Below are 57671 nucleotides of genomic sequence, written 5' to 3'. Positions count from 1 at the left end.
GGCAAAAAAAATGCGAACTGCTGATGATTTTCTACATCATTTATATGTACATATGAACGAATTAAACCAATTTGTTATTTTTAGCGGTTTAACTTTCCGTGAATTTGTCTCTTCAGTCGGTCCGCTTCAAAATATTTTGCTACTAAAAAATGAATACGAAGATGGTTCATTCAACATGCATACACAGTTAGAGTTCGTAGAGGCGAAAGGAATACCAAAGTTTGTGAAAAGGGTAATGGATTCCAAAGGAGATTTATGTTGGATCGATTTTTCAGATGAACGTAAGTTGAATTTGCTAACGCCGCAAGAGCAGGCAGAATTACTCTATATTGGTCATAAAAAAGAGCCTATCCGCTCGCCATTTTATCATCAATTACAAAATAAGTATGTATACCTATCAAGTGAAGAGGGAAGATTTTCAAAAATATACTTCCGCGATTTAGAAGATGTAGCGAAATTAGTAGCGCAATTATTTAATAATATTATTCAAGAGAAAGAACGCGCGACCACATTTTGGAGAAGAAAAGCGAGTAGCTTTACACCGATGTTTACAAAAGAAATGATGAGGAATTTTCGTGAGGATGCAAAAGATGGTGTGTTATTTTCTATGTACAAAATAGAAAAGCCCAAAATTGCTTATGTTATGGAATTACGTAGTATTTCAGATGATGATTTTCCAGATGAAATATGGGATGATTTAAATAGCATTTTGAAGAAAAAGCCTGATAAGATTTTAGAAACCCATAAGTAATCGCACTTATATATTTTCTTAATAATGGATTTTACCCTATATTAATAGATAGTGCCCCACTTTTATGTTTCGATAGTTCTACAAAAAATTTAAAACAACTTCCATTGATAATAAATCAGAGGGGATGAGAGATCCCCGTTGATGGAGGCTTCGCTTTATTTATTGTCGGAATTTGTACTAAACTGTAAACGCTTGCTTCCATGTATCGTTTCTTTATGGTTCTTTTACTGCTGGTTCTATTCCAAGTTTCTTAGCTGTACAAATCAAATCTATCTAGTAAACGTTTTTTATCAATCTGTAAAATTTTTTTGTTCAAATGACAACATAAAAACCGTTGATAAAGTTAAAATTTTGACTTTGTCGACAATTTGAGATTCCCACATATGATAAGTAGGAATCTTTTTTTTATCTTGATTTAGCAATGTTTTTTGTACCGAAAGCGTAAGCGGCAGGCACCACCCTCAATAGTGGTGAGATGAATGCTTTTTTCCTCATTCAGCGGGTGTATAAACGCCTGTTGAATCAAGATAAAGTGAAACTCCATCAGTGGGGTTTTTTCATCCCCACTGAAATAGAGGAACGGAAGTGAAAAGAGCCACGTCCTGTGCAACATCTGAGGGACCAACGTCTTGTCCGTCCGAACCAATTGGATTTTTACGGGCAGTTGATTCCCCATCTATCTTTGTCATATCTCTCTAAATCTTGAGCGGGGGGCTTACTGCCCGTTAAAGCGGGATAAAGTCCTCGGCGGATGTCACGGATTTTGAAAGGGAATTTTCTCCTCAAGCTCGAAAAAATCCGGACGGTAGTTAGCTGGAGGCGTAATTGATTTTTGATGCAATATTTTTTCAGAGTGCTATTATATAAATGTTATTTTTTAGAGGTAAAACGATCATCATTTCGATTAGTGATTTGCATTTTTGGAAAATGAAATCACTTCATGAATTGGTATAGTCATGCTAAACTATGAATAGAAAAAATCTGGAGGAATTTGAACCTATGAAGAAAAAATTAGGCTTATTATACGGTGGTAAATCAGCAGAACATGAAGTTTCCTTATCGACTGCGAAGGCCGTAATACAAGCATTACATTTTGATAAATATGATGTGTTCCCTATTTTCATCACACGTGAAGGCGAATGGAGAAGAGGAGTTCAACTTACAGCACCTGTAGAAAAAGTTTCAGACTTACAATTTGGCAAAGATTCAAAAGAATCTAAACCTAATGATATTTCAAGCTTCTTATTAGATGAGGATGAAAAACCATTTGATATCATTTTCCCATTACTTCATGGTACGAATGGCGAAGATGGTACGGTTCAAGGATTACTAGAAGCGTTGAACTTGCCATATGTCGGTAATGGTGTACTAGCATCTGCCGTTGGTATGGATAAAGTCGTGATGAAGCAGCTATTCGAAATTGCAGGATTAAAGCAAGTTCCTTATGTCTATTTCATTCGTAAGGAATGGAAGAAACATCAAGATGCATTAATAGCTAAAATGGAAGAAACATTAGCTTGGCCAATGTTTGTGAAACCAGCTAATCTAGGTTCAAGTGTTGGTATTAGTAAAGCTACCAATCGCGAAGAACTAGTTCAAGCTGTTGAGCTTGCTTTAAAATATGATCGTAAAATTGTCGTTGAAAAAGGCATTGTTGCCCGAGAAATCGAAATGGGGGTTCTTGGTAATGATGAGCCGAAAGTTTCTGTACCAGGAGAAATCAAACCCGTAACAGAATTCTACGACTATGATTCAAAATATAACGATAACAAAACAGCGTTATTGATTCCAGCACCTGTAACAGATCAAGTAATCAAAACGATGTCTGATATGGCCATTCGTGCATTTAAAATTTTAGATTGCTCAGGACTTGTACGTTCAGATTTCTTCGTAACTGCTGAAGATGAAGTATATATCAACGAAGTTAATACAATGCCTGGTTTCACACCTGTAAGTATGTATCCAATTTTATGGCAAAACACTGGTCTGGCTTATAGCGATTTAATCGAAGAACTAATTACATTAGCGATCGAACGTTATGAAGAAAAACAACAGCTTCAATACCAATAAAAGAGATTGAGTGTGATCTATTGTGAAAAAGACATTGCAACAAATAGCAAGATGGTTAAAAAGTGATCAAGATTTTCGGGAAGATGTTGTTGTAACAGGTGTTTCCATCAATACGCGCACATTACAAAAAGGTGATTTGTTCATCCCGTTTCATGGAGAAAAAACAAATGGACACAAGTTTGTTACACAAGCATTTGAAAATGGTGCAGTAGCTGCTCTTTGGCAAAAAGGGGAGCCTAATCCTCCCAAAGATATACCGCTTATTTTTGTAGATGATTCTGAAGCGGCATTGCAACAAATGGCCAATGCATATCGTGCAGAACATCAAGCGACATTTATTGGTGTCACGGGCTCAAATGGTAAAACATCAACAAAAGATCTTATAGCAGGAACGCTTTCTCCCTATTTTAAAGTGCAAAAAACAGAAGGTAATCATAACAATCAGTTAGGCTTACCACTAACTATTTTATCTTTAGATGAAGATACTGAATTTGCCATTTTAGAAATGGGTATGGATGGTTTTGGCCAAATAGAATGTTTAACCAAAATAGCAAAACCTAAATATGCTATTATCACGAATATTGGTGAAGCACATATGTTGGCACTTGGCTCGCGTGAAGGCATTGCCAAGGCGAAATTTGAGATTGTTCAAGGATTGCAACAAGATGGCAAGTTTTTCTATGATGGTGATGAGCCACTATTAAAATCTTTAGTGGCGGATGCACAGCATTTAGAGGCTATATCGTTTGGTTTAGCCCCTTCGGATGATTTAATGGCTTTTAATATTGAATCTACTGAAAATGGTAGTACTTTTAAGGTTAAAGGAATTGTGAATGGTAATTTCTTTCTCCCTGTATTAGGTCGTCATCAAGTGAAAAACGCGCTAGTCGCGATTTTAATTGCACATGAAGCAGGTCTAACAGGTGAGCAAATTCGTGCAGCTTTGAAAAAAGTTTCATTAACCAATATGCGTATGCAGCTGGTGAATGGAGATCAAGGGATTTTATTTATCAATGATGCGTATAACGCTGCACCAACTTCTATACGGGCTGCATTGCAATTTATGCAGTCAACCAATATGCGTCAAGATAAATGGGTAGTGCTTGGGGATATGTTGGAACTTGGCGAATTAGAGCAACAATTCCATGAAGATTTAGCCGATGCTATTGATCCAGCGAATATACACCAAGTTTGCTTATTTGGTCCACGTATGAAATGGCTATATGATCGGTTAAAAGCGAAAGTACCAGAAGAAAATTTATTGTGGACGGATGATAATTATGACGCGATTATCGAAAAAATTCGTCATAGTGCTGATGAAAACGCTATTATTTTATTAAAAGGTTCACGCGGAATGGAATTAGAACGAGTATTGCAAGCATTTACACATTAATGTTAGATTAAAATAAGAGCGCCTAGGGAAAACTATTTCTTCTAGATACTCTTTTTTTGTATAAAAATTTTTATGTACAGATTGCGAGCCATTGCTTATGAAAATTTATTTTTAATTTAATGGAAAGGAGAGAAATGTGTGAAAATTGGGGTATTGTGCTTACATGGATTTACTGGAGGAGCTTATGAAATCAAATCATTTTCGGATTATCTTGAACAACATACTGACTGGACCATATATGTGCCGATATTATCAGGACATGGTGAAAAGCTTAACTTAGATCTATTTACAGCAGAACATTGGTTGATGGATGCAGAAATTGCCTATAAACGACTTTTGAAAGAAGTCGATGAAATTTTTATCGTAGGATTTTCAATGGGCGGTGTTATTGCTATGTATCTAGCTTTACGCTATAAAGTGAAAGCTTTAGTATTGCTAAGTCCGGCAGCAAGATATATTAGAACAAAACAATTTGCTATTGATTTAAATGAATTATTGATCGATGCGATACAAGGAGAGTATAAAGAAAATGAATTTTTTAAACGCTATGAAAGAAAGCTAGTAGACGTTCCGGTGGCATCTTTCAAAGAGTTCACACGTTTGGTACATAAAGTATCTCCTTATTATGAAAAGATAAAAGTACCTATTTGTATCGTTCAAGGTGATAAAGATGAACTTGTACCATATACTACAGCATCCTACTTATATCATAAAGTGGCAAGCACTAAAAAATTATTGATCACATCCCCAGAGGGAAAGCATTTAATTTGTTATTGCAAAGATGCAGAAAAATGGTTTCAACAAGTGTTAGACTTTCTAAATAGTTGCATAAAATAGTCAGAACATTTCGAATGATAGTTAATAATTGCATGAACGAATTCCCCATGTTAGAATATTGAAAGCAATGGATACATTTTGTGTAGACTCTCCAAAACGGTGGAGAGTACTTTTTTTTGAACATTACGGTTTATTCTAAATTTATGTGTATATCACTTCAGAATTGAACCGCTCGGCAAAGACCGGGCTTTCCCTTTTTATATAAAATTCCTCTGCGCTTTGCAGAGATATAATAAGTAACGGAAACGTTCCTAACATAAGGCTCGATTTGCCCTATTTTCATCTGAAAATGTAACCATTTGTCAAATGCATAAGCAAAGAAGGAGAATGAGAAGTTTGACAAATTTTTCAGAACTAAATATTAGTGCTTCAACCCAAAAATCACTTAAACGTATGGGGTTTGAAGAAGCAACACCCATCCAAGAAGGTACAATCCCATATGCACTAGAAGGCCGCGATATTATCGGTCAAGCGCAAACTGGTACAGGGAAAACTGCCGCTTTTGGTATCCCATTGATTGAAAAAGTGGATCCTAAAAAACCTGTAGTACAAGCTCTTATTATTGCCCCTACTCGCGAATTAGCGATTCAAAGCTCAGAAGAACTTCATAAAATTGGTTATGATAAACGAGTGCGTATTCTTTCCGTATATGGTGGTCAAGATATCAGCCGTCAAATTCGTGCGCTTAAAAATAAGCCACAGATTATTGTAGGTACTCCAGGACGTATTCTGGATCATATTAAACGCCGTACATTAAAACTTGAAAATGTTGAAACACTTGTCCTTGATGAAGCAGATGAAATGCTAAATATGGGTTTCATCGATGATATCAATGCCATTTTAGAAAATGTACCTGCAGAACGCCAAACATTGTTGTTCTCAGCAACGATGCCAGCACCTATTCGCAAAATTGCTGAAACTTTTATGAAAAATCCTGAAATGGTTAAAATCAAATCAAAAGAAATGACAGTTGAAAATATCGATCAGTATTTCGTAAAAGCTCAAGAACGTGAAAAATTCGATGTTCTTTCACGACTTTTAAATGTTCATCAACCAGAACTAGCCATTGTCTTTGGTCGTACAAAACGTCGTGTCGATGAATTATCACATGCTTTGAATATTCGTGGTTATCTAGCAGAAGGAATCCATGGTGATTTAAGCCAAGCAAAACGTCTTTCTGTCTTACGTCAATTCAAAGAAAATAAAATTGACATTTTAGTGGCTACAGACGTTGCCGCACGTGGTTTGGATATTTCAGGTGTCACACATGTATACAACTTTGATATTCCACAAGATCCAGAGTCTTATGTGCATCGTATTGGACGTACAGGCCGTGCAGGAAAATCAGGTCTTGCAGTAACATTTGTAACACCTCGTGAAATGGGTTATTTACGTATTGTTGAAGAAACAACGAAAAAACGCATGACGCCATTAAAGCCACCTACTGCAGATGAAGCTTTAGTCGGTCAACAAACACTTGCAGTTGGACAGTTAAAAGAACTGGTTGAAAAAAATCATTTAAGCGATTATCGAGGAATGGCTGAAGAATTATTAGCGAACCATGATGCAGTTGACTTGGTGGCTGCAGCTATTAAATCATTAACAAAAGAACCAGATGATACACCAGTTAAAATCACCGAAGAACGTCCATTACCATCGCGCCGTTCTGGCGGACATGTTCATCATGGACGTGTTAACAACCGTGGAGGGCGTAGAAGCAATAGCCACAATGAACGCGGTGGACGTCGTGGAGACCGCAACAACAATCGTCGAGATAGTGGACGCCGTGATGGAGGACGTCGAGATAGTGGTCGTCGTCAACCTCGCCGCAGTGAAGATTAAGTCTCAGTATTTGGCAGTATCTACCTTCAAATTGAGAGATCAATTTGAAGGTATTTTTTATTACTTGAAAAAATCCGGACGTAATTGTGCTAGGTGTATTGATTATGTATTCATTTTATTTGGATAAAGACTTTACAGTTTGGATGATACCCAATTTGATCCTGTTATTTACTAGTTCAATTCTTTTTCAAAGTCTATGCATGGCAATCATTTTCCTCATTTTAAAACTGAAACTTATTCACAAATCCATACGTATACATAGATAATAGGTATTAAATACAGTAGACTAGAATTATGTCAATATACATATAAAAGGAGATTGGGAATGATATCACAACCAAAATATCATATTTCTAAAAAAGGATTGAAAGTTTGGCGTATTCATGCGGTATTTGAGTTTTTAATTTTGTTGTTATTTGCAGCGGCAGTAAGCGTTTTGACCTTTTTCTTTGATTGGCCCAAATGGATATACGCTATTTGCTTAGGTGTCCTGATTGCTGACGTTTTTTTCGGAATCTATTTATTTCCAAAAATTCGTTGGAATCATTGGCGTTACGAAGTACGAGAGCAAGAGATTGAAATACAGCAAGGATTATTTATCATCAAGCGTACATTAGTCCCAATGGTACGTGTTCAGCATGTAGATACATCACAAGGTCCTATCTTAAAGCATTATTGTTTAGCGAGTATGTCTATATCTACGGCAGCAACCATTCATACTATTCCTGCAATAACAGAACAAGAAGCCGACCAATTACGAGTTCGTATTTCAGAACTAGCAAGGGTGGCTGAAGATGATGTCTAAAGAAGTCAATCATTTACATCCTATCGCCATGATTATTAGTTTCTTTGCTAGCCTAAAAAGCATCATTATACCAGGGATCGTTATCCTATTGGGTAGGGGATTTCACTATTCACTTTATCCAGATAGCCAATATTTTATAAATACACTTATTACGTTTGCAATCATATTTTTCGTTATATTTTTTATATTGATGACCGCTATTATTAAATGGAAACGATTTGTCTATTGGTTTGAAGATGAGGAATTAAGAATTGAATATGGTTTATTTGTAAAGAAGAAACGATATATTCCTTTTGAAAGAATTCAGAGCTTAAATTATAAGGAAGGAATTTATCATCGCCTATTCAAATTAGTAAAGGTTAGCATTGAAACCGCTGCGGATAGTGGTGGTAAATCGGAAGCCGATTTAATCGCTATTACTCGTGCTCAAGCAGAAGCAATTGAACAAGAGATGAAAAAAACAAAACTACGAATGAGTCAGCAATCAACGCAAGAGCAAGGTATCGATCAAAAGGCAATTGTTTCAGAACCTACAGAATTAGAAACAAATCACTCGATTATTCATCACATGTCGACAAAGGATTTATTGATATTGGCTACAACATCAAGTGGTATTGGTGTTGTATTTTCAGGATTAGCAGCCATCACATCTCAATTTGATGATTGGATACCATATGAGCGAATATACGGAGAGCTTCAATCTTTCATCAGATTTGGCGTATTTATGATCGTCATTGCTGTGCTTATTTTCTTACTTGTTTCATGGGTGGTTTCAGTAGTTATTACTTTTGTGAATCATTATGGGTTTACTGTAGAAAAAGAAGAAGATAAGTTGTTTATCTCAAAAGGATTATTAGAGAAAAAAAGGATAACAATTCCGATGAAACGCATTCAAGGGATCCGTATTGTAGAAAATCCTCTTAGACAACTTTTTGGCTATGCAACGGTTGTCATTGAAAGTGCGGGAAGTTCAGGGGAAAAAGGCGAACAAAAAATTGTTATGCTTCCTCTTGTGAAGAAACGGCAAGGAGTCGTCATACTAGAAAAACTATTTCCGGAAGAACAATGGCATTTGCCGTTGCACCATGCCCCTAAAAGAGCATTGCTTCGTTATATGTTCAGGCATTTATATTGGTTGACCCCTATTGTCGCAGTAGTGAGCTATATCACTTTTCCCTATGGCTTATGGTCCATCCTTCTTCTCCCTTTAGCTCTCTTACTGGGGATTTGGCAACATCGTAGTGCTGGCTATGCGATTAGCAACCAACAGCTTACGATTGTTTATAGAGGGGTTAGTAAAATAACTTTTGTGACATCAAAGAAACGGCTGCAGGCTATATCGCTTTCTCAAAGCTATTTTGCAAAACGCAGAGATTTAGCAACAATAACCGTTCATATTATGTCAGGCTTATCTGGTAGTATGGCTACAATTAAGCACTTTGATCAAGTGACGCTAGAAAAAGTCTTTGAATGGTATCGACCGAAGTCTCACGGCTCTATAGATGCAAAAGAATAGAAAAAGTTGCTCAAAAGTAAAATTAGTATGCTAGGAGAGATCTTAGCATACTAATTTTTACTATCTAATAATAAGTAAGTGGTCGTTTGTATCCCGCTTTAACGAGCAGTAAGACCCTTATCTCAAGATATAAAGAGAAACGAGAAAGATAGATGGGGGATCAACTGCCCGTTAAAGTCCGATTGGTTCGGGCAGGCAAGATGTTGGTCCTCAGGTGTTGCCACACACAGGACGTGGAGCTTTTCACTTCCGTTCCTCTAGTTCAGTGGGGGGATGAAGAAAACCCCCACTGATGGAATTTCACTTTATATTTTAGCGTTTTTTCATCCATCTCAAAGCACGTTTTGGATGGAAATCGAAAAGACCAATAATGAGTCCGGTAATAAGTCCCACGACATGTGCTGTACCATTCACACCGGATTGTAAGAATGTCATAATAAGAGAAATGATGATAATTGGCATGATGATTTGTTTAAGCTGAGGCATTGTTTTACGTGTATAGTAAACTAATGCAGCAAATGCTCCAAAAATACCAAAAATAGCACCACTAGCCCCAATACTTGCATAGTCTGGTGGTTGTATTAAAAATGAAATAACATTTCCCATAAAACCGGAAACAAAATAAATAGTGAAGAATCGTAGTTTACCTGCAATACGTTCTAATTCAGGACCGAATACATATAACGAGAACATATTGAAGAGTATATGGAAGAAACCCCCATGAATGAACAAAGATGTGATTAATCTCCAATACTCACCATCAGCAATCAAATAGTTGACAGATGCACCCATATTCAGAATATTAGTACCAAGCGGAGCAATCAGCCCAAGCAGATAAACAACGATGTTAATAGCAATCACAATTGAAATCACAGGATACAGTTTTATGTATTGCGAAAGATTTTCTGATCGATTAAACATGTATTCACCTCAATTTTAATAAGATTATTATACATTGTTTTATTAGCTAAATGAAAGGAGAAGCAAATATGATAAAAGGAATTGGACTAGACATTGTAGAAATAAATAGAATAAAGAAAGCAAATGACCTAAGCCCACGATTTAAAGAAAAAATTTTATCAAAAAAAGAACAAGAAATTTTCGAACAATTAAAAGCAAGACGCCAACTAGAATTTCTAGCAGGGAGATTTTCAGCTAAAGAAGCATTTTCTAAGGCAAATGGGACAGGAATAGGGAAGGAGTGTGCATTACAGGATATCGAAATTTTACCAAATGAAAAAGGACAACCGATTTTGTACTATAAAAATGAACTTGTTCAAGGTTTTGTAAGCATTACACATTCAAAAGAATATGCGGCTGCTCAAGTTGTTCTACTCGCATAAATGTTAAAGCTCGTTCATAGAATACCTTAATGGAAAATGTAGAAAGGATGGGGAGTTGCGAAAATTTCTCACGATAGGACTACTTTGTCTTATGGCAGTGTTATTGTTAGTAGCTTGTGGATCGAATTCAAAAGAGGATATTGTGAAAAAGACAAGCAAGAAATGGACAGCCGCCAAAGGTTATGAAGTAAAAGCAACTATGGAGATTAAAACAACTGGGGAATCTAAAAAATACGATGTAGATGTATGGCATACAAAGCCTGAATTTTATCGTGTTGCAGTATCAGAAAAAGGTCAGGACACTTTGCAAATGATTATTCGAAATGAGGAAGGGGTATTTGTAGTTACTCCATCATTGAAAAAAACGTACAAGTTTCAAAGTGACTGGCCAAAGCAAAACAGTCAGGGGTATTTAATCAATGCTTTGGCTGAAGATTTAACTGCTGATAAAACAGCAGAAATGAAAGAAACGAAAAATGCTTATATTTTTAAAGCCAAAACACGTAACAACCATTCAAAAATACTTCCAACGCAACAAGTTTATATTGATAAAAAGACATTATTACCCACAAAAGTTGTTGTATTAAACGAAGCAAATGAAGAACAAATCCGCATCACATTTAAAAAAATTACACTTGGTGTTTCTAAAAAGGCCTCTGATTATGCTATTGAGGACTTTACAAAAGCAGATGGCAAAAAAGCTGATAGTGAAGATGCCAAAACAGATGTATCAACAACGGATGAAGCAGATAAAGAAGCGAGCAATGGAGAAAATGCAGCTGGCGATACTTTAGATGACAACACGACAGGTGAAACTTCTTCTGATGAAAAAGCAACAGAAGATACTTCTACAGATGAATCATCGCAGCCTACAAGTGGAACAACTCCATCTGAAGAAAATAATGCAACCTCAACCGAGGAAAGCAATGCAACATCATCTGAAGAAAGCAATGCAACTTCAACAGAGGAAAATAGTGCGACTTCTTCTGAAGAAAGTGCAACTTCGACTGAGGAAAGTAATGCAGGTATAAACGAAGAAACAGTAGCCGCCTCAGCAGATGCAGATGAAACAGCAGCTGAAGACTCTCAAAACTCAGAGGCAACAGCAGATTCTGGTGATTTTGAAACATATTATCCTGCACTAAAATGGGATAATGTTAAATTAACAGATGAAGAATCACTACAAATGGATACAGGCACACGTAAATTCTTATCATTTGAAGGAGACAAGAGCTTTACGATCATCCAAGAAAAGGCTACAACAGCAAATCAACTTTATATTCCTGTGTTCTCACCGGGCGATCCAGCAGATCTAGGCTTTACAATTGGCGCAATCACTGATAATTCACTTAGCTGGGAAGCTGACGGTGTATCCTTCTTTATCGCTTCCAATGATTTAAGTAAAGAAGAACTAATAGAGGTGGCATCATCAATGGTTAACGGTGAAGTAAAATAATATTATAATTGACCAAAGTTATTTCAGGGACGATAATAGAAAAAAACGTACAAGAAGGTTAGAAAAATGAGTGAACATCTACAATTTCGTCCCACCAAAGCAATCATTAATTTATCAGCAATACAAAATAATATAAAAAATTTACGTAAGCATTTGCACTCAAGTGTTGACATTATGGCAGTTGTAAAGGCAAATGCTTACGGTCATGGTGATGTACAAGTTGCACAGGCGGCTTTGGCAGCCGGAGCTACTATGTTAGCAGTTGCAACACCAGAGGAAGCATTACATTTAAGAGACTTTATTAAAGAAATACCGATATTAATACTTGGAGCAGTTCCTGTAAACTTTGCTCCATATGCAGCAAATGCTCATATCATTCTTACTGTATTTTCAGCAGATTGGATTCATGAAGTAGCCTTACATTCAAAAGAGTTCAGGTCACCACTGAAAGTGCATATAAAAGTTGATAGTGGGATGGGGCGTATTGGTGTACGTACAGAAAAAGAGTTAAAGGCTGTATATGATGCCGCTATAATGGCTAATAATATAGAAGTAGACGGTATCTTTACTCACTTCGCCACTGCAGATGAGGAAAACACAAAGCAATATGATCATCAATTAGCAATATTCAAAGAATTGGTAGCAAGTTTACCTGAAAAGCCTCATTTAGTACATGCCGCGAATACTGCAGCTTCATTGGTTAAAGAAGACGTCCAATTTGATGCTATTCGGTTTGGGATTTCTATGTATGGTCTTTCACCGTCAACATTTGTCGAAAAACATTTACCATTTCCATTAGAACCGGCATTGACATTGGAAAGTGAGTTAGTACATGTTAAAAAAATTGAAAAAGGAGATAGAGTCAGCTATGGAGGTACATATGTAGCAGAACAAGATGAATGGATTGGAACAATACCTGTTGGATATGCCGATGGCGTTATTCGAGGTCTATCTGGCCAAGAAGTGTTGATAGATGGTAAAAGGGCACCTATTGTCGGCAGGATCTGTATGGATCAATTGATGATTAGATTACCTAGAGAAATGGCAATTGGTGAGAAGGTTATTTTGATCGGGAAGCAACAACAAGATGAAATCCGTGCTCAAGAATGGGCAGATCGGCTTCACACAATTGTCTACGAAATACCATGTATGCTTTCTTCAAGAATACCAAGAGTTTACCCTACATTAACAAAGGAGTAGTAAGCCCTCGCTTCAAGTAAAAAGAGGATTAACTGCCTAGAAAAAACAATGGGGTTTCACTGGCACATAGTGAGGATGAAGGAAAACGCCACTGTGTGAAGTTTCAATTTATAAATAACTATGGTACAGGATTTAAGTTTTCAATATGACATCGTTACCATAAAAATAATAGGTTTCACTATAAGTCGACAAATTCAGAAAAAAATCAACGTATATGTCAAATGCTTACTTATTCTGTCTTTTCAACAATTAATTTTAATGTTAGGATAGAAAGTAAGTTAGAGGTATTTAAGGTGATTGGTTTGTGGAGGTGTTGGCTTTGAGTCAAAGAAGAGTGGAAGAGATCTTGATTCAGTTACCTGAGAGATCGGTATCTGAAAACATTGAACAAGCTTATAGACAGATAACAAGTAATATAAATGATTTAGTTTATATTCCAACAAAACGATCTATTCATACAAAACAAAAAAATCACATGCGAGAAGCAATGGTTAAAGGATATGTCGAAATGTCACAGATTAACCTATCTATATGTAGTGAATGCTTACATGTTGAGTATGAAGCGGAACATATGGTGGAGCGACTCGTAAGCGGAGGATGAAAACTTGAACGTAAAACGTGGAGACGTTTTTTTTGCAGATTTATCGCCAGTGGTCGGGTCTGAGCAAGGTGGTACGAGACCCGTACTGGTTATTCAAAATGATATTGGAAATCGTTTTAGCCCAACAGTAATTATTGCAGCAATAACCGCTCAAATCCAAAAGGCAAAACTTCCTACACATGTAGAAATTGATGCAAAAAAGTATGGATTTGAAAGAGACTCAGTCATTTTATTGGAACAATTGCGAACAATCGATAAATCCAGATTGACTGATAAAATTACACAGTTAGATGGACCGTTAATGGAAAAAGTAGAAGAAGCTTTGGAAATTAGTTTAGGACTTTTAAAATTTTAATAGCATACATATTGAAACACCAGAAGTATTCGTTCTGGTGTTTTTGTTCTAATTCTTCATTTTAGGAATATTTATCCATTATTTTTTCGAAAAATATTACAAAATTACAGTGTAAATTTAGTTAATATATTATACAATTAGAAAAAGTAGGTAGTAAAACAGATGATATTGAAAAAAGGCTATATGAAGTTAAGTATTAGCTTTGGAAGCGTTTTTTGTCTTTTTACGATGGATTTTATCTTGACTCAGCAAATCTTTTTTATGCGATGAAAGCGTAGAGACAGGAGTGGATTCTTTATGCAGCGACAGCATAGCAGTAGGAGCAAATCTTTTTGTATCGACAGCATAGTGACAGGTACAGAAGATGTCCACCTTAATAGGGGGAGAGATGAATGCAATTTTAAATTCCTATTGAGCGAGTGTACAAACATCCGTTGAATCAAGATAAAGCCTCCATCGTTAGATGTCATGGATTTTGCAGAGATTTTTCGAGCAAGTTCGAAAAAAAACGGATGCAATCACACTGGAGTGGAGCGTCATTGATAAGTATTGTGTTAAACGATTGAGGGAGTTTATGTGCATTAAAAGAATAAGTTATAACTGATTTGGGGGCGAATTGGGAATGGAAGAGTCTTCTGTAGATATATTGACAGAATGGGATATTGTTGCCGCACGTCAGCTTGGTCGTAGGGAAGCTAAATTAATAGGTTTTGGTTTAGTGGATCAAGCACGAATTACAACCGCCATCAGTGAATTAGCCCGCAATATTTATTTATATGCTGAACAAGGAAAGATTGAAGTGCGTAGAATTGCCGAGGAAGCTTGTATAGGGATTTGCATAATTGCATCAGATTCCGGACCAGGGATAGAAGATGTCGAACAAGTTATGCAAGCGGGTTTTTCAACGTCACAAGGATTTGGTGCTGGTTTGCCAGGTGTAAGACGTTTGATGGATGAATTTGAAATCAAAACAAAACCACAAAAGGGAACAATTATTACGATAAAAAAATGGCTACAATTAGATAATGAATAACACGCGTGTTGATTTCACAAAAATTAGGAGTACCTGCTGAGTGTAATTTTTGAAAAACCTTATATTTTTATGGACTATATTGGATAATCAACACGCCTAAATGAATAAAATAATATAAACATATAAAAACTGTAAAACCTAGTCAAAGACGTTTTTGAAAGTCCTATATTCCTAATGAGTAAAGGGAGTTTGCTCAAGAAGTCCTTTTAAAAGAAAGGCTCTGTGATGCTTTATGTCATTTTTTGTCGATAGGATGGATTTGTAGTAGAAGTGGGTGTCTCCTTGAAAATGCTGTGCAAAAAAATTGTGACAACGCTATGATGCCAATCACAAAAATTATGTTGTGGAAATGGGTTTCTTGGAAAAAAATGAATCATTGAAAGAGTGCAATTCAATGCCGAATTGTGCTCTTTTTATTTTTTCGGCAGTCCTGTTTTTATGAGAAACTCTGAATCTGTAATTTTCAAATGATCGCATTTCTTTTTAGAAGAAGTGTCAATTCTTACTATGGTAAAATGGGAAAGACTAAGGAAAGGTAGTGAATTTTATGGACGCTCAAAACATATATCAACTAATTGCCTCAGAAATCGGTATACGTACACATCAAGTAGAACAAGTTATTCAATTGCTTGATGCTTCTAATACAGTACCTTTTATAGCACGTTATCGAAAAGAAGCCACAGGTTCATTAGACGAAGTGCAAATAAAAGCGATTGAAGATCGATATCACTATATTCAACAATTAGAACAACGTAAGCAAGAAGTTCTTCGATTAATCGATGAACAAGGGAAACTAACTGAAGAACTGGCAAAAGAAATTAAAGCTACCACTATTTTAAAACGGGTTGAGGATTTATATCGTCCGTACAAACAGAAACGCCGAACGAAGGCAACCATTGCCAAAGATAAGGGATTGGAACCATTAGCTAATCAGATAATGACCTTTGGAAAAGCATCTTTACTAGAATTAGCAGAACCTTTTATAGGAGAAAAAGTAGAGAATGCGGAAGAAGCTTTACAAGGTGCTAGTGATATTCTAGCAGAACGCTTTGCAGATGATGCCGCAATCCGTGAGAAAATCCGAAAAATATCATGGCAGCAAGGAAAGCTTCATGTTGCTGTTAAAAATGCCGAGCTGGATGAAAAAGCGGTATTTGAAATGTACTATGAATACGAAGAACCTGTGAATAAGATTGTGCCACATCGTATTTTAGCCATCAACCGTGGTGAAAAAGAAGATGTGTTGAAAGTAAGTATTCAAGTACCAGTAGAACGTATACATCAAGTGATGCGAAATGAGTGGATACCGAGATCCTCTTCACCTGCTGTACCACAAGTAGAAATCGCCATTGAAGATGCATATAAACGATTAATCCAGCCGTCGATAGAAAGGGAAATACGGAACGACTTAACTGAAAAGGCAGAAGCACAGGCTATTCATATTTTCTCCGAAAACTTGCGAAACCTTTTGTTACAACCACCTATGAATGGACAATATGTACTAGGAGTGGACCCGGCCTATCGAACAGGTTGTAAACTTGCTGTTGTAGATGACACGGGGAAAATGCTAGAAATCTCCGTTATCTACCCACATACAGCAAAAGGTGATGTGGACAAATCTAAAAAGACTTTCAATGATATATTGAATCGTTACCCCATTTCAATAATAGCGATTGGAAATGGTACGGCTTCACGGGAAACTGAGCAATTTGTAGCGGCATGTTTAAAAGAATCAGATAGTCATGCTGCTTATGTAATCGTTAACGAGGCAGGGGCAAGTGTATACTCAGCATCTGAAGTTGCACGTGAAGAGTTTCCAGATTTACATGTAGAACAACGTAGTGCTGTATCCATTGCTAGACGCTTGCAAGATCCTTTAGCTGAGCTGGTAAAAATTGATCCCAAGGCGGTAGGAGTTGGACAATATCAACATGATGTTTCTCAAAAGAAATTAGAGGAATCATTGACTTTTATTGTAGAAACAGCAGTTAATCAGGTTGGCGTGGATGTGAATACGGCTTCTCCATCGCTACTTCAATATGTATCTGGATTGTCCAAAACAGTAGCAGAGAATATTGTAAAAGTCCGTAGCGACAATGGTAAATTTACTGCTCGTACACAACTGAAGAAAATCCCAAGACTTGGAGCTAAAACATATGAACAAGCTATAGGATTTTTACGTGTTCCTTATGCAAAAAATCCGCTAGATGCTACAGCAATTCACCCAGAGAGTTATGATTTAGCCAATCAAATTCTTGAAGTGGCGCATATTGACAAAAAGCAAATTGGTACGGCCGAAGCAGAAAAAGCAATCGGTCAATTGGATATTGTGCGATTAAGTAAAGAGTGGGGAATTGGAGAGGTAACATTAAAAGATGTCATTGATTCACTTATGAAACCTTCGCGAGATCCTCGGGATGCTTTTCCACAACCACTTCTAAAAAAAGATGTTCTAAAAATGGAAGATTTACAGCCTGGAATGGAGCTTCAAGGTACAGTCAGAAATGTTGTTGATTTTGGTGCATTTGTCGATATTGGAGTAAAACAGGATGGTCTTGTACACATTTCAAAACTAAAAAAAGGGTATGTAAAGCACCCACTGGATGTAGTTTCGCTAGGCGATATCGTAACTGTCTGGGTAGAGAAAGTAGAAGCTGAAAAAGGAAGAATTTCATTAACTATGTTGATTCCTGAACAACAGGAGATTAGTGAACAATAAAATCTTTTTAGAGAGTGTGTCTAAAAAGATATGATCGTATTTAATCTACATGGACAGGCAGTAAAACCTCAAAATGAAGATTAAGATAGCATATAACAACGGTCTGTAGAAGCCTAGTTGGTTTAACTAACACTCAGTAAGGGATGAAAAAAGCCTCTACTGAGTGAAGTTTCACTTTAGCCCACATGGACAAGCAGTAAGACATAAAAGTGAAGAAATAAGTGAGGAATAGCAACTTGTAAAAGTCCGATTATTTCAGCTAACATTCAGTGAAGATGAAGAAAATTGATTTCACTTTATATGTTTGACTTCATTAATGGGAAGTATTGATTTTGGACTAGGAGGTATACTATGACGGATTACGATTTATATCAATTAGTGTGCAATATATCTGAACGAGTGTTTGATAAGCCTTTCTTGCATAAAGCCTATTTTAATAAGAGATTACGTACTACAGGTGGAAGATATCTTTTACAATCTCATAATATTGAAATCAACCCTAGAGCTTATGAAAAATATGGTTTTAAAGAGGTAGAAGGAATCATTCGCCACGAGTTATGTCATTATCACCTTCATATAGAAGGAAAGGGATATCAACATAGAGATGCAGATTTTAGAATTCTTTTGAAAAAGACAAATGCCCCTCGTTTTTGTTCTAATTTAAATCAAGAGAATAAAAGAAAAAATAGTAAACAATATACGTATGTGTGCTTAAAATGTGGTATGCACTACCATAGAAAGATTCGAATGAACACCGCTAAATATTGTTGTAGTAAGTGTTTAGGTAGACTGAAGCTAAAAAATTGAAATTTTTTTAGAAAAGTACTTGACGTTTAAGAAATAACTATCTATAATTGTAAAAGTCGACAAGATGATAATTTGTTGGAGCAACAAACAATGAATTTTATTCCGAAGTAGCTCAGTTGGTAGCAGCATCTGACTGTTAATCAGAGGGTCGCAGGTTCGAGTCCTGCCTTCGGAGCCAAGGCCCCTTGGTCAAGCGGTTAAGACACCTCCCTTTCACGGAGGTAACATGGGTTCGAATCCCGTAGGGGTCATCACTATAATGGTTCGATAGTTCAGCTGGTTAGAATGCCTGCCTGTCACGCAGGAGGTCGCGGGTTCGAGTCCCGTTCGAACCGCCATTTTCATTGGGGTATAGCCAAGCGGTAAGGCAACGGATTTTGATTCCGTCATGCCCTGGTTCGAATCCAGGTACCCCAGTTTTTCTTTTGTTATTTAGCTACGAGTCATTAGCTCAGTTGGTAGAGCATCTGACTTTTAATCAGAGGGTCGCAGGTTCGAATCCTGCATGACTCACCATTTTATTTCTTGACATGGCAGAAAAAATATATTAAAATACTTTTTGATTTGTTAAGTTGAGTGATAATGCGGTCGTGGCGGAATGGCAGACGCGCTAGGTTGAGGGCCTAGTCGGGGGTAACTCGGTGGAGGTTCAAGTCCTCTCGATCGCACCAAGAAAAAATATGCGCCCATAGCTCAACTGGATAGAGCGTCTGACTACGGATCAGAAGGTTGTGGATTCGACTTCTACTGGGCGCACCATATTTAATTTAATATTTTATGCGGGTGTAGTTTAGTGGTAAAACCACAGCCTTCCAAGCTGTTGTCGGGAGTTCGATTCTCCTCACCCGCTCCAATATGAACCTTGAAAACTGAACAAGCAAGACGTTAATCAATAAATTTGTTCACTAGCCTCCGTTAGTGACAAAGATAAAATAGATATCATCTTCGGATGATACGCTAGCAAAGCAAATGAGCTTTCAAACTTTACTTTTATGGAGAGTTTGATCCTGGCTCAGGACGAACGCTGGCGGCGTGCCTAATACATGCANTACCCCTAAGCGGGGTAGGAGACAGTGTCAGGCGGACAGTTTGACTGGGGCGGTCGCCTCCTAAAGAGTAACGGAGGCGCCCAAAGGTTCCCTCAGAATGGTTGGAAATCATTCGCAGAGTGTAAAGGCACAAGGGAGCTTGACTGCGAGACCGACAAGTCGAGCAGGGTCGAAAGACGGGCTTAGTGATCCGGTGGTACCGCATGGAAGGGCCATCGCTCAACGGATAAAAGCTACCCCGGGGATAACAGGCTTATCTCCCCCAAGAGTCCACATCGACGGGGAGGTTTGGCACCTCGATGTCGGCTCATCGCATCCTGGGGCTGTAGTCGGTCCCAAGGGTTGGGCTGTTCGCCCATTAAAGCGGTACGCGAGCTGGGTTCAGAACGTCGTGAGACAGTTCGGTCCCTATCCGTCGTGGGCGTAGGAAATTTGAGAGGAGCTGTCCTTAGTACGAGAGGACCGGGATGGACACACCGCTGGTGTACCAGTTGTCTTGCCAAAGGCATAGCTGGGTAGCTATGTGTGGAAGGGATAAGTGCTGAAAGCATCTAAGCATGAAGCCCCCCTCAAGATGAGATTTCCCATTACGCAAGTAAGTAAGATCCCTTGAAGACGACAAGGTAGATAGGTTCGAGGTGGAAGTGTGGCGACACATGGAGCTGACGAATACTAATCGATCGAGGACTTAACCAAAAGAGAGAAAAATTCAATGACGTTTATCCAGTTTTGAAAGAACAAGAAAAAAAGTCGCCTTTCTAGAAAAAGCGACAGAACATTCTTGTCCTTCAAATCATAGAGTCTAGTAATGATAGCCAAGAGGTCACACCTGTTCCCATGCCGAACACAGAAGTTAAGCTCTTGAGCGCCAATGGTAGTTGGGGGCTGTCCCCCTGCGAGAGTAGGACGTTGCTAGGCGTATTAAGGTACTACTAATTTTAATTGGTAGTACCTTTTTTAATATACTAGTATAATGAAGAAGTTTAACAATAGCACATGGATAAAATCTAATAAAGAAGTAGAAATAAATCCAATTTAATAGACCCAGTATTACTGTTGAGCTTGCTGAAGATAAAAAATAAAACTCATTAATATAAAAAAATACTTGCAAGTTGTTAATATCCTGTTATAATAAATTATGTTAGGTTTAGCCTTATATAAATATTGTTCCGAAGTAGCTCAGTTGGTAGCAGCATCTGACTGTTAATCAGAGGGTCGCAGGTTCGAGTCCTGCCTTCGGAGCCATTTTTTTGTCTGTGCTTCCATAGCTCAGCAGGTAGAGTGCTTCCATGGTAAGGAAGAGGTCACCGGTTCGAGCCCGGTTGGAAGCTTTAATTATTTTTTAGCAAACAAACTAATATTTCAAAATACAAGAAAATTATTTTTATTATATTGTTGTAAAACCTATATCTATGTGATATAATATTAAATGTCCTGTTAAAAGTACAATTAATGGCCCCTTGGTCAAGCGGTTAAGACACCTCCCTTTCACGGAGGTAACATGGGTTCGAATCCCGTAGGGGTCACCACTTCTAGTTTAATAATACATATTGGAGGATTAGCTCAGCTGGGAGAGCATCTGCCTTACAAGCAGAGGGTCGGCGGTTCGATCCCGTCATCCTCCACCACTTTGGAGGGGTAGCGAAGAGGCTAAACGCGGCGGACTGTAAATCCGCTCCTTCGGGTTCGGCAGTTCGAATCTGCCCCCCTCCACCATCTATTGGGGTATAGCCAAGCGGTAAGGCAACGGATTTTGATTCCGTCATGCCCTGGTTCGAATCCAGGTACCCCAGCCATTTTTATATTTTGAGTCATTAGCTCAGTTGGTAGAGCATCTGACTTTTAATCAGAGGGTCGCTGGTTCGAATCCTGCATGACTCATCAATTATAGAATATAACCTTCTTCTAATAATTAGAGGAAGGTTTTTTGGTGTATTAGAAATTTTAATCTAAATCAATTTCATAATGTAGAATCGAGATAAAGAATATAAAGCTTTCCACAATATACCTTAATATTTGGGTTTCTGCGTTCTGCTGTAGATGACACTTTCTGCGGGCTTGACTTCAATCTTCTCGCTCCAACGTGGAGTTGGGTTCATAGCTTCTTCTGCATCGAAAGTGCAAGCGACAGACGTGAAGCCGTTGTCACAGGACGTAATGCTTTTGGTCTTTGCCCCCCTTCAATATTCTAGATCACTGAAAGAATCAATTTAGCTCCAAAAACATAATAAAAATCAACTTTTTTAGCTTATGAAATGAAAGAAAAGGGAGATCTTTATTGTTAAAATGGCAATCCTCTAGTTTTTCAGTGCGTGCATCTTAATAGTCCTGTGTGGTTTTCATTCTTTATCAGTTCAAGCTCTCCCTGCATGACTTTGAATAAACTCTCTCGGAACTAACAGCACACGAAGAAAATAAATACATATCTCTGAAGAGTCGCCGTCATCATCCTCTCCATAACTCTCAAAATTATTCATCCTTAAGTGCCTGTATTTCCTAAAAAAAGAAAATAATTTATGGGATTGACCTATTTGAATAAAAATACAGAAAAATGTCTTGTTGAGCCATAAGTATAGCTGCCGTTACAATGAAAATAACTTACAAAGGGGGTATCGTTGTATGGCACTATTAAATATTTCAATGATTGGTGTACCGATGGATTTAGGGCAGCTACGTAGAGGTGTAGATATGGGGCCAAGTGCGATTCGATATGCGGGTGCGAAAGAGCGTTTAGAATCTATTGGGCATAAGGTTGTCGATGAAGGAGATATCTATATTGATCATTCGAAAAAAGGGGTTTCTGATAATACATCATTGCGAAACTTAGATATCGTTGTTAATGTGAATGCCGAATTAGCTCATAAGGTCCATAGAGTGGTAAATGAGGGTCGATTCCCATTAATATTAGGTGGTGATCATAGCATTGCAATTGGCACATTGGCAGGTATATCAGATCACTATAAAAACTTAGGTGTCATTTGGTATGACGCTCATGCAGACATGAACACGAGTGAAACATCTCCATCAGGTAATATTCATGGGATGCCTTTAGCTGTTAGCATGGGATTAGGACATGAGCGTTTAGTGAACATTAGAAATTATACACCAAAAGTGAAACCTGAAAATATTGTTATAATTGGTGCTCGATCAATTGATGAAGGGGAGAAGGCATTAATTCGTAAAAAGGGCATAAAAGTCTACACGATGCATGAAATTGATCGCTTAGGAATGCCAAATGTTATACAGGATGCCATTATATATTTACGAGGGCAAAACGTAGATGGAGTTCATCTATCATTAGATTTAGATGGAATTGATCCGATTTATACTCCCGGGGTCGGAACACCAGTACCAGGAGGAATTACGTATCGTGAAAGCCATTTAGCAATGGAAATGTTGCAGGATTCAGATTTGATTACCTCTGCGGAGTTTGTGGAGGTTAATCCAATTCTTGATGAGAGAAACAAAACCGCTGATGTAGCTGTTGCATTGATGGGATCCTTATTTGGGGAGAAATTAGTATAAAACAGGAAAATTTCTCCTTTCATGGAGCGATATTTTCTGGAATGGGGTCTAGGAATGTCGCGTCATGTAGAAACGACTTCGTGACCAACATCCTATTGCCCCGAAGTGCATTGCATATGTATCGTTAGGAAAGCGAGTAAGCCATAGCGGAAATCAGTTGACTTGTCTATTTTCGATGAAATTCAAAATTGGGACGCAGCATGGAGTAAAATCAACTTCTGGGTTCGTAGAAAGATCTTTGTCAATTAAAATGTTGATATTATAGGTTTTTTCAGTGCCTCCGTTTTATTTCTAAATGTCTCACTTTTATATGGTGAAAATGATAAAAGTTGTAAGAAATTCAAAGAAAGTATTGGTATAATAGAATCAAATAATATTTTTTTTAAATTTGAAATAAAAGTGAAACCAAAAAGGAATCTGTTCGTATATAACAGGTAACCGCATAGCGGAGGGGAAATCACATGGATGCGTTAGTCAACAAAAGAATAAAGCAAGTGCTGAAAGGTGATCAACATGCGTATTCAGATATTGTGAGCCTCTATCAGCAAAAAGTATATCAGGTATGCTTCCGTATGTTGAACAACCAACATGAAGCAGAAGATATAGCACAGGAAGCTTTTATACGTGCATATACAAATCTACACACTTTTGATTTAGAACGGAAATTTTCAACATGGCTATTTCGTATAGCAACTAATCTGTGTATAGACCGAATCAGGAAAAAGAAACCGGACTATTATTTAGATGCAGAAGTTACAGGTACTGATGGGCTTGATTTGTATTCTCAAATTTCGTCAAAGGATCGACTGCCTGAAGAGGAAGTCGAAAGAATGGAATTGCAGGAAAGAATTCAATATGAAATAAGTTGCTTGCCTGATAAGTATCGTATGGTTATTATTTTAAAGTATATTGAAGAGTTACCATTGCAGGAAATCAGCGATGTTTTAGATATGCCACTAGGAACCGTAAAAACACGTATTCATCGTGGTCGCGAAGCATTAAGAAAGCAATTGAGCAATTTGTAGGAGGGGTTTCACTATGAGTACATGCCCTGAACATATCGTGCAATATATGCATGAATATTTAGATGGGGATATTAGTCGCGAACATGAGCAAGAGCTAAGGGCACATATGCGAAATTGTAAGGACTGTCAAAAGCATATGCAGGAGTTAACAAGTACTATTGCGTTCGTGAAAAGTGCAGCCGTTATTGAAGTGCCTCCAAATTTTGTAGAACAAGTTATGCAAAGACTACCGAAAAGAAAAATGCGTTCTGGCGTACAACGTTGGTTGCGTCGACATCCCTTTTTGGTTGCTGCAGCAATGTTTTGCATTTTCATGAGTGCATCCCTTTTTTCAGGCTATAAAAATGATCAGGAGTTTTCTGTTACAAAACAACCTAACTTACAAGTGGAAGGTCAAACTGTCATTGTACCTGAGGGAAAAACAGTAAAAGGTGACATTGTTGTAAAGAATGGTGATATTGTCGTAAAAGGTGCAGTTGATGGAAATATTACGGTTATCAACGGTAAATATATGGCCTCTACTGCAAATGTTACCGGTCAAATTGAAGAAGTGGATGAAGTGTTTGAGTGGCTTTGGTATAAAATAAAAAGCAACGCAAAAAGCGCTTGGTCTTTTATTGATAAAAATGAATAAACTAATGAAGAAGCCTACTGGCATTATAGTGGGCTTTTTTGCTTTATACGGGCGGAAATAAAGGTAGTTGTGCTATACTTAACCTATACGTACTCGCTAGAAAAGTGGGGGATCCACATGTCTTTAATTAATGAATTTACACAATTTACCAGCAATCAATGGGTGAGAATGGTATTAAATGTAATCGATATTTTATTAGTCTGGTTGGTCATTTATAATATATTAACACTGATTCGCGGTACTAAGGCCGTTCAGCTTTTAAAAGGAATATTTGTCATTATTATTATTCGAATTATTACTGTTTATTTCGGACTAACTACGTTAGGGTGGATGACAAAGCAGGTTATTGAATTTGGTTTCTTAGCAATTATCATTATTTTCCAACCTGAATTGCGTAGAGCTTTAGAACAATTAGGACGAGGAAAATTATTTGCTCGAAGTAATTTACAAGAGGAAGAAGAACAAGCTAGATTGATATCTGCTATGTCTAAGTCCGTTAGCTATATGGCGAAGCGTCGTATTGGAGCGCTTATTTCAATTGAACGAGAAACAGGGTTAAATGATTATATTGAAACAGGGATTCCGATGTACTCTGAAATCTCTTCTGAATTAATCATTAATATATTCATACCAAATACACCGCTTCATGATGGTGCAGTGATTGTTCAAAAGAACAAAATAGCTGCAGCAGCCTGTTATTTACCTTTATCAGAAAGTCCTTTTATTTCAAAGGAACTAGGAACTCGCCATCGTGCAGCAATTGGGATTAGTGAAGTAACTGATGCTATAACTATAATTGTTTCAGAGGAAACAGGCGCTATCAGTTTAACGATAAATGGAGATTTACATCGTGATTTATCGATCGAAGAATTTGAATCTCGACTTCAACGTGCATGGTTCGGGACATCAACTACTGCAGTCGGTACCTCCAAATGGAACTGGAGGGGGGATAAAAAGTGATGGATAAACTAATTGAGAGTCCATGGTTTTTACGCATTACCGCACTCGCGTTAACATTGCTCATTTTCTTTACCGTAAAGTCTGAAACAAGTACGGAGGACAATACGAAAACCACTTATGATAGCCAAGCGGAGGTTATTCATGATGTCCCAGTCAAGGTTTTATACGATAATGAGAATTTAATTGTTTCAGGAGTCCCAGAGACAGTCGATGTCGCTATTAAGGGACCATATGCATTGGTAATACAAAAAAAAGCCTTAAAAGATTTTCAGATTTACCTAGATTTGAGTAAAGCAACAATTGGACAACATAAGGTCAAATTTAAATATAAAGGATTTTCGGATAAGTTAGATGTCCAAATTGAACCTTCAGCTGTAAATGTTTCGATCGAAGAAAAGGTGACACGGACATTTAAAGTAGATCCAGATTTTAATGAAAGCCAGTTGGCGCCAAATTATTTTGTCAAAGCGATGTATGCAAATCCAAATGAAGTCACCGTAACAGGAGCTAAAAGTGTAGTTGACAGTATTGCCTATGTTAAGGCAATGCTATCGGGGCAACTTTCAGCTACAGAGTCCTTTACAAAAGAGGCAACTGTCAAGGTGCTGGATCGTGATATGAACAAATTAGATGTTTCTGTTAACCCGGCGAACGTACAAGTGAAGGTTGACATTGGAGAGTATAATAAGGAAGTGCCGATTTCTTTAAATGTTAAAGGTAGTCCCAAAAATAATCTGAAAGTAAAAACATTGAGTGCTGAAACAAGTCATATTACATTGTTTGGATCAAAAAAAGATTTAGAAAAAATAAATACATTTCCTGTTGATGTAGATGTTTCAAAACTAGAAAAGTCCGGTAATGTTACTGTTAATCTATCAAAGCCAACAGGTGTGACAAAACTCTCTGTAAATCAACTAAAAGTTCATGTATCATTAGATGAGTCCATAACTACTGACGAACAAGAAGATGACAGTGCAACCAAACAAGAGGAAACATCTAATACGTCTACTACGACCTTTGAGAATGTTAGAGTGAAAATAAGAAATTTAGATACAAAACAATACACCATTGAAGAAAATGCAGATCATTTTGTATCAGTTGTGATTACTGGTGATGAGCAAAAACTGTCCAAACTTAAGGCATCAGATATACAGCTATATGTTGCTGCAAACGATGTGAAGGAAGGCGTCAATACCTTGCCGATAATAGGTAGCAGCCCTTCTGGTACTTCATGGAAAGCTACACCAAGTACTATAAAACTAAAAGTGAAACAACTGTCATAAAAGGATTCGTAAAAATGGCATACAGTTTTGAAGGAGAGAATAACAAAATGGGTAAATATTTCGGAACAGACGGCGTCCGCGGTGTCGCCAATAGTGAGCTAACACCTGAGTTAGCATTTAAATTGGGACGCTTTGGTGGATACGTTTTAACGAAAGAAATCACAGAACGTCCGAAAGTTTTAATAGGGCGAGATACACGTATTTCTGGAGAAATGTTAGAAGGTGCGCTTGTGGCTGGTTTGCTATCAGTTGGCGCCGAAGTCATGCGCTTAGGTATTATTAGTACACCAGGAGTTGCCTATTTGACTCGTGTCATGAGTGCCCAAGCTGGTGTCATGATTTCAGCTTCTCATAATCCTGTAGCAGATAACGGTATTAAATTCTTTGGCCCAGACGGTTTTAAACTATCAGATGCACAAGAAGACGAGATTGAGGCACTGTTAGATCAAGAACAAGATAATTTACCTCGCCCGATAGGTGGGGATTTAGGCTCTGTAAGTGACTACTTCGAAGGTGGTCAAAAGTATATTCAATATTTAAAACAAACTGTTTATGAGGACTTTACAGGTATCCATATTGCATTAGACTGTGCGCATGGTGCGACATCAGCTTTGGCGACGCATCTATTTGCTGATCTTGAAGCGGATCTGTCAACAATGGGCTCTTCACCAAATGGTTTGAATATTAATGATGGCGTTGGCTCCACACATCCTGAAAAGTTGGCAGCGTTTGTGGTGGAAAAAGGTGCGAATGTAGGTTTAGCATTTGATGGAGATGGTGATCGTTTAATTGCAGTGGATGAAAATGGTCAAATCGTTGATGGTGATCAAATCATGTATATTTGCGCAAAACATTTACATGAAGAAGGAAAATTAGAACAAGATACCGTTGTTTCAACGGTTATGAGTAATATGGGTTTTTATAAAGCTTTAGAAAGAAACGGTATGCATAGTGTTCAAACAAAAGTAGGCGATCGTTATGTTGTAGAAGCTATGCGTGAAGGCAACTATAATGTGGGTGGCGAACAATCTGGCCATATCGTATTTTTAGATTACAACACAACAGGCGATGGGCTACTCACAGGCTTACAACTCGTGAATACAATGAAAGTGACAGGCAAGAAACTATCTGAGCTTGCTTCCGAAATGACCGTATTCCCTCAAAAGCTCATCAATGTTCGTGTGACAGATAAACATGCTGTAAAAGAAAACGAAAAGGTAGCAGCCATTATCGCACAAGTTGAACAAGAGATGAATGGCGATGGGCGCATACTCGTTCGTCCTTCAGGTACTGAACCATTAGTTCGTGTGATGGTAGAAGCACCATCAAGCGATCTATGCGAATCCTATTGCAAACGAATTGCCGATGTCGTTCGCGATGAATTAGGATTAAAGGATTAACCGTTAAGATAGAAAAGCTTATTGATAAAAGCATTTTTTATGAAAAATAAAGAGATCAGACATAGTAAAAGTTAAGATAGAATAGATTATTAATAAAAGCCATACCATACGAGTTTAATTTGTAAGGAAGAGATCCTTAAATGTTATTAACGGGTTTTGTTTTGAGGTGTAAACATTCAAAAGCATTGCGAATAACACAAAGGATTACAAATAAAATAGCAGAGCCATTCATATTTGAATTGGGCTCTGCTATTTTTAATTTTTAGGTACCAATAAAATGACTGTATAGTATAAGGAATTACTTACTTAGTTTGTTTATCAACAACGGAACTAGCTAGTTGATAAAGACTTAAAACTAAATAAGTTCTTCTAGTTCTAAATAGTCACTTTTTGTTTCATTTTTGGATATTACTACATAGGTTTCGGTTGAAGCAAATGAATTAACACTATTAATGAAATGCTCTATATCAGCTATTTTTTTTAGACGCAGTTTAACAATATAGCAAGTCTTACCCGCAATTCTATAACAAAATTCCACAAAGGGATATTCATTAATAAAATTATTGAATTTTATATATTGTCCATTTCTCACAGTAACCTCTATAAAACACTCTACATCGAATCCTAATTTCTTGTAGTCAATTTCAATTGTATATCCCTTTAGAACACCTTCACTTTCAAGTCTTCTAACTCTCTCAGTCACTGATGGTGATGACAAATGAACCCTCTTAGCCAACTCTCTCATGGATAATCTTGAATCCTTTGAAAGTAAATATAATATTTTTTTATCTAAGTCATCTATTTTCAATATGAACATCCTTTCTGTTAATTTGATTTCAAATGTAAAAAAATTCCCTGTAAATCTTTTCAAATTGAAAGGAAAAAAGAATTCTATTTAGTTATAATTATACTATATTTTTCAAATTCTTCAGAAGTAATCATACAGAAATAATTTACGTTCTACACTAATACTTCATCATACTATAAGAATGGAAGTGTTCAAATGTTAATTATTCAGGATTACGATATTTCAAAACAATCACCATTGAAGATGATAAAAATTGGTACTCTTGGACCAGCAGGGACAAGTAGTGAATATGCGGCCAATAGATTTAGTAATAATTATTTTTTAAATAGGGGCCTTAAAAGTGAATTAATACTCTTTAATACATTTGAGGAAGCTATGGATAATTTGTTAAAAGAAACCATAGATTATGTTATCGCTCCCCATGCATATCCAGGCATAAATAATTTTTACATGAGACCAGATATCAATTTAGTCGAATTATTCAGATGTGATACACCAATGTATGGATTAGCCATTCGACCTGAATTTAATTTTAATCCAGATTTATTAGAAAAAGAAATAATTGTATCTCATCCGGCGCCTGTTAATCTAGTAAATTATTATTTAAAACGGGATGTAAAAATAAAGATGGTCAATTCTACAAGTGTTGCAGCTTATGAAGTAAAAGAAGGCATATACAATATGGCTATTACAAATGCATTAGCTAAAGAAAAATATAATTTAAAATTTGTTTATGAATTCAAAAGTATACCTATGAGTTGGTCAGTATTTGAAAGGGGAGATTTGAATGAATAAAGATTTAATGGACACTAAAAACTTATACTTTCCTGAACCAGTGTTGAAAGAATGGGACAATGGAGTAAAGCAATATTCTACCAAACGAGGAAATACGGAAGTTTTAATTTCATATGTTCCGCCAGGCACCACATTCAAGCACAAACATAAAGAAGCGCAACTTGGAATGGTGATATCAGGAGAATTGCTGGTGAATGTAGCTGGATATGAAAGAAAATTAGCGCCTTTAGATAGTGTTTATATTGCCCCGCCCAATGTACTTCATGGAGCGACTAATTGTTCAAATCAAGAAGTTATTGCTATTGATGTGAAAAGATATAATGAAAATGAAAAATATACAGCACCTAATGAGTATTTTCTAGAACCATTTGAAAAAAGAGATCTATTACCGGGAATGGGAGTTACCTTTTTCGTTGAAGACTGGATTGAGGTAATGATAGCTGAAATTCCTAGTAATGGTGGGGAAATGCCTCGACATAAACATAAGAACGAACAGATTGGGATTTGCATTGGTGGAGATTATGAAATGACTATTGAAGGTGTTACTTATAATATGAATTTCGGAAGCACGTATTTTTGTGAACCTAGAGAAGTACATGGCGCCATCAACAAATCAGACCATGCATCTAAATCTATTAATTTATTTTTACCTCCTAGATACCATCGTTCTAAGTAATATAGAAGAAAACAATTTTCAGGAGGTTCATGGATGAAAAATTTAAAAGATAAAGTTGTAGTCATTACGGGCGCTGCATCAGGTATAGGTTTGGCTGCAGCAGAAGCTTTTCTTAATGAAGGATCAAAAGTTGTGATAGCTGATATAGATGAGGAAAACGGTTATAAAGCAGTCAAAGACTTAAACCAAGAAAATGTATATTTTATACGAACTGATGTTACTAAAGAGACTGACTGTTTAAATCTAATACAAGAAACTATTGAAAAATATGGTCAAATCGACGTTTTTTTAAATAATGCAGGGATCGAGATTACTACACCCATTCATGAAATGAGTATTGAGGAATGGAATAAATTGATAAGTGTGAATCTTACTGGCGTGTTCTTGTGTAGCAAGCATGTGTTAAAACAGATGATCAAAAATAAAAAAGGCAATATTATCAATACTTGTTCAGTCGGTGGATTAGTAGCTTGGCCTGGTATTCCTGCCTACAACGCCAGTAAAGGTGGTGTATTGCAATTGACCAAATCTCTTGCTATAGAATATGCAAAATATAATATTAGGGTCAATTGTGTTTGCCCGGGAGTAATAGATACGCCTTTGAATGAAAAATCTTTTCTTCAAAATAATGTAGGTACACTTGAAGAAATAAAAAAACAAAAATCTAAGCTAAACCCAATAGGCAGATTAGGTACTGTTAAAGATATTGCAAATGCAATGGTTTTCCTTGCTTCAGATGAATCTAGTTTCATGACGGGCTCAACTTTAACGGTTGATGGGGGATACACTGCAATATAAAAAAACAGTGTCTGCATGAAGGAAAAGCCATTTCCTTGTCTGTTCCATTATTGCATAAACATCCGTCATAAATGAATATTTGTGTTTAATAAAAGAACAAAGTACTAAAATGGAGCCTCCTCAATCCTTCGCCATCACCATATGAAATTGATTGTTAGAAATAGGCATATTCATGAAGTAGGCAAGCATTACTTTTGAAAAAATCCATCAACTATTAAATTTGGATATCACCTTTTGGCTCTCTCCGAAAAACTAGAGTCAAACAACAGAAACAGAAAAAGAGTAAAGGAGTCAAAAAGGTGACTGCTTTCTATAGAAAATCTAACAAACTTTTCAGTTGTCCGAATCAACTGGAAATTCTATCGGAAAGCACTCTTACTACAAATACGCGAGGAGGAATCGATATGAAAAAAAATATATTAGTAATAGCTGATTTAGGAGGATGTCCTCCTGATATGTTTTATAAAAGTGTAGCTGAAAAATATAATATCATCAGCTATATTCCTAGACCATTTGCCATCACAAAAACTCATGCTCATTTTATTGAAACTTATTCAATTGCGATTATAAAAGATCCCCAATATTTTAAAAGCATAACTGATTATACGCATCCAGATTCAATTTATTGGGCACAAGAAGAATATAATAAACCTGAAGATGCAGTCGTTGAAGATATAATTAAAATTGCAACAATGTTTGATGTCAAGGCAATAACTACTAATAATGAGTTATTTATATTGCCAATGGCTAAAGCTTGCGAAAAGCTCGGATTAAGAGGTGCAGGAGTAAAAGCCGCAGAAAAGGCAAGGGATAAAAATTTAATGAGAGAGTCATTTAATGCTTCAGGTATAAAGGCTATAAAAAGTAGGAGAGTAACAACATTAGACGATTTTAAAAAGGCTATAGATTATGTTGGTGTACCCTCAGTTTTAAAACCAACTTACTTAGCTAGTTCTATAGGAGTTACTTTTATTAATGATAAAGCCACTGCAGAAGATCTTTTCTTAAATGATAAGAAATTTTTAGAAAGTATAGATGTACCTAAAGCTGTTACATATAAAGCGCCATTTATACTTGAGGAGTATCTTGAAGGAGAGTATAAAGACTGGTACTCAGAAGAGGGATATTCTGACTATGTTAGTGTTGAAGGTATGATGGTCAATGGAAAATACTATCCTTTAGTAATTCATGATAAAACACCTCAAATAGGTTTCACTGAAACTGCACATATCACATCGACCATTTTAGATGATGATGCTCAAAAAAGAATAATTACTGCTGTTTCAAAGGCTAATGAGGGTCTTGGATTAGAATATTGTTCAACCCATACGGAAGTTAAACTAATGAAACACAGAGAAGTAGGGATAATTGAAACAGCTGCACGGTTCGCGGGGTGGAACATGATTCCAAATATTAAAAAAGTCTACAATGTGGATGCTCCTCAAATTTTATTAGATATTTTGTGCGATGGATATTCTCCTAGCTTACCAGACAAATTATTAAACAGCCCACAAAAATACGTTGCTGATTTTCATTTATATCCTGAAAATTTCAAACAAAATGGAAGTCTACCGAACGACCTAAATCGTATTGTATTTAAAGACGTCATATTGCCTGTTAATGCATTAGTTGGTGATACACAAATCACCTCATTTGAAACAATAAAAAAAGACTCTCATATAGACTTAACATTGTTTGAATCTTTTAATGGCCTTGCTTATTTAGAGTTAAGCGGCAGTAACTCACATGATCTAGCGGAATCAATTCATAATTTACAGAATTTTTCTCGAATTATTATAGAGGAACCTAACCATGAACCAGTTAAGTAAAAACTCAAAATTATTATTATATGGGCAAGCATTATCTTTTATGGGTGATTATTGTGTCCTACCCGCTCTCTTGATCATATCCACCTATTTTCAGGATTATTGGATAACTTCAGGAGTTATCATTGTGAGAAGTCTTCCAGTAGTATTCCAACCATTTTTAGGAGGAATAGTAGATAAATATAACAGAGTAAAATTGATGTTATATACAGATATTATTAGAGGATTCGCCTTTTTAGGAGTTACCTTTTTACCTAAAGGGGAGTATCCTTTAGTATTCTTAACACTTCTTTTTATTTCTTATGGAAGTGGAGTTCTTTTTAATCCAGCTAGATTAGCAGTTATGTCCTCGATCGGAGATGATATCAAAAGGATCAATACTCTTTTTGCCAAAGCGACGACTTTATTTATCATTTTTGGAGCCATTTTTGGAGCCGCTTTTTTATACTTTGGATCTATCAAATTAGCTGTAGCTTTTAATGCACTCACTTATTTTGTTTCAGCTATACTTGTTAGTAAAATGAATATCACAAAAGAAGAGGAAATAACACATGAAAAGGCTGTCCCTGATCCATCATTTAACGTGGGAATAAAAACTATAATCAAGAATCCGTTTGTATTGAATGGCGTATTTACAATGATTACAATGTCCTTATTATGGGGAATAATTTATAGCTATTTTCCTTTAGTTAGTGAATCCCTTGGTAAGGGCGAAATCGGAAATTTCATACTTACATTATGTATTGGAGTAGGCGGATTCATAGGTGCGCAAATGGTTAATATATGGGGCTTTAAAAGTAACAAAGGCTTGATTTATTTTGTTCTTCTCAGCACTATTTCTTTGTCTTCCTTTATCACTTCTTCAAATTTTACAATCAATATAATAACCGCCGTTGTATTTTTTATATCAATGGAATACGGTGAAGTATTAGCTAAAGTAAGGGTGCAGGAAAACTCGCCTAATGAAATTCAAGGAAGGATTTTCTCTATTTCAGAAGCACTGATTGGTATCTCTATGTCAATCGGCTCTACATTTATTAATTTTATTGATACACAGATCATCAGCTTTTTAATTATATCGATTATGTTACTTCTTTTTCTTTCTACCAGGTTAATTAATAAGGAATTACTCAATAATTAAACCAATAAATTAACATAAAATGAAATCTGAACACAAAGGAGAAGAAGCTAAATGTCTAATAACAAAGTCGCGTTGGTCATTGGAGCAAGTCAAGGTATAGGAAAATCAACAGCTTTAGCATTGGCTGAAAAAGGATATAATGTAATCATTAATGCTAGAAGACAATCTAAATTAGAGCAAGTTCTTGCACAAGTGAATAGTCTAAATCATCACCAACAAAATATGTATTTTGTTGGTGATATAGCTAACAAACAGATCAGAGAAGAACTTTTTCATGTTATTAAAGATCAATACGGAAGATTGGATATTCTTATCAACAATGTTCCTGGTGGCAAACCAGATCATTTTTTTAATTTCGAAGAAGAGAATATCTTACAATCTATTTCTGATAAGGTTTTAACATATTTAAATTGTATTAAAAAAGCATCTTTATTAATGGAAAAAAATCAATTTGGTAGAATCATAAATCTAGTCGGTAACCTATGGAAAGAACCAGGGGACAATATGTTCACAAATAGTCTAATCAATGCAGCTTTAATCAATGCTAGTAAAAATATAGCTACACAATTGGCGCCAAATGGAATTACGATAAATTGTGTAAATCCAGGGTTTATAAAAACAGATAGATATTATAAATATATAGAGAATTTAAAAATCAATAATAATATAAATGATGAACAGGCGGAAATTCTTGTATCTCAAAATATTCCATCAAATAGAGTTGGAGAACCAAAAGAGGTAGCTACTCTGATAGCATTTCTGGCATCTGAAGGGGCCTCTTATATTACTGGACAACAAATTTCTGTAGATGGAGGAGCTTTAAAAAGTATATAGATTGGTAGGCGTGTTGATTAGGCAGAAATCAGCGAATACACTATATTTTGTGAGGGGAATTGACGATCGACACGCTTGACAGATTAGTATCATTTGTAGCATATTACAATCTGTTGTTTATACTATTTATGGGTGACATAGAACGGCATAGCCTGAACGACTATTTGTTAAACCCTATTGATTTCACATTCGGATCCATATCCCTTTTGTTTGTTTTTACCTCATTGACTTAACTTGAGTGCATCCATATATCTACATTCAGTTGATAAATGTTCATTTCATATTAAGTTGTAATAATAATGACATATTTTTTTACAAAAAACGTGCAACAAAGTTAGGATAAGTTGCGTATAATAAAGTGATTTATTTATTTTGACAATGAAATCCTTTCAATGCATGTTTGTAATTGACTATGAAAAGTGATTTCAGTATGATGAAACTGCTAATGATTTTAAAGGTCTAACCTTTAAAAATTGGCATATTGCTGAGGAGGATCGTATTGAAGCAACAAATCGGAAAACAGTTATAGCGCCAGTACTGAAGAAATCGGACGGTATATCTTCAGTAGACGAGGTGGAGGAGTATCGAAGTTTTCGGCGGATGCCTCCCGATCGCAATGCCCGATTGATGCTTACTTTTAAAGGACTCAAGCGATTGAGTAGACAGAAAAAGTAAGAAGGCAAAATAGCAGCTGCTTGACTTGTTGAATTTCACCTATTGAGGGGAAGGTTACTTTTATGCGGCTAATTTTGCAAAAGTTCGGAGGAAAAAGAAATGTGTGGAATTGTTGGGTATAATGGCTTTCTTGATGCCACAGAAATATTATTAAAAGGTCTAGAAAAATTAGAGTATCGAGGTTATGATTCTGCTGGTATTGCTCTTATCAATAAAGAAGGCGTGAAAGTTTTTAAAGAAAAAGGACGTATTGCAGATTTGCGAAACGTAGTAGATTTTTCTGTTAAGGCAACCACAGGAATCGGACATACACGTTGGGCAACTCATGGTGTTCCTAATTACCGTAATGCGCATCCACATCAAAGCGCTTCAGGTCGTTTTACAATAGTACACAATGGTGTTTTAGAAAATTATCATTTGTTACAGGATGAATTTTTACAAGGTGTACCTATGAAATCCGATACGGATACAGAAGTTGTTGTGCAACTTGTTGAAAAGTTTGTCAATGATGGCATGACAACAGAAGAAGCTTTCCGTCACACTCTAACATTGGTAAATGGTTCTTATGCACTTGCATTACTAGATGCAGAAGACCCTGAAACTATTTTTGTAGCGAAAAACAAAACCCCTTTATTGGTTGGTGTGGGTGATGGCTTTAATGTGGTAGCATCTGATGCGATGGCAATGTTACAAGTAACAAATCAATTTATTGAATTACGTGATAAAGAGATCGTTATTGTTGGGAAAGAAGCTGTTACCATTAAAAAATTAGATGGAACAGTCGTGGAACGCGCTCCATATACAGCAGAATTGGATATGAGTGACATTGAAAAGGGCACATATCCTCATTACATGCTAAAAGAAATCGACGAACAACCAAGCGTTGTCCGTAAAATTATTCAAGCTTATCAAGATGAAGAGGGAAAATTAACCATTCCTAATGATATTATAGAAGCCATTCACAATGCAGATCGTTTATACATCATTGCTGCAGGCACAAGCTATCATGCGGGGCTTGTTGGTAAACAATATTTTGAAAAAATCGCAGGCATTCCAGTAGAGGTTCACATTTCTAGTGAATTTGGCTACAATATGCCACTTTTATCGGAAAAACCATTTTTTATCTTCATCTCACAATCAGGTGAAACAGCCGACAGTCGTCAAGTATTAGTAAAGGTTAAAGAACTCGGTCATCCTGCATTAACTATCACAAATGTACCTGGTTCTACTTTATCTCGTGAAGCAGACTACACATTACTATTACATGCTGGACCAGAGATTGCCGTAGCTTCCACAAAAGCGTATGTTGCACAAGTCGCAGTTCTAGCCATTACTGCTTATGTCGAAGCACAATTACAAGGAAAACAACCTGATTTTGACTTAAAGGCTGAGCTAGCCATTGCTGCTAACGGTATCCAATCAATCGTTGATAACAAAGAACATTTAAAGCAAGTATCAGATCAGTTCTTAAGTACAACCCGAAATGCATTCTTCATCGGTCGCATCGTAGACTACTATGTAAGCCTTGAAGGTGCATTAAAGCTAAAAGAAATCTCTTATATTCAAGCAGAAGGATTTGCAGGCGGTGAACTAAAACACGGTACAATCGCCTTAATCGAAGAGGGGACCCCTGTATTTGCCTTGATCACTCAAAAAGAGGTAAGCCTCAACCTTCGTGGCAATGTCAAAGAAGTAGTCACACGTGGTGCCAACCCATGTATCATTTCAATGGAAGGCATGGAGGAAGCAGGCGATTCCATCGTACTCCCACAAGTGCACCAGCTACTAACGCCGCTTGTTTCCGTAGTAGCTCTACAACTTATCAGCTACTATGCAGCACTATACCGCGGCTGCGATGTCGATAAACCACGAAACCTAGCCAAATCTGTGACAGTTGAGTAGGGGATTTTTGGAAGGAATTTTATTGTTGTCGTTTTATAAAAAGATTGATCATTTATAATAAAGTTTGATTAAAATAACCTTTTCGGGTGTCTAATCAGAAAAGGTTATTTTAATTTTTTAGAAGCTATGAATAAAGATGTATGAAGTGTTTAAAGGATCATAAGTGACTATAAAGTATGAATGCAGTGTGAAGTTAAAATTTAATTTAAAAAATTGTTATATATGGATAAATTTCCTTTTATTTATTGTCATTATAAGGATAATAAGATACTGTTATTAACAGGTTGAAGAGCAAACAGAAGAGAGAGCAATTGATGGATGGAATTAAAGACTTCGATTGTAGGCTACTATCAGAATTGTTTGGGTGCCTGACACTTGACACTGAACTATTCATTTCTATGTAAGTGTCGTTTCGGACGATATATTTGATTTAATACTCGATAACCGGACCCATTTACATATGAGAGGATGTAAATTTGTTTTTTCCCAAAGTATGTATCTCAGTTTGAAAAGTAGTTTCCTCCTGCTATTGTACCTAAATTGCTGCTGTCACCATTAAGTAGTATGAATTTAATATTATTTATTTGAAACATCTATTATCATTCATTTTAAATTACTAGATAAAAAAGCAGCAAAGCTTCGTATTTAACACGAAGCTTGTTGCTTTTACATTTTTCTAGATGAACTTATTTATTGTAATAAAGTTTGTTAATCGACCTGATATCTATTTACTATTGTCACAACTACAAATCTCAATACCATAAGCTTGTTCTAAAGCTTTTTTAATTTTCTTAAGTTCTTTAGAATATTCTGCACAAATATTTTGGTAAAGGTCTTTTTGTGTTTCATCACAAAAATCAAGATGTTTAGACATTTTTAATAAATCGATTTTTATTTGATTATACTCGGCTAGTTTATCTTCTAATACCATTCGAACCACCTCATATGGAAGGATATAAGGTGACACTCGGAATTGAACCGAGGGTAAAGGTTTTGCAGACCTTTGCCTTAACCTCTTGGCTATGTCACCGTTATACTTATATAAGTGTTTTAGAAGAAAAAAAGTAAATTAGATCTAGCACATTTTTTCTAGAATACTCCAAAAACTAGGTGCTCCTTCTTGAAAATCTATACTTCTTGTTTTTTCGAATATTTTTATATGCAATTCTTGTTCTAAATCTTCCCTTTCGTCCAATGATGTTTGATATAGTGCTCTTCTTATAGAGCCCTCAAACTTTTTTAGATAATCCTCAAAATAGTCATAACAACCGCCGTTATCCTTTTCCATTTTCTTTGCCTTCTTTCAGTAAATTTATCTGCAATTTTAATTTTCTTAGAGCCTTTTTGTGGATATTCGAGATGTTTTGTGGTGAGGAATTAACTAGAGCTGCAATTTCTTTTTGGGTTAGATTCTTTACATAGATTAAATCCAGGATTTTGTATTGGTAATCAGTTAAAGAGTTTAAAGCTCTAATAATTATTTCATCAGTTATTTCATCTCTTAATGTTTTGCATTCAGTTGTAAATTGTATTGAATTTCCGATGGAATCTATTAAATTTAATTTTTCATCTTTAATGGTAGGCTTATCTAAAGATAAAAGATATCTATTATTTAATTTTTTTATTTTTTTATCAAAGTCAATTGCATAATATTTAATTAAGTTAAAAATATATGCATCCATTCTTACTTTTTCGTAATATAATTTAAACATTTCTTCGACTTTGTTTTTATTTTCTATTGTGGGATTCAAAATAGCCTTCTCATAAAGTTCATAATGACGATTATCCTTTAGAAATCCCGCTATTAATGGCTCTTTTTTTAAGTCATTTTCTTCAATTGTATATTGGATGTTAGATTTACTAGTTTTACTAGTGATGGTTTTTTTCATAGTATCCCTCCTTAAGTTCTTTCTATTTACATAAGTGGAATATATAACTTAATTATAAACCTTTTATAGGAACATTTGTTCTTATTATTTAAAAACGTTCGATTTATTTTTTTAAAGTTCCCTCACTTATTATTTTGAAAACAAAAAGGAGTGTGGAAAATTTTGAACAACAAACGAGTAACAGTATATTTTAGCGATTATTGTGGTTATTGTGCTAACTTAAAAAAATGGTTACATAAGCGAGAGATTCCGTTTATTCCTATGAATACAGAGGATCCTGACGTTTCTAATCATTTACAGGAATATGGAATTAATGCTGTACCTTTTATAATCATTGAGGATAGAGAAACTAATGAAAAAGAGGAAGTCTTAGGATTCAATTTAACCAAGCTTCAAAATATTTTCTCTGAATGAAAAGCTGAAAGTTTGGTTTTTTTGTTTCAAAATAGCTCACATTTATCACTTAATTTACAAAGGAGATGATTAAATGGAAAACAAAGATATTATTGTGAAGCTAGGAAAAATAGTTAAGATATTCAAAGCCTTAAGCATTACTTCTGACAATCTAGATAGAATAAAAGCTAGAGAAATATGGAATGAGACAGATCAGGGTTCAGGTACTATAGTTGCTGTTTTAGACAGTGGAATTCAAACCAATCATCCAAACCTAAAGAGCAATATAATTGGAGGTTTTAATTTCACAGAAGATGATGAAGGAAAAACTGATATTTATAACGATTATTTAGGGCATGGTACACATGTTTCAGGTATAATCGCCGCTATTGATAACCATAAGGGAGTTGCTGGGGTTGCTCCTAAGAGTAATTTGTTAGTTTTAAAAGTAATTGATAAGTATGGAAGAGGTAATTTTAGTAGTTTAATAAATGGACTTAGATATGCTATTGATTGGGTGGGGCCACAGGGGAAAAAAGTAAGTGTAATAAATATGTCATTGGGTGGTACCGAGGCTAATGAAGAGTTACACAAAGTTATTAAAATAGCCCGTTCTAAAGGAATCGTACTGGTAGCCGCAGCAGGAAATGAAGGCGATGGTGATGAAAATTCTATTGAAATATCTTACCCAGGTTTTTACAAAGAGGTGATCCAAGTAGGCTCTATTTCTAAAGATCAGGTACCCTCAAAATTCTCAAATTCTAATGTAAATATAGACTTCGTTGGTCCTGGAGAAAATATTTTATCTACTCATTTGAATAATGATTATGTTGAATTAACGGGGACATCTATGGCAGCTCCCTTTGTTGCTGGTGCAGCAGCTCTCATTCTAAAAATTATAGACAGCGAAGAACCTCATTTAAACCCTGCATATGTATATGATTATTTATTGACACACGCATTACCGCTTGATGACTTTCCAATAAATCAAGTAGGAAATGGGTTTATACAATTAAAATAAAAGGTGGAACCATTTAGTTTTGACTTTATGATGTATTAGGAATAATTGTTCATGAGTTAAAATCCAAATAGTAGAATGTCTGTTGATTAGCTAATTTTTTCAATATAGAAAAAGGAGACCAGGCTGTCATGATTACAAATCGACGAAAATGGAAAAATTTTCACAAACTCATTGATAAAAAAAGACCTCTCTTCACTTCAATAGGTAAGATTATTTTAGAGAGGATGATCTCTTATGGATCAACTATCTTTTGAAGCAATAGTATTTGGGGTCAGTAATTTTGGATTCCCGCTAGTTTTAGCTGCGTATTTGTTATTAAGGTTCGAGAAGAAACTTGAATCCTTAACTTTAGCAATTGAACAGTTGAAAAGTGTAGTCGATAAAAACAAATAGAAAAAAAGTTGATTAAGGTTCTTTTACTTTTAGAAGTATTAGAAAAATTGAGATATAGCCAAGCGGGGTAAAAGCCTGTAATGCGGTTTCGATTTCTGTTATCCCCTTTCTAATTTTATAAGCTAAAAGGTGATGTGAAGAATTTATTCAAATACAAAGAGGGATAGAGATAGCCCAGCAGACCTATTAGCTATAAAGAGATATCAAGATTTAAAAATCAAACTATTAAAGGTAGCTAATGCTTAGAAAGTTGAGAGAGAATAGGTGGTTCTAAAACGTCAACGAACATCATTAACTTTATTTGTTCGTTGATTTTTTTGAGACGACTGGACAATACAAATTAATAGTCGTATAATTCTTAAAAAGTATAGTTCAAGCTACATTTTGTATATAATAGTATACTTTGCGAGGTGGATTTATTTGCCAAAATGGAAAGTAAAAAATAATGTTCGAAGTTTTAGAAGAATGCTCAATTTGACTCAAGAAGAATTGGCTAAGCAAGTAGGGGTACATCGTCAAACAATTATTGCAATTGAAAAACAAAAGTATGAGCCTACAATTAGAGTAGTTTTATCACTGGCAAAAGTCTTGAAAAAACCGGTTGAAGAGATTTTTTTCTTTGATAAAAATGTAATTGAGTAAAACTTTAAATTAGGAGTGGTTTATTATGTTGAGGGTGAACAAATGGATGGTTTTATCGTTCTATATTTGCTTTTTCTTGCTCACTGGATATATGAGTATCTCAGAATTTGTTAATGACGGACATTTTGGTTGGTTAATGGGGGCATGTTCACTTATGTTTGCATATCAGACAGTTATCTATTTTAAGAAGAGTAAACGAGAGGGCTGGAATGATAAAGAGGTAGTTGCAGATCAACGTATCATTAATACGATCCTAGTTTCTCTTTCTTTATCGTACATTTATCTTTTTCTTTTTCTTTTAATTGGAATAATCACAATATATAATGATTTCGGTTATTTTAATCCGCTAAATATGGCTATAGTTGCTACATTTACTAGTAGTATTGTATTCGGGATTTCCCAAATTGTCCAAAGATTCCTGAGATAATTTTTTTGAAAAATGGTTTATTTTAGCTAAGGAAATTTCTCTTTATGTAGTGTAGTACAAATTAAGGAGGAGTTAAAATGGACCACATTCGTTCGCTAACATTAAACATGCAACAGGAACAATCTTTTGTGAAAAAAATTAAAGAAAGGATTACTGACCATTTAAATGTAGAAGCAGATTTTAAAAAGTTAAAAGCTCAGACAGTGGACTTTTCAGTATTAAATAATGATTCTATTCAAACAATGGAGAATACCATCGGTCAACAACTTGTTGTACCAATAAAAAATGCTGAAGGTTTAGATGGTGAGGTACGGTATACTGAGGTAAATGGTGCTTGGCTTTCTAATGTTGCCTCTAAAACGCGAGACGAAGCTTCTTTAAAGGTTTGGAGATATGTAGTTAATTCAGATGAATCTTTCAAACGCTTATCAAATTATTTGTCTGAAGAAGGGTATACTTTAAAAACAGAAGAAGAGTATTTAATGCAAGATTACAGATATTTAGAAGATGCAAAAGGTGAAAAACTTACTAAAAGTTTAAATGTATTTACTACTCCGATTTATCAGGATGAAACTCCAGTTGGTATTTTAGTAATTGATGACGATTTATTTACACCTATTATTTCAATTGGAGAAGAACGTACATTTATCCATGAAGAAGATGGGCTAGTAACCGTACAAGCAGAGACATGTAATTTGAAATGGACAAAATGTATGGGCGAATGTTTGCCAATTTGTAGTAACTGGCCAAGTTGCTTAATAGCATATGGAAGCTGTATTACTGCTTGTTGTGGGTGTGCTAATGTTGTTGCTTGTATTTACTGTGGGGTCTGCATCGGCGTAGCGACGTATTGCTTATGGAATTGTAGAATGTGCGTTTCTAATGCAGCAAGACCAAAAGAATGTCCAGTAAAATAACCTTTATCAACTTTAAACAATCCTTTATTTAGGTAAATCTAACGATTAGATTCTATTTATCCAACTGGTAAATAGGGACAATGAATCAAAGGAGCCGTTTTATTTTAAGATGCGACTTTGCTACATTTAACAAATTACAAAGTGAAAGTGTAAAAAATTATGTTTGAAAAATATATGGAAAATTAAGTGAATATAACCGCAACTACAAAATTTATTATGTAGTTTTGGTGTTAGAATTTAGTAGTTTATTTGTATTTATAGAAATTAAAGGAAATAATTTAGAGGATTTAGGGGTGTTGAAGAAAAAGATAACTACACCGTTAAAGAGGGCAATTTCTGCCTCCTTGATTTGAATGATGCAACTTGGTTAGGAGGAAACTTGTGATGAAAAGGTTTGTTTATTTAGAAACGGGGTCGAGTTTCACAGGAATGATGGTCAGTGGTGGGATAGTGGGAAAGCACTGTCTTTCGACTGATAGATTCATCATATCAGGAGGTGCTAAAGGTTTTCTTCTATTTATGTTTTTGTGATAACTGAAAAAATATATTTATCGCAACAAGTCTTGTTAAATACGAAGACTAGTTGCTTTTTTGAAATACTAATGTAGTTTAACGCGACAAATATATTGATAAACGCCGAATCTAGGGATCTTAATAATTTTGAATCACATTTTTCTGTTACGATATTTTCTTACTAAGCTTACTGAAATTGCAATAATAAAAAAAATCATACTATTTATTATTAAAAAGTATCCTAGTTTTAGGCCATAAAATATTGCAAAAGCATCTCGGATAATAAATAGCGCTAATAAACTTCCTATTGCACCAAAGAAAAATGCTAGTAATAATATTATAAAAGCAGTAAAGTATAAATTTTTCTTTTTTATATAGGATATAAATCCAATAATATTTGCACTAACAATAAAAAAGGCCATAGTTATTAAGAAAAAACTCTTCATTTAATCCCTCATTTCATTTTTATTAATGCATTTACTATTATATAGTATGACTGTAAATTAGCCAATTTTTTTATAAAAAAATAGAAAAGGCACCAAGCTCATTATGGCGTAAATCGAAAAAAAATACATTGGTAACAGAAACCTATCCTCATGAAACAGTTTAACCGTATTAGAAAACTTTTATCCACTCTCATTTAAAAGGAGAGTTGGCTGAAATAGAGAAATGGGTAGAGAGTATTGTTATGGTACAAATTTGACGACTTCGATTGGACTTGTGCCTACCAAAGTGTCCGATGTGCCCTATCCCATTTTCAAAGCTCTATTCCGTTTGCTCAAAGTAAGTGTAGCAGGGCCGGACATGTTGTATTTAGAAAAAAATTATCATATAGGTTGATAAATAAGTAAGCTTTTTCTCTTTATATAATAGAGTCATTTGATTCTAATAATAATTGAAAGAAGGAAAAGAAAAATGAATGAAAAAAAGCTTATTAGTCTTCAAACAAAGCCTACACCTAAGTATAATATTTTATCGATAAAAAAAGAAGCTGAACTATTAAAGAATGTACTAGGACACTTTGATAAGACTGCACTTTTAAAAGCTGTACCGGTTGAAGAAAAGACTTATTTATCAAATTGGATTTTTGATGACCAAGGAGAAAAACAAGTTGTTAAACAGATTAACCATCTCATAAAATATAATGACCAATTTACTGTCTCTTTTATTAAGACTGTGGTAAATAATGATAAAATTATTTACAATTTTAAAGTTATTACTTTAAATATTGTAGATAAAACTGTTATTAAGAAAATTGCGCTTTTTAAAAATGCAGAACTTCAAATTGAAAATGAGGTCGGATCAGATGTAGAAATTTTAGAACTACCTGTTTACGATGAACCAATTGAAGAACAAGAAAATGATGTGACTACTCAAGCATTGGATGATTGCTGGCTAAATGGTTGCTGTTCATTTAGATATAACGGTTTACCTTGGAATCCATTAGTTAAATACAACTGGTGTGGTAAAGGTTGTGGAAGTGGTACCCCCGTAAATGCACTAGATTCATGTTGCAAAACACATGATAAATGTTATGTAGGTAAAAAATACCCTGCTAAATGTAAATGTGATGAGGCCGCAGCAAGCTGTGCCGGAGCTACTGATAACGCCGGTTCTGATAGAGTATATGCAGCTATGATCACTTTACTAACTATTAACGGTTGTCCAAAATAATAATTCCCAAATTCTTAGTCGAGTGAATTGTTTGGGTGCCTGACACTTGACACTGTTCCTACCCCATAAATGAAAAGAAACAATGATTCGCGTGGATTTGGCGAATCGTTGTTTCTTTGTGAACAACGAGTAATTTATTAATTTTTTTAAGAATCACTGTAATATTATTTGATTCCTCGAATAATAACTTCCCCTTTGGATGTACTTTGCCTATAGGAAATTTTATGGTAAAAATAATATAGTGATCTTCTATAAAAGGATCATTTTGAGAAATGTATAATTCAATCAAATAATCAGTAACTAGAGAGGAATCAATAATGAAAAAATTAATAAGTACAATTTTAAAAACAGTGATCTTTTTTGTGGGATGGGCAGTTTTAATTTCTTTTACGCCTGATATACAAACCAATAATCAGGCATTATTACGACTATGGTGGGAATTTACACCACTTGTTTCGGTCGTTTTATTTTCTGTTATTTTTGTATGGGTAGTAGAAAAGGGTAAAATAAAGATTCCCATAGCTTCAAGATTTCTTAAAAATTTTTTAATAGGTGCCGTCATAGGCGTCTTATGGCTTGGTACCGTGGTAGCTGTTCTTTTACTTACAAAGGTAATGAATATACAAGGTCAAAACAATATTGATGATATATGGATTTGGATTTTGGCATCACTATTAAATGTTGCGATGCAAGAATTGTTGGTGAGAGGTTATCTATATCAATTATGGAAACACCAATATAATGTGATAGTGGCCACCGTTCTAACGACTATTTTATTTTCTGTGATGCACGGCGGGGCATTTGAGGCAGGTATAATCCCAGTGCTTAATGTGATTTCAATGAGTATATTTGTAACATTATTATTAGAATATACAGGCACAATAGTAGCGCCAATAATTGCTCATTTCATTTGGAACACAATTGGGGCGATTATACTTGGTGGTGTTTCTTTGGCGAGCGATTATCCAAATCTCTTGAAAAGTACGTTTCAGGGAAATCCATTCATATCAGGCGGCACCTATAAAATTGAAGGTAGTATGATCGTCTTAGTGGTTAATTTAATTCTGATTACATACTTGGTTATAGTAAATAAAAGAAAGGCTAGCTCAAAATGATAATACATAGGTGTAACGTCATTTAACTGAAGGGTTCAAGTGATTTCAACGGTAGGGTGAAGTGCTGTTTCAAAGATTTCGAAAACATTGATTTCATGGGAAAAGGTTTATTTAATGATTGAATGTTTTCTAGCTTTCAAATAGCACGTGTATGGCATTAATCATTAAGGTGAAGTTTAAAAAGACCCGCGCTTATTTCTACGACTTCGCCTAAAAGCGGATATTAGTTTTATCATTCCTAATTTTTGATAAGAAGTAAAAAAAATATGGCTTTATGATTGTTTACATTTAATTATGTTGGCCTCCAAATGGCAACGACATATTTTTGTCGGTATACCGTCTGAATTTTGACGGTGCGATGTCGGAAATATGAGTGTTACCCTATATATATACTCTTAATACAAGAAAAGGAATGGTGCAAAATGAAAGCTATTTTGAAAAATCAAAAGTTGAAAATTTTACTTATTCTCTTATTATTTGTGGTATTGCTATTTTCCTCTTATTCTTCGTTTCCAGAATTTACAAAAACAGCAGATGCCATAGAAAGTGTATCAACGAATTCAGACACCAAAATTTTATCTGGAAAAGAAAAAAATTCCTATATTAAACTGACAGAAAAATCAAAAGTTTTTAAAGAAGTATCTGGTAATTCAAAACTTGATAAAAGTACACTAGTTCAGGAAGTAACTACTCAAAATAACGCTTTTTATTCTACGCTAGTAATTATTTCAGGTCTAAAAAAGCATAATAAGTTAACTGAATATCAAGTATATATTGATCCTGAAACAAATACGGTAGTTCGTGTAATTACTGCTAACTTTTCGGGTGAAGAATCAAGTGATACTTTTTCATATAGTGATTATGATGAAACAGGAACTTTACGTGTAGTAGCCAATGGTACTTTAGAAGAAGCCGCAAATGGGGAAATAAATTTTATTGACAAAAAGCCTGTCAATGATGGTCATTTTATGCAAAAAGCTGTATCTGATAAATATATTTATTGGGCTTGTCGATTCTCAGGCTTTTTAGCTTGTCAAACAGCTTCACTTGCATGTGGACCTGCAAAATTCTTATGTAGTGCGGCTTGTAGTTATGCATTTAAAAAAGCAGCATGTGATAGATATAAGTAATAAAATTTTGAAGATAGAGGAAGATGTTCATGTTCATGAGTTTATCATTTCAAATAGGTATAATACTGGGCATTGGAGGTATGGTTAACTTATTTATTATGTTTGTAGATCAAGAATTTTCATTAATATGGCTTTTGTTCTCACTTGCAGTAGTTATTGGGTCGGATATTTGGTTATTGTCACGGGGAAATTTGAAATCTGATGAACGGAAAGAGGTTTACTGGGCAAAACATGGTGTTTGGAGCGTTGGTATTCTTGCAATCCTTTTTGGATTATTTAAAAACATGGATTTCACGTTAAGTTATATGATTTGCACATTTTTAATGATTTTAGCAGTCATTGCTCAATTCACTATTTATAGATATAGATTAATAAGTCCACCTAATAATAGGAAAACTTGACTTATCTTCAAAATCTATTTATGCTCTCTCTTTGACTTTGTTACAAATCTAAATCATATAAACCTCAATGTATTGAAGCAATGCTGAAAATAATTAAAGTCCTTAATTTTCTTGAAGATTAAGGGCTTTTTATTAATACAGAAAAGTGTACATATAGCATAAAGTACCTGAAAAGCAACAACATATTTTTGTCGGTATACCGTCTGAATTTTGCCGTTGTAATATCGAAATTATACATGATAGTATTTTATATAAATGAGTAATGTTTTCTAAAATAAGTATAATTGAATCAATTTCATAATGCAAAATTTAGATGAAAAACACGAACATTTCGAATCAACATGAACATTAATATTCAGAAGTTTTTGTTCCGCTCCAGACGGCGCTTTCCACGGGCTTGGCTTCAATCTCCTCGTCACTACGTTCCTGCGGGGCTTTCAGCTCAAGCTTTTCCCGTAGGAGTCGCCGTCTTCCGCTCCACAACTATCAAAATTAGTTATTCTTAAATGTTCGTATTTTTTTAAAAGAAAATGATTTATGAAATTGATTCAATTTAAAAAGGTTTTAGTAAAAAGTTGCTAATTGATATAAAATAGTATTTTATGAATTTTAGAAGGAGAATAGCTTAATGGAAAAAATTAAAATATGGTTTACAAAATATTATGGTTTTATGGCGATACTATTTGTTTACTTTCTTTTTACCTTTTCAAGTTTACCTACAGTGATGAAGATTGTGTGTTTTCTATTTTTGGTATATTTAATCTATAATCTCGTTGATTTTTACAAAAAAGAAATGAAACAAAAAGGATAGGCATGGTAGAGAAAATGCTCATAACCCAAATGATTTTGGCCTTTTGTTTAGCCTCTATTTTTTAGTATAAGAAGGAATAATACATGCTTTGGTAAAAAATATGTAAGCGACCTGTGCAAATAGATTTTGCCGAAAAAGTCTCAAGAATAGTTATTCATCATGTATCAGTAAAGGTGCCTTTATTTTTTATATTCTGGCTTAAAAGCATTTTAGCCAATAAAAAATCCAAATAGTGAATAGGGATTTTAAGAATTCTCTATTCACTGTTCGGATTTTCCTTTTTATTACCATGTTATAGAATCAATCATTCGGCTTCTGGATAGGCTCATTTAGTTCTGTCCCAGTCTCTAATAAAACTTTTTTATAAAACTTTGTTGGAGATTAATCCCCCAATACCAATGATTATTAAACTTAATATAGGAAAGATAAATAAAGTTTCTGTATTTACAGTTGTGATATCTAAAAATAATAAAAAAATGATTACAAAACTAATTAAAACAAATAAAATTGGGGAAATAATCGCCACATAAGTAGTGATTATTTTTTTACTGCGTTCGTCATAAAAAGAAACATCACTTTCTTTTTTTCTTTCATTAATCAAAAAGTAAATAAATAACACTAGGGATCCAACCAACCCACCGAGGATAACAGAATAGTTAACCTCACCTGTGATAAAATTCATTAAATATGCACCAGCTACACTTGTAAGAAATAAAGCTAAGACATACATAATTTTTGTTGAAAATTTCATCATTTATCCTCCTCTAACCAAAATAATTTATCCATAGAAATAGATAAATAATTCGTTAATTTTAATGCTAATTCCAAACTGGGGTTATATTTTCTTTTTTCAATAGCAACAATTGTTTGGCGAGACACTTTTAAATCTAAGGCCATCTGATTTTGAGTGATCCCCTTAATCTCTCTAAAGTATTTAATCTTATTATTTACACTCACAAGTTCTCTCCTCCGTTATTGTTGTTATAAACATAATAATATTTTTAATGCTGAATGTAAAGATATCTTTACATTCAGTGCAAAAAAAAGAGGTTAGAACAAAAAAACTTTTAAAATGAATAAACCGCATAAAATCGAATTTAAAATCCTTGACTTTATTCAGTTTTATTTTCACGATTCATACTAAAATTAATTAGTTTTCTACTTATGTTCCAACCTATTTTCTTTAATTTATAGAACATCCAACTGCAAATGCTAATTCACATGTTAGACCGGCTGCTATACCAACATCTGGTACAACAGCTACTAGTCCTCCAAAGGCGGTTGCACATGCTAGTACTCCAGGTATACTACAAGGAAATAGAAGGATTACTTGAATATTATACGTCTGAAGAAATATAAATCGGATTTCTTCTTTTTGATAAAAATCGTAATACCTCTCTGTAGTGCCAACGAGTAGAAAATTAAAATTAAAATTTAAAGATTGGATTAGGGTTAAGTGGATCCCCCATCTCTCTTTCTCGTCTCTCTCTAAATCTTGGGATGGGGGTTTTACTGCTCGATAAAGCGAGATAAAATCAGGACGTTTCCATTCGAATTGAGTACTTTGATTAACCGAAACACATTTTCAATACGATTTTGTGCGGTTCCAAGGACGATCAGCTTTTTGGATAAAACCTTTAGCATCGCTCGGGTATGCATATTCTTTCAGAACACGTTTGGCGAAGTTTTTCCACAAATAGTAATGGTAGTTTTCTTATCTAAAGGTGATACGAATTAATCTTGTTTAAAATACCAATAAGATTGGTGATAATGAAGAAAGCAGGAATTGCTATAGATAAATTACTTACTTCTGGTTTATAAATAATCTTGGTAATAATAACTATGATAAAGAAGATAATCATAATGATGTTAATTTTTTTGTTCATTTGGATTACCCCTTTTTATTCGTATTTAAGTGCTTCAACTGGATTTAACTTAGAAGCTCTAAATGCTGGAATAAATGATGCAAGAACACCCAATAGACCACTAAATATGATAATGATAATAAGTTGATAAGCTTCAAATTGAAATAGTTGAAGTGTAGGTTTATTGAATCCTTCTTTAATAATAAAGTTTGCTAATTTACCCAGAATCATTGAACCTATGACACCAAAAATACCGCCTAGAGCACCAATCATAAAGCCTTCAGTTACAAAGATACGTCTAATGTCTGACTTGAATGCACCGAGAGCCTTCAATGTTCCAATTTCGCGTGTTCTTTCCAATACACTAACGTATAGAACAATACCTATCATAATTGAAGAAACTACTAATGAGATAGCAGATAATAATCCAATTGCTACACTAGCCATTGTTACGTAATTTGAAATTTCTTTATTACTATCTTCTTCTGTTTCAGCTATATAACCCTTTGTTTTAAGCTTATTAATAATAGAATCTACTTTATCAATTGAAGAGGGGATAACCGTATATTGCAACGCTTTATTTTGGGTTTCCGGATTTTCGTTTGTTACTTCCATTGCCAAAGGATATGAAAAGCCAGCTGAATCTGTTATAGGGATAGCACTGTTAGCGACAGTACCTGTAACTGTTGCTTCAGTTTGAACAGTTTGATAGATCCCTTTCATTGCCATGAGCTGTGAAACAATTTTGATCTTTTTCCCAATCGCCTTTTTTAGATTATTTCCAAATAATTTTTGTGCAGTGCGTTCAGGAAGAACTAATTCATGATTTTTAGTAGGATATCTCCCGTTTGTTATATAAGAATTTCCATATATCTTTTTATATTTAGGAGGTACTAAAGTATCTGCTGAAACAGTTTCTTTTTTCTCGTTTTTTGATTCAATACTAATTGAAAAGGGATTATATGTATATACAGCTTTAACATCTTTCACTTTTTTAATCTCTTCTGCAACTTTGGGCGATAGTAATTCAGTTCCTTTTTTATAAACACCGATTGAAGAATTGGCTGTTTTTAAATCTAAACTATTTTTAATTTTTTCGTTGATTCCATTTCCCAATGCTCCAATAAGTACAATTCCCAAAATTCCAATCGAAGCACCAATCGCCGTTAATGTGTTTCGCCATTTCTTATTTTTTAAATTTCGCAAAGAAAGTTTAACAGTTGTTCCCCAATTTAATTTTTTAGGTTTATTTGAATTTATTTTTTCTTTTTGGATAGGTGAATCATTTTTCACTGTTATTTGCTTAACTTCATTTATTGTACCATCTTTCATTTTGATCACTTTATCTGCAAAATGTAAAAGTTCTTGTGAGTGCGTAACAACCAACACAATTTTTCCTTGCTGAGAAACCTCTTTTAAAATTTTCATGATTTGTTCAGAATTTTCAGAGTCAAGTGCACCTGTTGGTTCATCTGCTAAGATAATATCGGGATTATTAGCTAACGACCGCGCAATGGCCACGCGTTGCTTTTGACCTCCACTGAGCTGATTGGGGAGATGACTTGCTCGGTCTTTAAGACCCACTAATTCTAATAATTCTAAGGCACGTGCTCTACGGTCTGTTTTTGAAAAGCCGTCTAGAATCATACTCATTTCAATATTTTCTAGTGCTGTCAAGTGTGGAATCAAATTAAAAGTTTGGAATACAAATCCTATTTTATTCCGTCTGAAGTATGCCCAATCTTTTTCTTTGAAATTAGTTACATTTTTTCCGTCAAATATATATTCACCGTTGTCGGCTTTATCAATACCACCAAGAATATTGAGCAATGTAGACTTGCCACATCCAGACTCTCCCAATAAGTAAGAAAGTTCTCCTGGATATAATGCTAGATTGATATTATTTAAAACTTTAACAGTTTGATTACTTAGATGATAACTTTTTTCAATAGATTGTAAAGAAATCATTTTGTACTTCCTTTCTTTGGTGAAGTCTTTAATTTAATGATCTTATATAAAAAGGCGCTAAAGATGAAGTCAAAGTATATGTCGCTATTTTATTTTCATAATTATTTATATTAAAATCATTTAGTTTTCTACTTTTTTATTTAACTTACAGAATATGCAATCATTTAATACGAAGGTATAAATCCTCTTAGATAGCTATTCATCGTGCATACTCAGTAAAGGTGCCCTTATTTTTTATATTCAGGCTTATGAACAATCGAATTTATTTTAGTTTGAGTAAATAGATGATTTTTATTTTCTAACATAACTTGTCGTTCGATCTCTTTATCCATTTTTTCATTTTCTACAAAAAGCCCAATAAGATCACGAACAATATTATAGCCATAATTAAAATCTAAAAATTTAGGAGAATAAGGATTAATCATGATGCTTCCACCTTGTTTCTCTATAATATGCTCAACGTTCGGGCCAGCTGGAATATCATTTTGCCAAGTAACCACTACTTCCTCAACGTCTACCTTTATCCCTCTTTGGCGAATAACCTCTATTACATCTGTTACAACTTGACCATAGCGAATCGCATTCTTTTCAGAAATTCCTTTATATCGAATGGGGATTTGTTGAATGTCTACCTCTTTATAATTAGCAGCAACCATCTTCTTCTCGATTTGCCATTGACTAAAAGGAACGAATAAATAGCTTATGATTAAAATTCCTCCTACTGTATATAAGAGGATTTCCTTGTTATGCTCCCAATCGTAGTATCCTCGTAAATAGATGCAAAACATGATTATACTCACTAGGGTAACGGCTATTATATTGGATATGTTTGGATAATCAGGGTACATAAAATTTAAGGTAGGGGCAATGTACACAATACGCTCAAGTTGATAACCATGCATGACAAATAAAATAAAATACACAAGCACACAACAAATCATAGCGTAGTTAAAAGGTAGTATTGCACAGGCACAAGCAAAAGTAATCGCAAAGAGTGTAAGTAGGACTATACAATAAATTAATAAACTGTTCGGTGTATGAGCATACAAGCGTTTTGTTAATACAAATAATAAAACAATCACTGGTAATGCGCAGATTCCGCAAAACAGGAATTGATGTAATCCCTCCCGAAATGGATGAGTAGACATGGAGCGAACTATCTTTTTCATATGAAATCGGTTATGTAGTTTTAGAATTATTAATGTCATGACAGAGATAAACAATCCGTAAAATGGAATCATCGCCATCTGTTCATTTAATGTAAAAAATAACTGACTAATAAATAATGCAATTAGGACTAAATAATAGGCCCAAAGATGTTCACTTTTCCAAAGAACAGCAAACCAGGTTTTCCATAGACTAATCATGATGACACCACCTGTCGCACAAATAGAGCTTTAGATGTTAAAAGTAAAATAATAATCCAGCAAAGTAGTGCAAAGCGTTGTATTAAAAAAGAAGGTTCTAACATCATCTGTTCGATAAAGTCTGGATTAAACCAAAGTGCAAACATAGATGAACGAATAAATTGAATGCTAATGATTAAATATAAAATCATTAATATCGTCCCATATATTGTTCGTTTTAATAGAAGTGACAAAAGGCCAGCTAGAGCTACCGCAAACGCTAATGTTAGTATAATTTGTACGATAGTGGAATACCATAGAGTGATAGAAATCTGATCAAACAGTAGCAACCAAAAAACCGTATAAAATAAAACTAAAATACTGCTTATAACAAAACACACCGCAAATAGCTTAGCCATATAATATTCAAAGGGTTTATGTATATGATAAAGAATTAATTGTTTTTCAAATAATTGGATTTTCCCTTTCCAAATACTGTGTAGGATAATCGGTACAATTAACACCGCAACGATCATTTGAAGATGCAATATGGTATACCATGCCTCCCTTAAAGAAAGCCCACTTCCATTTAATGATACAAGAATAAGTGGGACGGCGATAAGTAGAACAAGCATAGCTACGAATATACTTCTTTGTTTCAATAATAATTTCAGTGAAAATAAGATTTGGATATTCAATTTGTACCCCTCTTTCGATTGGTATAAATATACGCATCTTCTAGTGTAGGAGAAACCAATACGCTATTTGCAATCTTATGCTCTGCAAGAAATCGTACTTCAATACCAGTATCTGTTGGGTGTGAACCAATAATAATGCCTTGCTGTTGTATTTCTTTTACTATACTATCTCCTTTATAACGCCATACTTTCCCTCGAACTGATTCAATTAAAGAAGAAATATGCCCAAAGTAATTTACTTTGCCCTTATGAAGAACTAGCACCATATCACTGGTCATTGCTACATCTTCAATAATATGTGTAGATAAAATAATCAGCCGCTCCTGCGCTAAGCTAGAAAGTAGCTGACGAAAAGCAACTCTTTCATGTGGATCAAGTCCTACAGTTGGTTCATCCACTAATAAAATTTTAGGGTTTCCAATCAATGCCTGTGCGATCCCTAATCGCTGTTTCATCCCGCCAGAAAGCATACAAAATTTTTTCTTTTTCTGCTCCTCTAACCCTACTTGTCGTATCTTTTCATCAATTTCTATGGCTCTTTGTTCTTTATTATTGATCCCTTTTAATTTACAGATATAGTAAAGTGCTTCCTCTACTGTTAAGTTCGGAAAAAAATCAAACTTTTGCGGCAGATATCCAATCTGATGCCGAATTTTATATAAGTCATTTTCAAACGTAAAGTCATCATAATAAACGGTACCATCAGTTGGCTTTATTAGCGTTGCAATGATCTCTATGAGTGTTGTTTTTCCGGCTCCATTTTCTCCAAGAAGTCCCAGGATACCACTCTCAACTTCAAAAGATATTTGATTTAAAACTGTATTCTTATATTTTTTACATATATTAGATAAGATCAATTTCATCGTATTCACCCGACCTTGGCAATTTATATGAATAAGAGGGAAAGGAGGTTCAAGGATCAATAGCTTGGGAACCCCTAATTAAATGTCGCGCTGTTGTCGAACATGTGCCGCATAATTTTTTTTTGAAATACAAACATCAAAATTCTGCAGGTCTTTGTACTTTTTAAAAGAGTAACTGTGAAATTTGAGATATATGTTGGTAAATCTGTTTATCCCGCTTTAACAGGCAGTAAGACCCCTATCTCTATTCATAACGCAGTGAATCTAGAACTACTTGCTTTGCTGCCATATTTGCGGGGATAAATGAAGCGATCAATCCCAATATCCCACTGAGTAATATGATGGAAATTGTTTGATAGATGTTCATTTGAAATAAATCAAATTTTACCTTTTCGAATACATTGATAATAATCCAATTAAGTGAAAGACAAAGCCCCCAAGATACTACAGAGCCAATAATGCCTCCAAATAATCCAATGACGAAACCTTCACAAATAAAAATCCGACGAATATCTTTCCGATATGCACCAATCGCCTTTAAAATACCGATTTCTTTCGTACGTTCCACAACACCAATGTATAAAACAATACCAATCATTATAGATGAAACAATTAATGAAATAGCAGAGAGCGATCCAAGAGCTATACTTGCTAATGAGACGTAATTTGTAATTTCCCCATTGTTTTCTTGATCTGTTTTGACTGAATAACCTGCTTTTGAAACAGCTTTTTTCATATGATCTAAATTAGCATCACTTTTCGGTATGATAATAAACATTAAGGAATTGCCTTCGAATCCATCAGATGCTTTGGCTAGATTATTAGATAGATTATAGGAAATACCCACAGTATCTAAAAATTTTATGGATTCATTTTGTAAAATACCACTGATTGTTACTTTTTTAGTAATAGTGGGGTATAACTCATTTAAACTCATAATCTGTGATGTTAGCGTTACATTTTTTCCAATTGCTTTTTTGGGTGATTTAAAAAGTTCTTTCGCTAAACGTTCTGGAATAACAATTTCATTAGCGTTTGCTTTTGGATATTCTCCATACTTTACATAGTCTTTTTTGTATACTTTTTCATATTTTTGAGGTAAAAAACCTTCACCAGAAGCGGTTGCCCTTTTGTTATTTTGAGTAATAATATTTACGGTATATGCATTGTAGGATAATGTATCTTTAATGCCATTGATTGTATTGACTTTTTTTAAGTCATTGGCTGTTAAAGGACTATTATTTTGATTTGAGACATTTAGGGATTCTAATTGAACATCATGATTTAAAATGGAGTTAATTTTGTCATTGATCCCATTGCTTAAGGCCGAAATGATCAATATCCCAATGATTCCGATTGCAGCTGCAAAGGCGGTAATAAAATTACGCCATCTTTTACTTTTAATATTTCTATACGCCAGTTTAAAAGACATACGATAACCGATTTTTTTTCGCCTATTTTTTAACTTTTTGTCAGCAAGGGATAGATGATTAGTTGCATTATTCGATACATGCTCATTGATAATTTCCCCATCTTTTATACGAAT

At 34.9% G+C, this 57671-nt stretch carries 51 protein-coding genes, 16 tRNA genes, 1 rRNA gene and 1 other annotated feature (2 of these 69 running past the window's edge); of the genes, 53 read left to right on the top strand and 15 right to left on the bottom strand.

From position 1 onward, the window contains the following. A protein-coding gene (locus tag FEZ13_RS14820; protein ID WP_312754959.1) for a hypothetical protein crosses the window boundary here: on the top strand, positions 1 to 751 show its 3' portion. Its footprint begins 11 nt before the window's first position; the window shows 751 of its 762 coding nt (coding positions 12–762); the start codon falls outside the window, past its left edge; its stop codon occupies positions 749 to 751. A gap of 557 nt (positions 752 to 1308) precedes the next feature. On the opposite strand, the gene FEZ13_RS20195 is transcribed toward FEZ13_RS14820, so the two are convergent. Then, positions 1309 to 1440, bottom strand: a complete 132-nt coding sequence (locus FEZ13_RS20195; protein ID WP_255473189.1) for a hypothetical protein — start codon at positions 1438 to 1440, stop codon at positions 1309 to 1311. 310 nt (positions 1441 to 1750) lie between these two features. Between FEZ13_RS20195 and FEZ13_RS14815 the strand changes: the two genes are divergently transcribed. The 6 genes from FEZ13_RS14815 to FEZ13_RS14790 all read left to right on the top strand — a co-directional run bounded on the left by FEZ13_RS14815 (position 1751) and on the right by FEZ13_RS14790 (position 9214). After that, positions 1751 to 2821 carry a D-alanine--D-alanine ligase gene (locus tag FEZ13_RS14815; RefSeq protein ID WP_146553318.1) on the top strand — a complete coding sequence of 357 codons (1071 nt, stop codon included), beginning with the start codon at positions 1751 to 1753 and terminating at the stop codon, positions 2819 to 2821. A gap of 22 nt (positions 2822 to 2843) precedes the next feature. Then, positions 2844 to 4214 carry a UDP-N-acetylmuramoyl-tripeptide--D-alanyl-D-alanine ligase gene (locus tag FEZ13_RS14810; RefSeq protein ID WP_146553317.1) on the top strand — a complete coding sequence of 457 codons (1371 nt, stop codon included), beginning with the start codon at positions 2844 to 2846 and terminating at the stop codon, positions 4212 to 4214. Between the two features lie 138 nt (positions 4215 to 4352). After that, on the top strand, positions 4353 to 5051 hold the full coding sequence (locus FEZ13_RS14805) for an alpha/beta hydrolase (RefSeq protein WP_146553316.1): 699 nt from the start codon (positions 4353 to 4355) through the stop codon (positions 5049 to 5051). Between the two features lie 336 nt (positions 5052 to 5387). Beyond that, on the top strand, positions 5388 to 6893 hold the full coding sequence (gene cshA, locus FEZ13_RS14800) for a degradosome RNA helicase CshA (protein ID WP_146553315.1): 1506 nt from the start codon (positions 5388 to 5390) through the stop codon (positions 6891 to 6893). 325 nt (positions 6894 to 7218) lie between these two features. Further along, entirely contained in the window at positions 7219 to 7698 is a 480-nt protein-coding gene (locus FEZ13_RS14795) for a PH domain-containing protein (RefSeq protein ID WP_146553314.1), read from the top strand. Continuing rightward, the gene (locus FEZ13_RS14790; RefSeq protein ID WP_146553313.1) at positions 7691 to 9214 is read left to right on the top strand and encodes a PH domain-containing protein; all 1524 of its coding nucleotides are present in this window, start codon (positions 7691 to 7693) and stop codon (positions 9212 to 9214) included. Before FEZ13_RS14795 ends, FEZ13_RS14790 begins: the two co-directional genes overlap by 8 nt. Before the next feature lie 312 nt (positions 9215 to 9526). Here the strand turns inward: FEZ13_RS14790 and FEZ13_RS14785 are convergent, their stop codons facing one another. Continuing rightward, on the bottom strand, positions 9527 to 10135 hold the full coding sequence (locus FEZ13_RS14785) for a rhomboid family intramembrane serine protease (RefSeq protein WP_146553312.1): 609 nt from the start codon (positions 10133 to 10135) through the stop codon (positions 9527 to 9529). A 68-nt stretch (positions 10136 to 10203) separates the two neighbouring features. Here FEZ13_RS14785 and acpS point away from each other — a divergent pair, with 68 nt between their 5' ends. The 30 genes from acpS to glmM all read left to right on the top strand — a co-directional run bounded on the left by acpS (position 10204) and on the right by glmM (position 28604). Beyond that, positions 10204 to 10557, top strand: a complete 354-nt coding sequence (gene acpS / locus FEZ13_RS14780) for a holo-ACP synthase (protein ID WP_146553311.1) — start codon at positions 10204 to 10206, stop codon at positions 10555 to 10557. A 55-nt stretch (positions 10558 to 10612) separates the two neighbouring features. Then, positions 10613 to 12013 carry a hypothetical protein gene (locus FEZ13_RS20520; RefSeq protein WP_146553310.1) on the top strand — a complete coding sequence of 467 codons (1401 nt, stop codon included), beginning with the start codon at positions 10613 to 10615 and terminating at the stop codon, positions 12011 to 12013. Positions 12014 to 12079: 66 nt separating this feature from the next. Next, positions 12080 to 13213: an alanine racemase gene (alr, locus tag FEZ13_RS14770; protein ID WP_146553309.1), complete on the top strand. Its 1134-nt coding sequence runs from the start codon at positions 12080 to 12082 to the stop codon at positions 13211 to 13213. Positions 13214 to 13532: 319 nt separating this feature from the next. Continuing rightward, positions 13533 to 13814, top strand: a complete 282-nt coding sequence (locus tag FEZ13_RS14765; protein ID WP_186725939.1) for a transcriptional regulator — start codon at positions 13533 to 13535, stop codon at positions 13812 to 13814. A 4-nt stretch (positions 13815 to 13818) separates the two neighbouring features. After that, positions 13819 to 14169, top strand: a complete 351-nt coding sequence (locus tag FEZ13_RS14760) for a type II toxin-antitoxin system PemK/MazF family toxin (RefSeq protein ID WP_119415968.1) — start codon at positions 13819 to 13821, stop codon at positions 14167 to 14169. A gap of 622 nt (positions 14170 to 14791) precedes the next feature. Beyond that, complete coding sequence (locus FEZ13_RS14755; RefSeq protein WP_146553308.1) at positions 14792 to 15202, top strand: anti-sigma regulatory factor; 411 nt, start codon at positions 14792 to 14794, stop codon at positions 15200 to 15202. A 547-nt stretch (positions 15203 to 15749) separates the two neighbouring features. Continuing rightward, positions 15750 to 17921: a Tex family protein gene (locus tag FEZ13_RS14750; RefSeq protein WP_146553307.1), complete on the top strand. Its 2172-nt coding sequence runs from the start codon at positions 15750 to 15752 to the stop codon at positions 17919 to 17921. 351 nt (positions 17922 to 18272) lie between these two features. Continuing rightward, positions 18273 to 18728 (top strand): SprT family protein, encoded by a 456-nt coding sequence (locus tag FEZ13_RS14745; RefSeq protein WP_146553306.1) that lies wholly within the window; start codon positions 18273 to 18275, stop codon positions 18726 to 18728. A gap of 101 nt (positions 18729 to 18829) precedes the next feature. Beyond that, positions 18830 to 18906 (top strand) — tRNA-Asn (locus FEZ13_RS14740). 1 nt (position 18907) lies between these two features. Continuing rightward, a tRNA-Glu gene (locus tag FEZ13_RS14735) sits at positions 18908 to 18979 on the top strand. 10 nt (positions 18980 to 18989) lie between these two features. Beyond that, a tRNA-Asp gene (locus tag FEZ13_RS14730) sits at positions 18990 to 19066 on the top strand. Positions 19067 to 19073: 7 nt separating this feature from the next. Continuing rightward, positions 19074 to 19145, top strand: a tRNA-Gln gene (locus FEZ13_RS14725). 23 nt (positions 19146 to 19168) lie between these two features. Next, positions 19169 to 19244 (top strand) — tRNA-Lys (locus FEZ13_RS14720). Positions 19245 to 19312: 68 nt separating this feature from the next. Then, positions 19313 to 19399: transfer RNA gene (locus FEZ13_RS14715), tRNA-Leu, on the top strand. An 11-nt stretch (positions 19400 to 19410) separates the two neighbouring features. After that, positions 19411 to 19487: transfer RNA gene (locus FEZ13_RS14710), tRNA-Arg, on the top strand. Between the two features lie 20 nt (positions 19488 to 19507). Then, positions 19508 to 19581 (top strand) — tRNA-Gly (locus tag FEZ13_RS14705). A gap of 73 nt (positions 19582 to 19654) precedes the next feature. Further along, positions 19655 to 20461, top strand: a sequence feature (23S ribosomal RNA rRNA prediction is too short). 117 nt (positions 20462 to 20578) lie between these two features. Next, positions 20579 to 20695 (top strand): 5S ribosomal RNA (rrf, locus tag FEZ13_RS14700). 250 nt (positions 20696 to 20945) lie between these two features. Continuing rightward, a tRNA-Asn gene (locus FEZ13_RS14695) sits at positions 20946 to 21022 on the top strand. A 13-nt stretch (positions 21023 to 21035) separates the two neighbouring features. Beyond that, positions 21036 to 21108 (top strand) — tRNA-Thr (locus FEZ13_RS14690). A 123-nt stretch (positions 21109 to 21231) separates the two neighbouring features. After that, positions 21232 to 21306, top strand: a tRNA-Glu gene (locus FEZ13_RS14685). 23 nt (positions 21307 to 21329) lie between these two features. Next, a tRNA-Val gene (locus tag FEZ13_RS14680) sits at positions 21330 to 21405 on the top strand. A 4-nt stretch (positions 21406 to 21409) separates the two neighbouring features. Then, positions 21410 to 21493: transfer RNA gene (locus tag FEZ13_RS14675), tRNA-Tyr, on the top strand. A 5-nt stretch (positions 21494 to 21498) separates the two neighbouring features. After that, positions 21499 to 21573, top strand: a tRNA-Gln gene (locus tag FEZ13_RS14670). A 12-nt stretch (positions 21574 to 21585) separates the two neighbouring features. Further along, positions 21586 to 21658: transfer RNA gene (locus FEZ13_RS14665), tRNA-Lys, on the top strand. A gap of 738 nt (positions 21659 to 22396) precedes the next feature. After that, positions 22397 to 23302 (top strand): arginase, encoded by a 906-nt coding sequence (gene rocF / locus FEZ13_RS14660; protein ID WP_146553305.1) that lies wholly within the window; start codon positions 22397 to 22399, stop codon positions 23300 to 23302. Positions 23303 to 23763: 461 nt separating this feature from the next. After that, positions 23764 to 24327: an RNA polymerase sigma factor SigW gene (gene sigW, locus FEZ13_RS14655; RefSeq protein ID WP_146553304.1), complete on the top strand. Its 564-nt coding sequence runs from the start codon at positions 23764 to 23766 to the stop codon at positions 24325 to 24327. A gap of 13 nt (positions 24328 to 24340) precedes the next feature. Continuing rightward, the gene (locus FEZ13_RS14650; protein ID WP_146553303.1) at positions 24341 to 24961 is read left to right on the top strand and encodes an anti-sigma factor family protein; all 621 of its coding nucleotides are present in this window, start codon (positions 24341 to 24343) and stop codon (positions 24959 to 24961) included. Between the two features lie 117 nt (positions 24962 to 25078). Beyond that, positions 25079 to 25921 carry a diadenylate cyclase CdaA gene (cdaA, locus tag FEZ13_RS14645; RefSeq protein WP_146553302.1) on the top strand — a complete coding sequence of 281 codons (843 nt, stop codon included), beginning with the start codon at positions 25079 to 25081 and terminating at the stop codon, positions 25919 to 25921. Further along, positions 25921 to 27204: a CdaR family protein gene (locus FEZ13_RS14640; protein ID WP_255473206.1), complete on the top strand. Its 1284-nt coding sequence runs from the start codon at positions 25921 to 25923 to the stop codon at positions 27202 to 27204. The genes cdaA and FEZ13_RS14640 overlap by 1 nt, the downstream gene beginning before the upstream one ends. A gap of 47 nt (positions 27205 to 27251) precedes the next feature. After that, the gene (gene glmM, locus FEZ13_RS14635; protein WP_146553300.1) at positions 27252 to 28604 is read left to right on the top strand and encodes a phosphoglucosamine mutase; all 1353 of its coding nucleotides are present in this window, start codon (positions 27252 to 27254) and stop codon (positions 28602 to 28604) included. A 355-nt stretch (positions 28605 to 28959) separates the two neighbouring features. Here glmM and FEZ13_RS14630 read toward each other — a convergent pair whose 3' ends face one another. After that, positions 28960 to 29412 carry an Lrp/AsnC family transcriptional regulator gene (locus FEZ13_RS14630; RefSeq protein WP_146550793.1) on the bottom strand — a complete coding sequence of 151 codons (453 nt, stop codon included), beginning with the start codon at positions 29410 to 29412 and terminating at the stop codon, positions 28960 to 28962. 195 nt (positions 29413 to 29607) lie between these two features. Between FEZ13_RS14630 and FEZ13_RS14625 the strand changes: the two genes are divergently transcribed. The 7 genes from FEZ13_RS14625 to glmS all read left to right on the top strand — a co-directional run bounded on the left by FEZ13_RS14625 (position 29608) and on the right by glmS (position 38059). Further along, the gene (locus FEZ13_RS14625) at positions 29608 to 30207 is read left to right on the top strand and encodes a type 2 periplasmic-binding domain-containing protein (RefSeq protein WP_146553299.1); all 600 of its coding nucleotides are present in this window, start codon (positions 29608 to 29610) and stop codon (positions 30205 to 30207) included. Continuing rightward, positions 30200 to 30883, top strand: a complete 684-nt coding sequence (locus FEZ13_RS14620) for a cupin domain-containing protein (protein WP_255473187.1) — start codon at positions 30200 to 30202, stop codon at positions 30881 to 30883. The genes FEZ13_RS14625 and FEZ13_RS14620 overlap by 8 nt, the downstream gene beginning before the upstream one ends. Before the next feature lie 33 nt (positions 30884 to 30916). Continuing rightward, entirely contained in the window at positions 30917 to 31681 is a 765-nt protein-coding gene (locus FEZ13_RS14615; RefSeq protein WP_146553298.1) for a glucose 1-dehydrogenase, read from the top strand. A gap of 404 nt (positions 31682 to 32085) precedes the next feature. Further along, positions 32086 to 33510 (top strand): alanine--anticapsin ligase, encoded by a 1425-nt coding sequence (gene bacD / locus FEZ13_RS14610; RefSeq protein WP_146553297.1) that lies wholly within the window; start codon positions 32086 to 32088, stop codon positions 33508 to 33510. After that, the gene (locus tag FEZ13_RS14605; RefSeq protein ID WP_146553296.1) at positions 33494 to 34648 is read left to right on the top strand and encodes an MFS transporter; all 1155 of its coding nucleotides are present in this window, start codon (positions 33494 to 33496) and stop codon (positions 34646 to 34648) included. Before bacD ends, FEZ13_RS14605 begins: the two co-directional genes overlap by 17 nt. A gap of 51 nt (positions 34649 to 34699) precedes the next feature. After that, a complete protein-coding gene (locus FEZ13_RS14600) occupies positions 34700 to 35482 on the top strand; it encodes an SDR family oxidoreductase (protein ID WP_146553295.1) in 783 nt (260 codons plus the stop codon). Positions 35483 to 36256: 774 nt separating this feature from the next. After that, complete coding sequence (gene glmS, locus FEZ13_RS14595) at positions 36257 to 38059, top strand: glutamine--fructose-6-phosphate transaminase (isomerizing) (protein WP_146550787.1); 1803 nt, start codon at positions 36257 to 36259, stop codon at positions 38057 to 38059. A gap of 724 nt (positions 38060 to 38783) precedes the next feature. On the opposite strand, the gene FEZ13_RS14590 is transcribed toward glmS, so the two are convergent. From FEZ13_RS14590 to FEZ13_RS14575, 4 genes are all read right to left on the bottom strand, one after another. Beyond that, on the bottom strand, positions 38784 to 38990 hold the full coding sequence (locus FEZ13_RS14590; RefSeq protein ID WP_146553294.1) for a hypothetical protein: 207 nt from the start codon (positions 38988 to 38990) through the stop codon (positions 38784 to 38786). Between the two features lie 27 nt (positions 38991 to 39017). Continuing rightward, a tRNA-Cys gene (locus FEZ13_RS14585) sits at positions 39018 to 39089 on the bottom strand. A 45-nt stretch (positions 39090 to 39134) separates the two neighbouring features. Further along, complete coding sequence (locus tag FEZ13_RS14580; protein ID WP_146553293.1) at positions 39135 to 39347, bottom strand: hypothetical protein; 213 nt, start codon at positions 39345 to 39347, stop codon at positions 39135 to 39137. After that, complete coding sequence (locus FEZ13_RS14575) at positions 39334 to 39948, bottom strand: sigma-70 family RNA polymerase sigma factor (protein ID WP_146553292.1); 615 nt, start codon at positions 39946 to 39948, stop codon at positions 39334 to 39336. The genes FEZ13_RS14580 and FEZ13_RS14575 overlap by 14 nt, the downstream gene beginning before the upstream one ends. Positions 39949 to 40110: 162 nt before the next feature. Between FEZ13_RS14575 and FEZ13_RS14570 the strand changes: the two genes are divergently transcribed. The 5 genes from FEZ13_RS14570 to FEZ13_RS14550 all read left to right on the top strand — a co-directional run bounded on the left by FEZ13_RS14570 (position 40111) and on the right by FEZ13_RS14550 (position 43741). After that, the gene (locus tag FEZ13_RS14570; protein WP_186725938.1) at positions 40111 to 40362 is read left to right on the top strand and encodes a glutaredoxin family protein; all 252 of its coding nucleotides are present in this window, start codon (positions 40111 to 40113) and stop codon (positions 40360 to 40362) included. Between the two features lie 73 nt (positions 40363 to 40435). Next, positions 40436 to 41362, top strand: a complete 927-nt coding sequence (locus FEZ13_RS14565) for a S8 family peptidase (RefSeq protein WP_146553290.1) — start codon at positions 40436 to 40438, stop codon at positions 41360 to 41362. Positions 41363 to 41596: 234 nt separating this feature from the next. Then, on the top strand, positions 41597 to 41755 hold the full coding sequence (locus FEZ13_RS14560; RefSeq protein ID WP_146553289.1) for a YvrJ family protein: 159 nt from the start codon (positions 41597 to 41599) through the stop codon (positions 41753 to 41755). Between the two features lie 420 nt (positions 41756 to 42175). Further along, positions 42176 to 42397: a helix-turn-helix transcriptional regulator gene (locus tag FEZ13_RS14555; RefSeq protein ID WP_146553288.1), complete on the top strand. Its 222-nt coding sequence runs from the start codon at positions 42176 to 42178 to the stop codon at positions 42395 to 42397. A 504-nt stretch (positions 42398 to 42901) separates the two neighbouring features. Next, positions 42902 to 43741, top strand: a complete 840-nt coding sequence (locus tag FEZ13_RS14550) for a hypothetical protein (protein WP_146553287.1) — start codon at positions 42902 to 42904, stop codon at positions 43739 to 43741. A gap of 665 nt (positions 43742 to 44406) precedes the next feature. Here the strand turns inward: FEZ13_RS14550 and FEZ13_RS14545 are convergent. Further along, the gene (locus FEZ13_RS14545) at positions 44407 to 44700 is read right to left on the bottom strand and encodes a 3-isopropylmalate dehydrogenase (protein ID WP_146553286.1); all 294 of its coding nucleotides are present in this window, start codon (positions 44698 to 44700) and stop codon (positions 44407 to 44409) included. Between the two features lie 469 nt (positions 44701 to 45169). Here FEZ13_RS14545 and FEZ13_RS14540 point away from each other — a divergent pair, with 469 nt between their 5' ends. The 4 genes from FEZ13_RS14540 (at position 45170) to FEZ13_RS14525 (ending at position 48574) form a co-directional block, all read left to right on the top strand. Next, complete coding sequence (locus FEZ13_RS14540; RefSeq protein ID WP_146553285.1) at positions 45170 to 45928, top strand: phospholipase A2 family protein; 759 nt, start codon at positions 45170 to 45172, stop codon at positions 45926 to 45928. Positions 45929 to 46245: 317 nt separating this feature from the next. Further along, positions 46246 to 47043: a CPBP family intramembrane glutamic endopeptidase gene (locus FEZ13_RS14535; protein ID WP_146553284.1), complete on the top strand. Its 798-nt coding sequence runs from the start codon at positions 46246 to 46248 to the stop codon at positions 47041 to 47043. A gap of 422 nt (positions 47044 to 47465) precedes the next feature. Further along, the gene (locus FEZ13_RS14530; protein WP_146553283.1) at positions 47466 to 48173 is read left to right on the top strand and encodes a hypothetical protein; all 708 of its coding nucleotides are present in this window, start codon (positions 47466 to 47468) and stop codon (positions 48171 to 48173) included. A gap of 35 nt (positions 48174 to 48208) precedes the next feature. Continuing rightward, positions 48209 to 48574 carry a hypothetical protein gene (locus FEZ13_RS14525; RefSeq protein ID WP_146553282.1) on the top strand — a complete coding sequence of 122 codons (366 nt, stop codon included), beginning with the start codon at positions 48209 to 48211 and terminating at the stop codon, positions 48572 to 48574. A 1172-nt stretch (positions 48575 to 49746) separates the two neighbouring features. On the opposite strand, the gene FEZ13_RS14515 is transcribed toward FEZ13_RS14525, so the two are convergent. From FEZ13_RS14515 to FEZ13_RS14485, 7 genes are all read right to left on the bottom strand, one after another. Continuing rightward, positions 49747 to 50136: a hypothetical protein gene (locus tag FEZ13_RS14515; RefSeq protein WP_146553280.1), complete on the bottom strand. Its 390-nt coding sequence runs from the start codon at positions 50134 to 50136 to the stop codon at positions 49747 to 49749. Then, positions 50136 to 50342 (bottom strand): helix-turn-helix transcriptional regulator, encoded by a 207-nt coding sequence (locus tag FEZ13_RS14510; protein ID WP_146547627.1) that lies wholly within the window; start codon positions 50340 to 50342, stop codon positions 50136 to 50138. Before FEZ13_RS14510 ends, FEZ13_RS14515 begins: the two co-directional genes overlap by 1 nt. Positions 50343 to 51286: 944 nt before the next feature. Continuing rightward, entirely contained in the window at positions 51287 to 53218 is a 1932-nt protein-coding gene (locus tag FEZ13_RS14505) for an ABC transporter ATP-binding protein/permease (protein WP_146553279.1), read from the bottom strand. Positions 53219 to 53445: 227 nt separating this feature from the next. Continuing rightward, positions 53446 to 54585: a hypothetical protein gene (locus FEZ13_RS14500; RefSeq protein ID WP_146553278.1), complete on the bottom strand. Its 1140-nt coding sequence runs from the start codon at positions 54583 to 54585 to the stop codon at positions 53446 to 53448. After that, positions 54582 to 55262 (bottom strand): hypothetical protein, encoded by a 681-nt coding sequence (locus FEZ13_RS14495; RefSeq protein WP_146547621.1) that lies wholly within the window; start codon positions 55260 to 55262, stop codon positions 54582 to 54584. The genes FEZ13_RS14500 and FEZ13_RS14495 overlap by 4 nt, the downstream gene beginning before the upstream one ends. After that, complete coding sequence (locus tag FEZ13_RS14490; RefSeq protein WP_146547622.1) at positions 55259 to 56125, bottom strand: ATP-binding cassette domain-containing protein; 867 nt, start codon at positions 56123 to 56125, stop codon at positions 55259 to 55261. Before FEZ13_RS14490 ends, FEZ13_RS14495 begins: the two co-directional genes overlap by 4 nt. Before the next feature lie 244 nt (positions 56126 to 56369). Continuing rightward, a protein-coding gene (locus FEZ13_RS14485; protein WP_146553277.1) for an ABC transporter ATP-binding protein/permease crosses the window boundary here: on the bottom strand, positions 56370 to 57671 show its 3' portion. The gene runs 624 nt beyond the window's last position; 1302 of the gene's 1926 nt are visible here — the last part of the coding sequence; its start codon lies off the right edge, out of view — the gene reads right to left on this strand; it ends in the stop codon at positions 56370 to 56372.

This window comes from Rummeliibacillus sp. SL167, from assembly GCF_007896505.1.
Classification (GTDB): Bacteria; Bacillota; Bacilli; order Bacillales_A; family Planococcaceae; genus Rummeliibacillus; species Rummeliibacillus suwonensis.
This window is presented reverse-complemented; position numbering and strand designations above follow the sequence as displayed.

Bases quoted from the DNA above. Each gene is read 5' to 3' on its own strand.
- FEZ13_RS20195 (WP_255473189.1), bottom strand. From the start codon at position 1,440: ATGACAAAGATAGATGGGGAATCAACTGCCCGTAAAAATCCAATTGGT.
- FEZ13_RS14815 (WP_146553318.1), top strand. From the start codon at position 1,751: ATGAAGAAAAAATTAGGCTTATTATACGGTGGTAAATCAGCAGAACAT.
- FEZ13_RS14795 (WP_146553314.1), top strand. From the start codon at position 7,219: ATGATATCACAACCAAAATATCATATTTCTAAAAAAGGATTGAAAGTT.
- FEZ13_RS14790 (WP_146553313.1), top strand. From the start codon at position 7,691: ATGTCTAAAGAAGTCAATCATTTACATCCTATCGCCATGATTATTAGT.
- FEZ13_RS14785 (WP_146553312.1), bottom strand. From the start codon at position 10,135: ATGTTTAATCGATCAGAAAATCTTTCGCAATACATAAAACTGTATCCT.
- acpS (WP_146553311.1), top strand. From the start codon at position 10,204: ATGATAAAAGGAATTGGACTAGACATTGTAGAAATAAATAGAATAAAG.
- alr (WP_146553309.1), top strand. From the start codon at position 12,080: ATGAGTGAACATCTACAATTTCGTCCCACCAAAGCAATCATTAATTTA.
- FEZ13_RS14755 (WP_146553308.1), top strand. From the start codon at position 14,792: ATGGAAGAGTCTTCTGTAGATATATTGACAGAATGGGATATTGTTGCC.
- FEZ13_RS14750 (WP_146553307.1), top strand. From the start codon at position 15,750: ATGGACGCTCAAAACATATATCAACTAATTGCCTCAGAAATCGGTATA.
- FEZ13_RS14745 (WP_146553306.1), top strand. From the start codon at position 18,273: ATGACGGATTACGATTTATATCAATTAGTGTGCAATATATCTGAACGA.
- rocF (WP_146553305.1), top strand. From the start codon at position 22,397: ATGGCACTATTAAATATTTCAATGATTGGTGTACCGATGGATTTAGGG.
- sigW (WP_146553304.1), top strand. From the start codon at position 23,764: ATGGATGCGTTAGTCAACAAAAGAATAAAGCAAGTGCTGAAAGGTGAT.
- FEZ13_RS14650 (WP_146553303.1), top strand. From the start codon at position 24,341: ATGAGTACATGCCCTGAACATATCGTGCAATATATGCATGAATATTTA.
- cdaA (WP_146553302.1), top strand. From the start codon at position 25,079: ATGTCTTTAATTAATGAATTTACACAATTTACCAGCAATCAATGGGTG.
- FEZ13_RS14640 (WP_255473206.1), top strand. From the start codon at position 25,921: ATGGATAAACTAATTGAGAGTCCATGGTTTTTACGCATTACCGCACTC.
- glmM (WP_146553300.1), top strand. From the start codon at position 27,252: ATGGGTAAATATTTCGGAACAGACGGCGTCCGCGGTGTCGCCAATAGT.
- FEZ13_RS14625 (WP_146553299.1), top strand. From the start codon at position 29,608: ATGTTAATTATTCAGGATTACGATATTTCAAAACAATCACCATTGAAG.
- FEZ13_RS14620 (WP_255473187.1), top strand. From the start codon at position 30,200: ATGAATAAAGATTTAATGGACACTAAAAACTTATACTTTCCTGAACCA.
- FEZ13_RS14615 (WP_146553298.1), top strand. From the start codon at position 30,917: ATGAAAAATTTAAAAGATAAAGTTGTAGTCATTACGGGCGCTGCATCA.
- bacD (WP_146553297.1), top strand. From the start codon at position 32,086: ATGAAAAAAAATATATTAGTAATAGCTGATTTAGGAGGATGTCCTCCT.
- FEZ13_RS14605 (WP_146553296.1), top strand. From the start codon at position 33,494: ATGAACCAGTTAAGTAAAAACTCAAAATTATTATTATATGGGCAAGCA.
- FEZ13_RS14600 (WP_146553295.1), top strand. From the start codon at position 34,700: ATGTCTAATAACAAAGTCGCGTTGGTCATTGGAGCAAGTCAAGGTATA.
- glmS (WP_146550787.1), top strand. From the start codon at position 36,257: ATGTGTGGAATTGTTGGGTATAATGGCTTTCTTGATGCCACAGAAATA.
- FEZ13_RS14590 (WP_146553294.1), bottom strand. From the start codon at position 38,990: ATGGTATTAGAAGATAAACTAGCCGAGTATAATCAAATAAAAATCGAT.
- FEZ13_RS14580 (WP_146553293.1), bottom strand. From the start codon at position 39,347: ATGGAAAAGGATAACGGCGGTTGTTATGACTATTTTGAGGATTATCTA.
- FEZ13_RS14575 (WP_146553292.1), bottom strand. From the start codon at position 39,948: ATGAAAAAAACCATCACTAGTAAAACTAGTAAATCTAACATCCAATAT.
- FEZ13_RS14565 (WP_146553290.1), top strand. From the start codon at position 40,436: ATGGAAAACAAAGATATTATTGTGAAGCTAGGAAAAATAGTTAAGATA.
- FEZ13_RS14560 (WP_146553289.1), top strand. From the start codon at position 41,597: ATGGATCAACTATCTTTTGAAGCAATAGTATTTGGGGTCAGTAATTTT.
- FEZ13_RS14550 (WP_146553287.1), top strand. From the start codon at position 42,902: ATGGACCACATTCGTTCGCTAACATTAAACATGCAACAGGAACAATCT.
- FEZ13_RS14545 (WP_146553286.1), bottom strand. From the start codon at position 44,700: ATGAAGAGTTTTTTCTTAATAACTATGGCCTTTTTTATTGTTAGTGCA.
- FEZ13_RS14540 (WP_146553285.1), top strand. From the start codon at position 45,170: ATGAATGAAAAAAAGCTTATTAGTCTTCAAACAAAGCCTACACCTAAG.
- FEZ13_RS14535 (WP_146553284.1), top strand. From the start codon at position 46,246: ATGAAAAAATTAATAAGTACAATTTTAAAAACAGTGATCTTTTTTGTG.
- FEZ13_RS14530 (WP_146553283.1), top strand. From the start codon at position 47,466: ATGAAAGCTATTTTGAAAAATCAAAAGTTGAAAATTTTACTTATTCTC.
- FEZ13_RS14525 (WP_146553282.1), top strand. From the start codon at position 48,209: ATGAGTTTATCATTTCAAATAGGTATAATACTGGGCATTGGAGGTATG.
- FEZ13_RS14515 (WP_146553280.1), bottom strand. From the start codon at position 50,136: ATGAAATTTTCAACAAAAATTATGTATGTCTTAGCTTTATTTCTTACA.
- FEZ13_RS14505 (WP_146553279.1), bottom strand. From the start codon at position 53,218: ATGATTTCTTTACAATCTATTGAAAAAAGTTATCATCTAAGTAATCAA.
- FEZ13_RS14500 (WP_146553278.1), bottom strand. From the start codon at position 54,585: ATGATTAGTCTATGGAAAACCTGGTTTGCTGTTCTTTGGAAAAGTGAA.
- FEZ13_RS14490 (WP_146547622.1), bottom strand. From the start codon at position 56,125: ATGAAATTGATCTTATCTAATATATGTAAAAAATATAAGAATACAGTT.